At 34.8% G+C, this 57,671-nt stretch carries 52 protein-coding genes and 2 pseudogenes (2 of these 54 cut by a window edge); 32 read left to right on the forward strand and 22 right to left on the reverse strand.

Annotated elements, in window-relative coordinates; translation table 11 throughout:
* From KI430_RS11920 to rimP, 4 genes are all read right to left on the reverse strand, one after another.
* Nucleotides 1-2,888 carry the 5' portion of a SusC/RagA family TonB-linked outer membrane protein gene (locus KI430_RS11920; protein WP_248875079.1) on the reverse strand. The gene continues 25 nt to the left of window position 1, outside the view, so only the first 2,888 of its 2,913 coding nucleotides appear in the window; its start codon is at nucleotides 2,886-2,888; its stop codon lies off the left edge, out of view.
* Between the two features lie 296 nt (nucleotides 2,889-3,184).
* Complete coding sequence (gene infB / locus KI430_RS11925) at nucleotides 3,185-6,055, reverse strand: translation initiation factor IF-2 (protein WP_248875081.1); 2,871 nt, start codon at nucleotides 6,053-6,055, stop codon at nucleotides 3,185-3,187.
* A 101-nt stretch (nucleotides 6,056-6,156) separates the two neighbouring features.
* Nucleotides 6,157-7,392 (reverse strand): transcription termination factor NusA, encoded by a 1,236-nt coding sequence (nusA, locus tag KI430_RS11930; RefSeq protein WP_248875083.1) that lies wholly within the window; start codon nucleotides 7,390-7,392, stop codon nucleotides 6,157-6,159.
* Nucleotides 7,393-7,460: 68 nt separating this feature from the next.
* Entirely contained in the window at nucleotides 7,461-7,931 is a 471-nt protein-coding gene (gene rimP, locus KI430_RS11935; RefSeq protein ID WP_248878308.1) for a ribosome assembly cofactor RimP, read from the reverse strand.
* Between the two features lie 182 nt (nucleotides 7,932-8,113).
* On the opposite strand from rimP, the gene KI430_RS11940 reads away from it, so the two are divergent.
* From KI430_RS11940 to KI430_RS11985, 10 genes and pseudogenes are all read left to right on the forward strand, one after another.
* Complete coding sequence (locus KI430_RS11940) at nucleotides 8,114-9,280, forward strand: nucleotide sugar dehydrogenase (protein WP_248875085.1); 1,167 nt, start codon at nucleotides 8,114-8,116, stop codon at nucleotides 9,278-9,280.
* A gap of 29 nt (nucleotides 9,281-9,309) precedes the next feature.
* Nucleotides 9,310-10,389: a dTDP-glucose 4,6-dehydratase gene (gene rfbB / locus KI430_RS11945; RefSeq protein WP_248875087.1), complete on the forward strand. Its 1,080-nt coding sequence runs from the start codon at nucleotides 9,310-9,312 to the stop codon at nucleotides 10,387-10,389.
* Nucleotides 10,390-10,412: 23 nt separating this feature from the next.
* Nucleotides 10,413-11,273, forward strand: a complete 861-nt coding sequence (gene rfbA / locus KI430_RS11950) for a glucose-1-phosphate thymidylyltransferase RfbA (RefSeq protein ID WP_248875089.1) — start codon at nucleotides 10,413-10,415, stop codon at nucleotides 11,271-11,273.
* A 17-nt stretch (nucleotides 11,274-11,290) separates the two neighbouring features.
* Nucleotides 11,291-12,142, forward strand: a complete 852-nt coding sequence (locus tag KI430_RS11955) for an ABC transporter permease (RefSeq protein WP_248875091.1) — start codon at nucleotides 11,291-11,293, stop codon at nucleotides 12,140-12,142.
* A gap of 440 nt (nucleotides 12,143-12,582) precedes the next feature.
* A pseudogene (locus KI430_RS18130) lies at nucleotides 12,583-12,738 on the forward strand (DapH/DapD/GlmU-related protein); the annotation flags it as partial.
* 2 nt (nucleotides 12,739-12,740) lie between these two features.
* On the forward strand, nucleotides 12,741-13,994 hold the full coding sequence (locus KI430_RS11965) for an ABC transporter ATP-binding protein (RefSeq protein WP_248875092.1): 1,254 nt from the start codon (nucleotides 12,741-12,743) through the stop codon (nucleotides 13,992-13,994).
* A 3-nt stretch (nucleotides 13,995-13,997) separates the two neighbouring features.
* Nucleotides 13,998-14,819 carry a hypothetical protein gene (locus KI430_RS11970; RefSeq protein ID WP_248875095.1) on the forward strand — a complete coding sequence of 274 codons (822 nt, stop codon included), beginning with the start codon at nucleotides 13,998-14,000 and terminating at the stop codon, nucleotides 14,817-14,819.
* A complete protein-coding gene (locus KI430_RS11975; RefSeq protein ID WP_248875096.1) occupies nucleotides 14,819-15,754 on the forward strand; it encodes a GDP-L-fucose synthase family protein in 936 nt (311 codons plus the stop codon). Before KI430_RS11970 ends, KI430_RS11975 begins: the two co-directional genes overlap by 1 nt.
* The gene (gmd, locus tag KI430_RS11980; protein WP_248875098.1) at nucleotides 15,755-16,828 is read left to right on the forward strand and encodes a GDP-mannose 4,6-dehydratase; all 1,074 of its coding nucleotides are present in this window, start codon (nucleotides 15,755-15,757) and stop codon (nucleotides 16,826-16,828) included.
* A 57-nt stretch (nucleotides 16,829-16,885) separates the two neighbouring features.
* Nucleotides 16,886-17,704 carry a glycosyltransferase family 2 protein gene (locus tag KI430_RS11985; RefSeq protein WP_248875100.1) on the forward strand — a complete coding sequence of 273 codons (819 nt, stop codon included), beginning with the start codon at nucleotides 16,886-16,888 and terminating at the stop codon, nucleotides 17,702-17,704.
* On the opposite strand, the gene KI430_RS11990 is transcribed toward KI430_RS11985, so the two are convergent.
* From KI430_RS11990 to KI430_RS12000, 3 genes are read right to left on the reverse strand one after another with little or no spacing between them, the layout of a single operon-like run.
* Complete coding sequence (locus tag KI430_RS11990; protein ID WP_248875102.1) at nucleotides 17,701-18,708, reverse strand: glycosyltransferase family 2 protein; 1,008 nt, start codon at nucleotides 18,706-18,708, stop codon at nucleotides 17,701-17,703. The two genes, KI430_RS11985 and KI430_RS11990, sit on opposite strands and share 4 nt — an antisense overlap.
* Nucleotides 18,708-19,559 (reverse strand): glycosyltransferase family A protein, encoded by an 852-nt coding sequence (locus tag KI430_RS11995; protein ID WP_248875104.1) that lies wholly within the window; start codon nucleotides 19,557-19,559, stop codon nucleotides 18,708-18,710. Before KI430_RS11995 ends, KI430_RS11990 begins: the two co-directional genes overlap by 1 nt.
* On the reverse strand, nucleotides 19,559-20,563 hold the full coding sequence (locus KI430_RS12000; RefSeq protein WP_248875105.1) for a hypothetical protein: 1,005 nt from the start codon (nucleotides 20,561-20,563) through the stop codon (nucleotides 19,559-19,561). The genes KI430_RS11995 and KI430_RS12000 overlap by 1 nt, the downstream gene beginning before the upstream one ends.
* Nucleotides 20,564-20,682: 119 nt before the next feature.
* Between KI430_RS12000 and KI430_RS12005 the strand changes: the two genes are divergently transcribed.
* Genes KI430_RS12005 through KI430_RS12055 form a run of 11 tightly spaced genes read left to right on the forward strand, consistent with a single transcriptional unit; the run spans nucleotide 20,683 to nucleotide 32,030 of the window.
* Nucleotides 20,683-21,768 carry a DegT/DnrJ/EryC1/StrS family aminotransferase gene (locus KI430_RS12005; RefSeq protein WP_248875106.1) on the forward strand — a complete coding sequence of 362 codons (1,086 nt, stop codon included), beginning with the start codon at nucleotides 20,683-20,685 and terminating at the stop codon, nucleotides 21,766-21,768.
* Nucleotides 21,769-21,772: 4 nt separating this feature from the next.
* Nucleotides 21,773-22,405 (forward strand): acetyltransferase, encoded by a 633-nt coding sequence (locus tag KI430_RS12010; protein WP_248875107.1) that lies wholly within the window; start codon nucleotides 21,773-21,775, stop codon nucleotides 22,403-22,405.
* Nucleotides 22,406-22,407: 2 nt separating this feature from the next.
* A complete protein-coding gene (locus tag KI430_RS12015; RefSeq protein ID WP_248875108.1) occupies nucleotides 22,408-23,487 on the forward strand; it encodes a glycosyltransferase in 1,080 nt (359 codons plus the stop codon).
* Nucleotides 23,488-23,498: 11 nt separating this feature from the next.
* Nucleotides 23,499-24,389, forward strand: a complete 891-nt coding sequence (locus KI430_RS12020; RefSeq protein WP_248875109.1) for a hypothetical protein — start codon at nucleotides 23,499-23,501, stop codon at nucleotides 24,387-24,389.
* Nucleotides 24,390-24,393: 4 nt separating this feature from the next.
* On the forward strand, nucleotides 24,394-25,839 hold the full coding sequence (locus tag KI430_RS12025) for an MBOAT family O-acyltransferase (protein WP_248875110.1): 1,446 nt from the start codon (nucleotides 24,394-24,396) through the stop codon (nucleotides 25,837-25,839).
* A 5-nt stretch (nucleotides 25,840-25,844) separates the two neighbouring features.
* The gene (locus tag KI430_RS12030) at nucleotides 25,845-26,906 is read left to right on the forward strand and encodes a hypothetical protein (RefSeq protein ID WP_248875111.1); all 1,062 of its coding nucleotides are present in this window, start codon (nucleotides 25,845-25,847) and stop codon (nucleotides 26,904-26,906) included.
* A gap of 2 nt (nucleotides 26,907-26,908) precedes the next feature.
* Entirely contained in the window at nucleotides 26,909-27,964 is a 1,056-nt protein-coding gene (locus tag KI430_RS12035; RefSeq protein WP_248875112.1) for an acyltransferase family protein, read from the forward strand.
* The gene (locus tag KI430_RS12040; protein ID WP_248875113.1) at nucleotides 27,961-28,641 is read left to right on the forward strand and encodes an NAD-dependent epimerase/dehydratase family protein; all 681 of its coding nucleotides are present in this window, start codon (nucleotides 27,961-27,963) and stop codon (nucleotides 28,639-28,641) included. Before KI430_RS12035 ends, KI430_RS12040 begins: the two co-directional genes overlap by 4 nt.
* Before the next feature lie 3 nt (nucleotides 28,642-28,644).
* Complete coding sequence (locus KI430_RS12045) at nucleotides 28,645-29,640, forward strand: SDR family oxidoreductase (RefSeq protein ID WP_248875114.1); 996 nt, start codon at nucleotides 28,645-28,647, stop codon at nucleotides 29,638-29,640.
* A 4-nt stretch (nucleotides 29,641-29,644) separates the two neighbouring features.
* Nucleotides 29,645-30,931 carry a nucleotide sugar dehydrogenase gene (locus KI430_RS12050; protein ID WP_248875115.1) on the forward strand — a complete coding sequence of 429 codons (1,287 nt, stop codon included), beginning with the start codon at nucleotides 29,645-29,647 and terminating at the stop codon, nucleotides 30,929-30,931.
* Between the two features lies 1 nt (nucleotide 30,932).
* Entirely contained in the window at nucleotides 30,933-32,030 is a 1,098-nt protein-coding gene (locus KI430_RS12055; RefSeq protein WP_248875116.1) for a glycosyltransferase family 4 protein, read from the forward strand.
* On the opposite strand, the gene KI430_RS12060 is transcribed toward KI430_RS12055, so the two are convergent.
* Nucleotides 32,031-33,026, reverse strand: a complete 996-nt coding sequence (locus KI430_RS12060; RefSeq protein ID WP_248875117.1) for a glycosyltransferase family 2 protein — start codon at nucleotides 33,024-33,026, stop codon at nucleotides 32,031-32,033. It abuts the gene before it with no gap.
* Between the two features lie 85 nt (nucleotides 33,027-33,111).
* Between KI430_RS12060 and KI430_RS12065 the strand changes: the two genes are divergently transcribed.
* From KI430_RS12065 to KI430_RS12075, 3 genes are read left to right on the forward strand one after another with little or no spacing between them, the layout of a single operon-like run.
* Complete coding sequence (locus KI430_RS12065; protein WP_248875118.1) at nucleotides 33,112-33,639, forward strand: acyltransferase; 528 nt, start codon at nucleotides 33,112-33,114, stop codon at nucleotides 33,637-33,639.
* A 9-nt stretch (nucleotides 33,640-33,648) separates the two neighbouring features.
* Nucleotides 33,649-34,638: a glycosyltransferase family 2 protein gene (locus tag KI430_RS12070; protein ID WP_248875119.1), complete on the forward strand. Its 990-nt coding sequence runs from the start codon at nucleotides 33,649-33,651 to the stop codon at nucleotides 34,636-34,638.
* A 5-nt stretch (nucleotides 34,639-34,643) separates the two neighbouring features.
* On the forward strand, nucleotides 34,644-35,663 hold the full coding sequence (locus KI430_RS12075) for a glycosyltransferase (RefSeq protein ID WP_248875120.1): 1,020 nt from the start codon (nucleotides 34,644-34,646) through the stop codon (nucleotides 35,661-35,663).
* 40 nt (nucleotides 35,664-35,703) lie between these two features.
* Here KI430_RS12075 and KI430_RS12080 read toward each other — a convergent pair whose 3' ends face one another.
* Nucleotides 35,704-36,480: a class I SAM-dependent methyltransferase gene (locus KI430_RS12080; protein WP_248875121.1), complete on the reverse strand. Its 777-nt coding sequence runs from the start codon at nucleotides 36,478-36,480 to the stop codon at nucleotides 35,704-35,706.
* Nucleotides 36,481-36,572: 92 nt separating this feature from the next.
* Here KI430_RS12080 and KI430_RS12085 point away from each other — a divergent pair, with 92 nt between their 5' ends.
* Nucleotides 36,573-37,715: a glycosyltransferase gene (locus KI430_RS12085; protein WP_248875122.1), complete on the forward strand. Its 1,143-nt coding sequence runs from the start codon at nucleotides 36,573-36,575 to the stop codon at nucleotides 37,713-37,715.
* 1 nt (nucleotide 37,716) lies between these two features.
* Here the strand turns inward: KI430_RS12085 and KI430_RS12090 are convergent, their stop codons facing one another.
* Nucleotides 37,717-38,286 carry an acyltransferase gene (locus KI430_RS12090; RefSeq protein WP_248875123.1) on the reverse strand — a complete coding sequence of 190 codons (570 nt, stop codon included), beginning with the start codon at nucleotides 38,284-38,286 and terminating at the stop codon, nucleotides 37,717-37,719.
* A gap of 98 nt (nucleotides 38,287-38,384) precedes the next feature.
* Between KI430_RS12090 and KI430_RS12095 the strand changes: the two genes are divergently transcribed.
* From KI430_RS12095 to KI430_RS12120, 6 genes are all read left to right on the forward strand, one after another.
* Nucleotides 38,385-39,338 (forward strand): 3-oxoacyl-ACP synthase III family protein, encoded by a 954-nt coding sequence (locus KI430_RS12095; protein ID WP_248875124.1) that lies wholly within the window; start codon nucleotides 38,385-38,387, stop codon nucleotides 39,336-39,338.
* Nucleotides 39,339-39,360: 22 nt separating this feature from the next.
* Nucleotides 39,361-39,594: a phosphopantetheine-binding protein gene (locus KI430_RS12100; RefSeq protein WP_248875125.1), complete on the forward strand. Its 234-nt coding sequence runs from the start codon at nucleotides 39,361-39,363 to the stop codon at nucleotides 39,592-39,594.
* A complete protein-coding gene (locus KI430_RS12105) occupies nucleotides 39,594-40,355 on the forward strand; it encodes an SDR family NAD(P)-dependent oxidoreductase (protein ID WP_248875126.1) in 762 nt (253 codons plus the stop codon). The genes KI430_RS12100 and KI430_RS12105 overlap by 1 nt, the downstream gene beginning before the upstream one ends.
* 121 nt (nucleotides 40,356-40,476) lie before the next feature.
* Nucleotides 40,477-41,430: a 3-oxoacyl-ACP synthase III family protein gene (locus KI430_RS12110; protein WP_248875127.1), complete on the forward strand. Its 954-nt coding sequence runs from the start codon at nucleotides 40,477-40,479 to the stop codon at nucleotides 41,428-41,430.
* A 3-nt stretch (nucleotides 41,431-41,433) separates the two neighbouring features.
* On the forward strand, nucleotides 41,434-42,615 hold the full coding sequence (locus KI430_RS12115; protein ID WP_248875128.1) for a glycosyltransferase: 1,182 nt from the start codon (nucleotides 41,434-41,436) through the stop codon (nucleotides 42,613-42,615).
* Nucleotides 42,616-42,671: 56 nt separating this feature from the next.
* The gene (locus KI430_RS12120; RefSeq protein ID WP_248875129.1) at nucleotides 42,672-43,223 is read left to right on the forward strand and encodes a serine O-acetyltransferase; all 552 of its coding nucleotides are present in this window, start codon (nucleotides 42,672-42,674) and stop codon (nucleotides 43,221-43,223) included.
* Here the strand turns inward: KI430_RS12120 and KI430_RS18085 are convergent.
* The 7 genes from KI430_RS18085 to KI430_RS12155 form a co-directional block, all read right to left on the reverse strand.
* On the reverse strand, nucleotides 43,220-43,576 hold the full coding sequence (locus KI430_RS18085) for an IS1 family transposase (RefSeq protein ID WP_317231431.1): 357 nt from the start codon (nucleotides 43,574-43,576) through the stop codon (nucleotides 43,220-43,222). The two genes, KI430_RS12120 and KI430_RS18085, sit on opposite strands and share 4 nt — an antisense overlap.
* A gap of 418 nt (nucleotides 43,577-43,994) precedes the next feature.
* Nucleotides 43,995-45,224, reverse strand: a complete 1,230-nt coding sequence (locus KI430_RS12130; protein ID WP_317231450.1) for a glycohydrolase toxin TNT-related protein — start codon at nucleotides 45,222-45,224, stop codon at nucleotides 43,995-43,997.
* Nucleotides 45,225-45,436: 212 nt separating this feature from the next.
* A complete protein-coding gene (locus KI430_RS12135; RefSeq protein WP_248875130.1) occupies nucleotides 45,437-45,715 on the reverse strand; it encodes a hypothetical protein in 279 nt (92 codons plus the stop codon).
* 2 nt (nucleotides 45,716-45,717) lie between these two features.
* On the reverse strand, nucleotides 45,718-46,044 hold the full coding sequence (locus KI430_RS12140; protein WP_248875131.1) for a hypothetical protein: 327 nt from the start codon (nucleotides 46,042-46,044) through the stop codon (nucleotides 45,718-45,720).
* A gap of 26 nt (nucleotides 46,045-46,070) precedes the next feature.
* Complete coding sequence (locus KI430_RS12145; RefSeq protein WP_248875132.1) at nucleotides 46,071-47,033, reverse strand: HNH endonuclease; 963 nt, start codon at nucleotides 47,031-47,033, stop codon at nucleotides 46,071-46,073.
* Between the two features lie 43 nt (nucleotides 47,034-47,076).
* On the reverse strand, nucleotides 47,077-47,475 hold the full coding sequence (locus tag KI430_RS12150) for a hypothetical protein (RefSeq protein ID WP_248875134.1): 399 nt from the start codon (nucleotides 47,473-47,475) through the stop codon (nucleotides 47,077-47,079).
* A gap of 4 nt (nucleotides 47,476-47,479) precedes the next feature.
* Entirely contained in the window at nucleotides 47,480-48,514 is a 1,035-nt protein-coding gene (locus KI430_RS12155) for an RHS repeat-associated core domain-containing protein (protein WP_248875136.1), read from the reverse strand.
* Nucleotides 48,515-48,689: 175 nt separating this feature from the next.
* Between KI430_RS12155 and KI430_RS12160 the strand changes: the two genes are divergently transcribed.
* Entirely contained in the window at nucleotides 48,690-49,127 is a 438-nt protein-coding gene (locus KI430_RS12160; protein ID WP_248875138.1) for a hypothetical protein, read from the forward strand.
* A 22-nt stretch (nucleotides 49,128-49,149) separates the two neighbouring features.
* On the opposite strand, the gene KI430_RS12165 is transcribed toward KI430_RS12160, so the two are convergent.
* The 5 genes and pseudogenes from KI430_RS12165 to KI430_RS12180 all read right to left on the reverse strand — a co-directional run.
* A complete protein-coding gene (locus KI430_RS12165; protein WP_248875140.1) occupies nucleotides 49,150-49,497 on the reverse strand; it encodes a hypothetical protein in 348 nt (115 codons plus the stop codon).
* A 3-nt stretch (nucleotides 49,498-49,500) separates the two neighbouring features.
* Nucleotides 49,501-51,576, reverse strand: coding sequence for an RHS repeat-associated core domain-containing protein (locus KI430_RS12170; RefSeq protein ID WP_248875141.1), 2,076 nt, complete (start codon nucleotides 51,574-51,576; stop codon nucleotides 49,501-49,503).
* Between the two features lie 1,194 nt (nucleotides 51,577-52,770).
* Nucleotides 52,771-53,166 (reverse strand): annotated as a pseudogene (locus KI430_RS18135) (DUF6443 domain-containing protein); the annotation flags it as partial.
* 11 nt (nucleotides 53,167-53,177) lie between these two features.
* The gene (locus tag KI430_RS12175) at nucleotides 53,178-56,141 is read right to left on the reverse strand and encodes a hypothetical protein (RefSeq protein WP_248875143.1); all 2,964 of its coding nucleotides are present in this window, start codon (nucleotides 56,139-56,141) and stop codon (nucleotides 53,178-53,180) included.
* A 10-nt stretch (nucleotides 56,142-56,151) separates the two neighbouring features.
* Nucleotides 56,152-57,671, reverse strand: the 3' portion of a protein-coding gene (locus tag KI430_RS12180) for a T9SS type A sorting domain-containing protein (RefSeq protein WP_248875145.1). The gene runs 220 nt beyond the window's last position; the window shows 1,520 of its 1,740 coding nt (coding positions 221-1,740); the start codon falls outside the window, past its right edge; it ends in the stop codon at nucleotides 56,152-56,154.

Consider the following 57,671-nt stretch of genomic DNA (forward strand, 5'->3'; position numbering starts at 1 on the left):
GAAAAAGATTTAAGAACTGGTGTAGTATAATCAAATAGACCTTTTGCCTCCCATCCTGAATAGTTATATGCTGATGCGTTTGATTCTGGATCAAAGTTTAGTTTCTTATCAAAAGCATACATCCATAAATTTGCACCTTTTACATATAAAGTAATATTAGTTACTCCTATGGATTCTTTTAATGTATTCCCTAAAGAATACGAAAGTTTTGCTTCTTTTAACCTTATATGATCTCCTTTTCTCATCCAAAGCGTAGACGGAGACCCTCCTTGTGTAGCATTCCCTGCAATTTGCATTGGATATGTTGCATCAGTATTTTGAGGTGTCCAACTATCATATAATGCATCCGCAAGTTGATTTACATTGGTTGCAGAGCCCATGTTTAACATATAGTTTTGGTAAGTGTTATGAACAGCGTAGTCAAATTGTCCTGTGAAAAATAAACTTAAGTTAAAACCTTTATAACGAAATTCTGATCGGAATCCCGCAGTATATTTAGGAAACGGAGAAACATCTTGCCATACCCTTTTTGCTTTTGTTCTATCATTTGTTGTTTCTGTGTGGGTTTCGTCTGTCCAAAACAATCCAGTTCCTAGCGGAAGACTAGAATTTTGCCCATTATTGACACCTGCCCAATCGAATGTATAATATTCTCCTAATAGATGTCCACTTGCTAATGCCCTCATATTGTTCCCCGATCTTAACAGAGGCTCATCATAATATTTTAAATTATCTACTACGTTTTTATTATATGCAAAGTTTCCTTCAATAAGCCATTTGAATTCTCCGTTAAATGGTTTTGCTGATAAAACAGTTTCAATTCCTTTATTTGATATATCTGCTATATTTGCCAAGTAACTATTTGGTCCACCATTCTGATATGAAACTGGTGATTGAAATATTGCATCAGAGGTTTTTTTATTGTACACATCTATTGATCCCGAAAATCTACCGTTAAATAAACCGAAATCTAGTCCAATATTTAATTGTTTTGCTATTTCCCATTTTAAATTTGGATTTCCGGCAACATCTACTACTGTTGCATTTTGATCGGCATAATTTGTGGGAGCAACTGCAGAGAACTGATTATATTGCTGCCCCCAAGAATCAGCATACGGAATATTTCCTATTTCCCCATAACTTCCTCTTAACACTAATTCAGATATGAATGATGGTAAAAAATTTTCATTTACAACGTTCCAAGAAGCTGCTGTTGACCAAAAAACTCCATTTTTTTCATTAGCTCCCAACGTAGAATTCGAATCTCTTCTCAACTGTCCTGAAATTGTATACTTACTATTAAACGTATAGTTTATCCTAGAAAAATAAGATATTTGGAGCCACTTGTAAAATGAATCACCAACTCGTGCATAATCAGAGTTTCCATAAGATAAATAGGGCTTGTAAACTTCGAACCCTTGTATATAAGAATCAAATGCCTTTCTTGTATGTTCCTGATATTCCATCCCTGCATAAACTTGAAGATCATGTTTCTGGTTAAACACTTTCCTATAACTCAAAGAATTACTCCAGTTCCAATCGAAAACTTTAGTTGTAGATTTTTGCAATTGCCCTTGTGGTTGTATAAAAGTACCATCTCCTACTCCTGGCTGATCCCAATGCGTCTCATCTAAAGATTGGTATTGAGTTCCAAATAACGAGTAGAAATACCAATTCTTAACAAATTCATAATCCACAAACGCTGAGGCAATCCAAGTTTGAATTTGACCTGCTTCATAATTTGATTTCCTAACAGCTACAGGATTATAAAAACTAGTTACTCCACCCAAGTTTTGCATATTATAATCTCCATTAGAGTTATAAATTGGATAGATTGGAGCTAATCTCAATGCAGTAAACCAAGGATTTGAAGAATAGCCAGTATCCAAAAAGGTATTTCTATTAACTGATGTAAAATTACCATCAAATCCAAGTTTTACTTTTTCTGTTTTATGATTTATTGCTCCATTAAAACTATACCTATCAAACCCACTATCAATTACTAGTGGTTTATTTTGGTAATAATTTGCCCCTAATCTAAATGACGTATTCTCTCCTCCTCCAGCTGCAGAAATATTATATGTATTAACATATGATTGATTTCTCATTATTGCTTTTTTCCAATCTGTATCGGTATAACCATTATACGGTGCTACTTGTCCATTTTCATCTATAAAAGCTGTATTTGTAAAATCAGTTACCGCAGCACCTAAAGATGAATACGCACTTGGATTAGCATTATATTTTGCAAGCCCCCCCCATTGTAAATATTCTTTAGCATTCAACCATTTTTGTTTATCAAACGCAATTTCTTGAAAAGACATATCCGAAGAAAAAGAAAAGGCCGTCTTCTGATTATACTTTCCTTTTTTTGTAGTAACAACTATAACACCATTTGCACCTCGAGAGCCATAAATAGCTGTTGCAGAAGCATCCTTTAAAACCGAAACACTTTCAATTTGATTAGGATCTATACTCGCTAAAGGATTCCAGGAAGCCATTATACTAGCATTATCACTTCCTTTCCCAACTACAACGCCATCAATAACATAAAGTGGGTTAGGTGTTCCGATTAAAGAGCCAACGCCCCTTATCGTTATTAAATTTGCAGAACCAGGATCTCCACCATTAGATGAAAATGTTAATCCTGCAACTCTACCATTTAACACTTCATCAATAGAGGAGAAAGGAGTCGATTCAAAATTCGCTTTTGACACAACATTATAAGAACCAACTTTTTGGGCAGGATCTAATTTTAAACCACCAACTAAAACTACTTCTTCAATGTTTTTGATTTCAGCAGTATCTGTTTTTGTTTTCTGTGCCATTAATGCCTGTCCCGTAAAGAACAATACACCAACGGATAACAATCGTAATTTTACATTCATATTAACACTATTTAATTATAATCTGCAAATATGTTAAAAAAAAATTAACACCGCAAAAACAGAATTGTCAAATCTCATTTAATATTATATAAGTTTTGATTTTATCATTTTAAAATTATATTTTTTTTACACATTCAATAAATAAATCACTTTAAAATCAAACATAATACACTTTATTACGCAAACGGTATTCAAAAATTAATAATTCAAAATTTATTATTTAGAATTATTACAAATAATAAATTTGAGTAAAAAAAACCGCTAACAGATTAGCGGTTTCTTTATTAACTTTATAATTATTTCAACTTTTTCTTAACAGCTACTTCCTCGTAGACTTCAAGAATATCTCCAACTTCTATGTCGTTATAACCTTTGATATTAAGACCACACTCATAACCTTTGGTTACTTCTTTTACATCATCTTTGAAACGTTTCAAGCTTTCTAACTCTCCATCAAATTTCACAATTCCATCTCTAAGAAGTCTGATTTTAGAATTTCTTGTTACTTTTCCTGTAAGAACCATACATCCAGCAATAGATCCAACCTTCGAAATCTTGAATACTTCTCTGATTTCTACGTTACCAATAACTTGTTCCTGAATCTCTGGAGAAAGCATTCCTTCCATCGCTTCTTTAACTTCGTCAATTGCTCGGTAAATAATAGAATAAGTTCTGATTTCCACTTCCTCTCTATCAGCAATATCTTTTGCATTTGCACTTGCTCTTACGTTGAATCCAATCATAATTGCATCTGAAGCAGCAGCGAGCAATACATCACTTTCAGAGATCTGACCAACGCCTTTGTGAAGGATATTAACCTGAATCTCTTCTGTAGATAATCTTTGTAACTGATCTGCCAATGCTTCAACTGATCCATCCACATCACCTTTAAGGATAATATTCAGCTCTTTGAAATCTCCCAGAGCGATACGACGACCAATCTCATCAAGTGTCAAATGTTTCTTAGTTCTAATAGACTGCTCTCTCTGAAGCTGTTCTCTCTTATTTGCAAGTGTTTTAGCTTCTTTTTCGTCAGCAAAAACTCTGAATTTATCACCTGCTGTTGGCGCACCATCTAAACCTAGAATTGTTACAGGAATTGACGGTCCTGCTTTTTCCATTGGCTTTCCTCTTTCATCCAACATTGCTTTCACTTTACCGTGATTTTTACCTGCAAGAACATAATCTCCAACAGTTAAAGTTCCGTTTTGAACCAACATTGTGGCTACATATCCACGACCTTTATCCAAAGCAGCTTCTATAACAACTCCACTAGCTTGTTTATTTGGATTTGATTTCAATTCCAGCATTTCTGCCTGAAGTAAAACTTTCTCTAATAACAAATCTATGTTATTACCGAATTTAGCTGAAATCTCTTGCGCCTGAACTTTTCCTCCCCATTCTTCTACTAGAATATTCATTCCGGAAAGTTGTTGACGAATGTTATCTGGGTTAGCTCCAGCCTTATCTACTTTGTTGATTGCGATAATCATTGGAACACCTGCAGCTTGTGCGTGAGCAATAGCTTCCTTGGTTTGTGGCATTACATCGTCATCGGCAGCAACTACAATAATTGCAATATCGGTAACTTGTGCACCTCTGGCTCTCATTGCGGTAAACGCCTCGTGACCAGGTGTATCCAAGAATGTAATTCTTTGTCCACTTTCCAACTTCACGTTGTAAGCCCCAATATGCTGCGTAATTCCTCCAGATTCCCCAGCGATAACGTTGGTTTTTCTGATGTAATCCAGTAAAGATGTTTTACCGTGATCTACGTGTCCCATTACGGTAACAATCGGAGCTCTTGGTAATAGGTCTTCTTCTAAGTCAGGTGTTTCATCCGCTGCAGCTTCTTCAACATCAGCATCAGAGAATTCAATATTATAACCAAATTCATCAGCAACTAACATTAATGTGTCAGCTTCAAGACGTTGGTTCATTGTCACCATAACACCTAGAGAGAAACAAGCAGAAATAACTTCTGTCGCACTTACATTCATCAAACTAGCCAAATCGCTAACCGTGATGAACTCAGTTACTTTAAGAGTTCTGTCTTGCGCATCGATTTCCTGCTGGATTTCGTCCTGCTCTCTTCTCCAAGATCTTTTATCTTTTCTGTGTTTAGAACCTTTAGACTTACCTCCTTTATTAGTCAGTTTCTCTAAAGTTTCTTTGATTTGATTTTTAACTTGCTCATCCGTTAATTCAACAGGCATTGTACGAGCTTGTCCACCTCGGTTGTTTCCACCTCGGTTATTTCCTCCAGGGCGGTTATTGTTTCCTCCTTGGCGATTACCACCTTGGTTGTTTCCACCTTGTCCTTGTGGACGGTTGTTATTATTTCCACCTGGGCGGTTACCTCCACCTTGGTTATTTCCTCCTTGCTGATTGTTGCCTTGGTTGCCATTGTTATTCTGGCCAGGAACATCTTTAGTAATACGCTTTCTTTTTTTCTTAGCAGCGTTATTATTAGAATTAGCAGAAGGTTTTGGTTTATTGAACTGAGAAAGATCTATTTTCTCACCAACGATTTTAGGACCGTCTAGTTTTTGATAAACCGTTTCTATTTTCTGAGGTTCTTCAGAATCATTGGATTCTGTATTTTCAGTCTGAGGTTTTACAGCTTCTACAACTTTTTCCTCTTTTTTAACCTCTTCTTTTACAATGGGTTTTGGTTCCTCTTTTGGTTTTTCAGAAGCTTTAGGCTTATTGCTCTCCAGTTTAGACAAATCAATTTTATCTAAAACTTTGAACTCCTGTTTTTCTTCTTTTTTAACCACTTCTGGTTTTGGTTCTTCTTTCTGAACAGGTTCAGCAGCGGGAACACTTGGAACGACTTCTTCCACAGACTTTGTTGGATTAAGATCTATTTTCCCTAAAATCCTGGTCTCTGGTTTTACATTTGCTTTGGCTCTTATAACCTCAGGTGCTTTTTCTTCGATCGCTAATTTTTCGTCAGGAACTTTAGAAATCACCACCTCATGAGAAGCTTTTCTTTGTTCTCCATCTTTTCGGAACTCAGCTTCCAATGCAGAAAATGCCTGTTCTTCTAATAGAGCGTTAGGGTTACTGTCCACACCTATCCCTTTGCTCTGCAGATATTCCACAGCTCTTGGTATAGAAATGTTCAGTTCTTTAACGGCTTTATTTAATCTTATTTTTGGCATAAATATAAATTTGCTTTTGGCTTTAGCGTTTTAAGCTTATTATTTTTCTTTTTATTAAGTTTTGGTCTCGGAAAGATCCTTTCTCCGACCAGATTTATTTCCTATCCTTCTAATTCTTCTCTTAGAATATTCTTCACATCTTCGATTGTTTCTTCTTCCAAATCCACAATCTTCAACAATGCGTCCGTATCTTTATCTAATACACTTCTGGCTGTATTAAGCCCCACCTTCTTGAACTCATCAATAATCCAAGACTCTATCTCATCTGAGAATTCTACCAATTCTACATCATCATCATCAGAAGTTTCTCTGTAAACATCGATCTCGAAACCTGACAACCAAGAAGCCAATTTGATATTCTGACCTTGCTTACCAATCACTTTCGAAATTTCTTCCACCGGTGTGTAAACCAATGCATAATTAGTATCAGTATTAACCTCAATTTTATTAATGGTAATATTTCCTAAAGCTCTCTTTACAAGAATTTCCGGATTTTTTGACCACTGGATAACATCGATGTTCTCATTTCTCAATTCTCTTACCACACCGTGGATTCTTGAACCTTTCACACCGACACAAGCTCCAACCGGATCAATTCTGTCATCGTAGGCATCAACAGCGATTTTTGCTTTCTCACCAGGAATCCTTACTACTTTCTTAAGAATAATTGTTCCATCTTGAATCTCAGGAATCTCAAGTTCCAATAATTCTTCCAAGAATTTAGGTGCAGTTCTGGAAACTGTAATCTGTGGTTTAGAACCTCTGAAATCAACACTTTCTACAATTGCTCTTACATTATCTCCCTTTTTGAAGAAGTCGGAAGGGATTTGATTTTCTTTTGGTAAAATAAATTCATTATCCTCATCATCTAAAAGAATCACGTGTTTGTGACGGATGTGGTGAACTTCACCAACAATCAATTCTCCAATTTTATCACGGAATTGGTCATACAAAGCCGCATTGAAATGCTCCTGGATTTTTGTTGCCAAGATTTGCTTAAGTGTCAAGATATTTCTTCTTCCCAATTTGGAAACCGGAATCTCTTGTGTATATTCTTCTCCAACCTCAAAAGTTGAATCTATCTTTCTAACTTCAGAAATTTCTATTTCCAAATCATCATCTTCAGACATCTCATCCTCAACAATGACTTTGTTCAAGAAAATCTGAAAATCTCCTTTATCAGGATTTACAATTACATCAAAATGATCATCAGAATCATATCTTTTTCTAAGAAGAGTCTTAAGAGAATCCTCGATAATAGCCATTAAGTCTATTTTGCTGATATTCTTTATTTCTTTAAAATCACCAAAGGCTTCTATTAAAGCTAAATTATCCATATTTAATATATAATTGATAAATGACGATTGACAGTTGATTTTTGATACAACATCAATCCATCGTTATGTTAAAATTTTATTACTACTAATGCTTTTTTAATTTCGGAATAAAGGATTTCTTTATCTTCTATAACATCTTCTTTTCCTTTCCCGATTAATTTTGGTCTTCTGTATTCTAATCGAAGTACAATTTTTTCTTCATCTACACTAACCAGTTCCCCTTCGATTTTTTCAGTTTCATTATTCAACAACACTTCAATCGACCTTCCAATATTTTTCTTGAATTGTCTTAGCGAACCAAGTGGCTCACTTAATCCGGCAGACATTACCTGCAAACTGAAATCATGCTCTTCACGATCCATATTGAACTCAATCGCTCTACTGACATCCAAACAATCCTGAAGCGTAACACCATTGTCACCATCCAGAATAGCTATGATATCAGAAGCTGCAGAAATTTTAAGATCAACTAAAAAAAGATCAGGTCTTGTCTCGAGAAACTCACTGATTAACCGATTAACTTCTGTTTTGAAATCCATAATATCACCTCTAAATATATTTACGAAAAAAGGCATTCTTGCGAAAGCCTTCCCATTTTTCCCGTAAATCTTTTGCAAAGATAAATATTTTTTCTTTAATATACAAGAAACCAATTATTTCAATTATACGTACCGCAAACTATTTTTTCCTATTTTTGCCTGAATTTTAAAACTTATTCTTTGTGAATATTACAATAGTTGGAACCGGATATGTTGGGCTGTCTAATGCTGTTTTGCTAGCACAACATCATAATGTAATTGCTTTGGATATTATTCCAGAAAAAGTTGAAATGCTCAACAATAAGCAATCTCCAATTGACGACAATGAAATTACGGAATTTCTAAAAACAAAAAATCTCAATATAAAAGCAACTCTTGATAAAGAAGAAGCTTATAAAAATGCGGACTTTATTATAGTCGCCACGCCTACAGATTACGATGCTTCTACAAATTATTTTGATACACGCAGCGTTGAAAATGTGATAAAAGAGGCTAAAGAAAATAACCCAAAAGCAGTTTTCATTGTAAAATCTACTGTTCCAGTTGGCTTTACAGAGAACCTAAAGAAAGAGTTAAACTTTGACAATATTATATTTTCTCCAGAGTTTTTGAGGGAGGGAAAAGCACTTTACGATAATCTTTACCCATCGAGAATTATTATTGGTGAACAAAGTGAGCGGGCAACGGTTTTTGCAAATCTTTTGAAAGAAGGTGCTATAAAAAAAGACATCCCTACTCTTTTTACTAATGCAACAGAGGCAGAAGCTATCAAATTATTCTCGAACACCTATTTGGCAATGCGTGTGGCTTACTTCAATGAGTTAGATAGTTATTCCCAAATACACGGATTGGACAGCCGTCAAATTATAGAAGGCGTGGGACTAGATCCAAGAATTGGGTCTCATTATAACAATCCATCTTTTGGATACGGAGGCTATTGCTTACCAAAAGACACCAAACAATTGTTGGCTAATTATAATTCGGTTCCCAACAATCTCATCCAAGCTATTGTGGATGCTAATCGCACAAGAAAAGATTTTATTGCGGACTCTATTTTGGAAAAAAAACCAAAGAAAGTTGGTGTTTATCGATTAATAATGAAATCCGGTTCAGACAATTTCCGGGCATCTGCAATACAAGGCATTATGAAAAGAATCAAAGCAAAGGGCGTGGAAGTAGTTGTTTATGAACCTGTTTTGAAAGAAGATTCTTTTTTTGGATCTAAGGTTTCTCGGGATTTGGAAGCTTTTAAACAAGAATGTGATATTATCATATCCAACCGAAAAACTCCAGAATTGGAGGATGTAAAAGAGAAAGTATATACTAGAGATTTATTCGGAAACGATTAAAATTAAAAACTATTTTTATAAAAACATTTATGAAAAACATTATAATTACCGGAGGTGCCGGTTTCATAGGCTCTCACGTTGTAAGAGAATTTGTGAAGAATAATCCGGATTCTAAAATCATCAATCTTGATGCTTTAACTTACGCTGGAAATCTTGAAAACCTGAAAGATATCGAAAACGAACCTAATTATGTTTTCGAAAAAGCAGACATTACAAAACCAGAAGAGCTTAGAAAAGTTTTTGAAAAATATAATCCTGATGCAGTAGTACATTTAGCTGCTGAAAGTCACGTAGATAGAAGTATCACAGATCCCAACGCATTTATTAACACGAATGTCAACGGAACTGCTAATCTTCTTAATCTTTGTATCGAATTCTGGACATTGAACCCAGATCATACCCACGGAAGATTCCCTAACGAACCTAGAAAAAATCTTTTCTATCACGTTTCTACTGACGAAGTTTATGGAAGTCTTGGAGAAACTGGTTTCTTTTTGGAAACAACGCCCTATGATCCGCAATCGCCATATTCAGCATCCAAGGCAGCTTCTGATCATTTGGTAAGAGCTTATGGAAACACTTACGGAATGCCTTTTATTTTGTCTAATTGTTCTAACAATTACGGACCAAACCATTTCCCTGAGAAACTGATTCCGCTTTGTATTTCTAATATTCTGAACGAAAAACCATTACCAATCTATGGTGACGGAAAATACACAAGAGATTGGTTATTCGTAATTGATCACGCCAAAGCAATTCATAAGATTTTCAACGAGTCTAAAACCGGAGAAACTTACAACATCGGAGGTTTCAACGAGTGGCAGAATATTGATTTGGTGAAGGAATTAATCAAACAATTGGACGCAAAACTAGGTAAACCAGAAGGTTATTCTGAAAAACTGATTACTTACGTTAAAGACAGACCTGGACACGATAAGAGATATGCTATTGATGCTTCAAAATTAAATAAAGATCTAGGTTGGAAACCATCTGTAACGTTTGAAGAAGGATTAGGAAAAACTATTGATTGGTTCTTGGAAAACAAAGAATGGCTGGACAATGTAACTTCCGGCGATTATCAAAAATATTACGAAAGTCAATATTCATAAAAACACAAAAAACTAATTTCAAGATGAAAGGAATCATTTTGGCCGGAGGTTCCGGAACAAGACTTTATCCGTTAACAATCGCTGTAAGCAAGCAATTGATGCCTGTTTATGACAAACCTATGATTTATTATCCGCTTTCAACATTATTGTTGGCAGGAATTAAGGATATTCTAATCATCACGACTCCACACGATCAAGAAGGATTTATCAAGCTTTTAGGAGATGGTTCTCAAATTGGTTGTAATATTCAATATAAAGTGCAACCAAGTCCGGATGGATTGGCACAAGCTTTCATTCTTGGTGATGAGTTTATTGGACATGATGCGGCAGCTTTGGTTTTAGGAGATAATATTTTTTACGGTTCCGAAATGGGAACATTACTGAAAAACAAAACTAATCCAGATGGAGGTGTTGTTTTTGCCTACCACGTTTCTGATCCTGAAAGATACGGTGTTGTAGAATTTGATAGTGATTTCAAAGCATTGTCTATTGAAGAAAAGCCTTTAAAGCCAAAATCTAATTATGCTGTTCCTGGATTATATTTTTATGACAATGATGTTGTAGAAATTGCAAAAAACATCCAACCATCTCCAAGAGGTGAACTAGAAATTACTGACGTTAACAATGTTTACTTAAGCAAAGGTAAACTTGAAGTAGGCGTTTTGGATAGAGGAACTGCTTGGTTAGATACTGGAACTTTTGATTCTCTTCAGGATGCTTCAGAATTTGTAAGTGTGATTGAAAAAAGACAAGGTTTCAAAATCGGATGTATAGAGGAAATTGCCTTCAGAAATAAATTCATCAATGAAGAAAAAGTTCTGGAAACAGCAGCAAAATATGGTAAAAGCGGGTATGGTGAATATCTGAAAAACCTTATAAAATAAACTTAATATAGACACAAATGAGTGATTCTCATAAACAAGAATGGACAGAAACAATCGAATCGAATCATTCTCTTTTTGACCTCAATCTAAAAGAAGTTTGGCGATACAAGGATTTGGTTTATATGTTCGTAAAAAGAGACTTTGTTTCTAGTTTTAAACAGACAATTCTAGGTCCGATCTGGTTTTTCATCAACCCTATCTTTACCACTATTGTTTATCTTGTTGTATTTGGAAATATTGCTAAGTTATCAACAGACGGCGCTCCTAAAATTTTGTTTTATCTTGCAGGAATAACTCTATGGAATTATTTTTCTACTTGCCTTAACTCAACATCTAATGTTTTTACGGCTAATGCCAGTATATTTGGAAAGGTGTATTTTCCAAGATTGGTAATGCCTCTATCCATAGTCTTTTCAAATCTGATGAAGCTAGGCGTACAAATGGTATTATTTTTAGTCGTTTTCTTTTATTATTTGTTTCAAGGAGAAGTACAACCAAATTGGTGGATTCTTGCTACGCCTTTTTTAATTGCTCTAATGGCAATCTTCGCATTGGGACTAGGAATGATATTCTCTTCTTTAACGACTAAATACCGTGATCTTCAAATGCTTTTAAGCTTTGGGGTCAGTTTGTATATGTATGCCACTCCGGTAATTTATCCTACATCTAGTTTAAGAGGAATTTTCAAGACGATTGCATTTTACAATCCATTAACCGGTATTTTTGAATGTTTCAAATATGCTTGGTTAGGAGTTGGAGATTTCAGCCCAATGATGTTGATCATCAGCACGGTTATTATTTTAATTATTCTGGCAATTGGAACCGTGATATTTAACAAAGTTGAAAAAGGCTTTATGGATACAGTATAAATCTGGATATGATGAATTGGATCAAATTTTTCAAAACATTAAAAAAATATTATTATCTGGAACCTGCTTTCGATAATATTATTACAGATTTCAGAAAAGTCGAGAACCTTAAAAAAAAGTATAATTGCAATATCGATTATCGCGTAAGAATTTCTTATGATGATATAAGCAATTTCCAAATTGGAGAAAATGTTTACATTGGAGCTTACTCAGTTATTTTTGTTACCAATGAAAATGACAAAAAAAATTCGCAACTTATTATTGGTAAGGATACTTATATCGGCGAGCAAAACAATATAAGAGCAGCTGGCGGAACAATCAAGATTGGAAAAAAATGCCTGATTTCCCAACAGGTAAGCATTATTGGATCTGACCATACATATAAAAAGGGGACTAACATTCAAGATCAGCCCTGGAAGGAAGAAAACAATGGTGTCGAAATTGGAGATGACGTTTGGATTGGATGTTCGGTACAAATAATGGCAGGTGTAAAAATAGGAAATGGAGCAGTCATTGCAGCCGGAAGTGTTGTTACAAAAGATGTTGAAGAAAATACAGTCGTCGCAGGAGTTCCCGCAAAATTTATAAAACACAGAGAATGAAACCTATCGCAATAAAGGCAGAAGACATTTCGAAACAATACCGTCTTGGACAAGTGGGAACAGGAACTTTATCTCACGACCTCAACCGTTTTTGGCATAGAATAAGAGGAAAAGAAGATCCTTATTTACGAATCGGTGAAGTTAATGACAGAACAATAAAAGGAGGCAGCGATTATGTCTGGTCTCTCAGAGATATTAATTTCGAAATAGAACAAGGTGATGCTGTAGGAATTATAGGAAGAAATGGAGCCGGAAAATCAACTTTATTAAAATTATTAAGTAAAGTTACAAAACCCACAACTGGTAAAATATATACAAAAGGGAGAATCGCTTCATTGTTAGAAGTAGGAACAGGCTTTCATCCTGAAATGACAGGTCGTGAAAATGTTTTCCTAAATGGTGCTATTCTTGGAATGACGAGAAAAGAAATCACGAGAAAATTTGACGAAATAGTTGATTTTTCCGGAGTTGAAAAATATATCGACACGCCGGTAAAACGATACAGTTCCGGAATGTATGTGCGCCTGGCATTTGCTGTTGCGGCTCATTTGGAATCAGAGATTTTGATTGTTGATGAAGTTTTAGCTGTTGGTGATTTGGAGTTTCAGAAAAAATGTCTCGGCAAGATGGGAGATGTTAGTAATGGTGAAGGAAGAACTGTTCTTTTTGTAAGTCACAATATGGCTTCTATCAAACAGCTTTGCAACAAAGGAATTTTTCTAGAAAAAGGAAATATAAGATATGACGGGAATATCGATGAGTGTATCAATCTTTATTCTAATGACAATATCTCTGCAGATTCATCTATTCTGGATGTGCTCAATATCAAAGATCCGAATTTAAGCATTTCACATTTTTCAGTTAATGGAATCAATGGAACGATGGTTCCAATGAATTTTGATGACAATAAATTGACTATAAGAGTTGAAGGCGAATTAAAAGAAGAAGCTGAATTTGAATTGGAATCTTTATTTTTCAATAACTTTGATATTCCAATGATGTTTTATGCACCAGGGCATTACGAAGGGGTTAAAAAATATCCTAAAGGTAAATTTGTAGTTGAAAAAACCATTCATCTACCGGAAGGAATGAACAAAGGAAATCTATATATGCACACCTATCTTGCAGATCCCGGAAAGAAAATGTACACCGATCTGAAAAATAAGATCAGAATCGAATTCGAAGGAACAAGAATGCAGACTGGCTGGGTTTTCCAGATAGACAGTGCAGGAATTTTGTATTTGAAATAAGTTTTGAAAAAGAAATTCATCACATACGGAAGTAATGCTTTTCTTCAGTCATCAAAAAGGATTATTGAAGAAGCAAAATCTCTGAATGCCTTTAACGAAACTCAACGTTACGGATATTCGGATTTGCCATATGCATTGAAGTCTTCTCCACTTTTCTTAGATAAAAAAAAAGGCGGACATTGGATTTGGAAAGCTTATATCATTTTTGACAGTCTTTCCAGGTTGTCTAACGGAGATATTTTAGTTTATGTGGATTGCGGAAGTGAACTGAAAAATTCTGCCGGCTGGAAAAATCAATTTGAAGAATTGACTCATTCTGATGCTGTTTTTTTCCAATATAGAGACAATCAGGATTACGGCTGGAAAAGATTCAATCCAAATCTCACTGATGATCCGAAACTGAAATATTGGACTAAAAAATCAACAATCGAGCAATTCCAGAATCTTTTTGAAAATGATAAAGAATGGCTAGGAAAAAATAAACTTTGGGCTGGGTTTACAATTATTAAAAAAACGCCGGAAACTTTTCAATTGGTAAAAGATTGGTTAGATATAATGATTTACAGACCCGATTTAGTTGCCGACCCATTGATTTTTGAAAGAGGAAATCAGAATGAGGGATTCGCTTCTCATCGATATGATCAGACTATTTTGTCGATTATTGTAAGATATTATCAGAAAAATATAAATATTACAATCAAAGATGAAGAAAGTGAAGGCAATTATGATAATCAAATTGTAAAAGCTTCCCGAAGAGTTGATAAAACCGAAGAAAAAAGTATAAAATCGTTCCTAAAAAGAACATATCACAGAATAAAAAAATAATGGAAAAGAATTCCAGAATATATGTAGCAGGCCATCGCGGGCTAGTGGGAAGCGCCATTCTAAGGGCACTAGAAAAGCAGGGCTTTACGAATCTTATCACAAAAACTTCTATTGAGGTTGATTTGAGAGATTATAACCAGACTGCAGATTTATTTGCACAGGAAAAACCGGAATATGTATTCCTGGCAGCAGCAAAAGTGGGCGGAATACAAGCTAATAATATTTACAGAGCTGAGTTTCTTTATGACAATATGATGATTCAGAATAACGTGATTCATCAGGCTCATACGAACGATGTCAAGAAATTATTGTTTTTGGGTTCAAGTTGTATTTATCCAAAAATGGCACCTCAGCCTTTGAAAGAAGATTCTCTTTTAACAGGAACTTTGGAACCAACCAATGAGCCTTATGCCATTGCAAAAATCGCAGGTATCAAAATGTGTGATGCTTATAGAAGTCAATACGATTCTAATTTTATCTCGGCAATGCCAACCAATATGTATGGTCCAAATGATAATTATGATCTAAATAATTCTCACGTTTTGCCTGCTTTGTTAAGAAAATTCCACGAAGCTAAGGAACAAAATCATCCGGAAGTTGTAGTCTGGGGGACAGGAACACCACTTCGTGAGTTTTTACATTCCGATGATCTTGCGGAAGCCTGTATTTTTCTGATGCAGAATTACGATGATTTCGGACATGTTAACGTGGGTAGAGGCGAAGACATCAGCATTAAGGATTTGGCTTTATTGGTAAAGAAAATTGTTGGTTATGAGGGTAATATTGTTTGGGACACTTCAAAACCAGATGGAACACCTAGAAAATTGATGGATGTTACTAAAATTAATGACCTTGGCTGGAAAGCAAAAATCGGATTAGAGGAAGGAATCAGAGATGTTTATGAAAAAAAATTCAAAACAAATAGCATTACATAGATGAAAACGGCACTTATAACAGGCGTAACAGGACAAGACGGTTCTTATTTAGCAGAGCTCCTTCTAGAAAAAGGCTATAAAGTTCACGGAATCAAAAGAAGAGCATCTTCATTCAATACTCAGAGAATCGATCATCTTTATGTAGATCAGCACGAAAATAATGTGAATTTCAAATTACATTACGGCGATTTGACAGATTCTACAAACATCATTAGAATCATTCAGGAAGTCCAGCCAGATGAGATTTATAATCTTGGCGCAATGTCGCACGTGAAAGTATCATTTGACTCTCCGGAATATGTGGCCAATGTCGATGGAATAGGAACTTTGAGAATTCTGGAAGCTGTACGTATCCTTGGTTTGGAAAAGAAAACCAAAATCTATCAGGCTTCAACATCAGAACTTTATGGTGGTTTGGAAGAAAATAAAAATGCAGCTGGTTTTTATGATGAGAATTCGCCTTTCTATCCAAGATCTCCTTACGGTGTAGCGAAAATCTACGGATTTTGGATTACTAAAAATTATCGTGAAGCCTATAATATGTATGCTTGCAACGGAATACTTTTCAATCACGAATCGCCAAGAAGAGGAGAAACATTCGTCACTAGAAAAATTACGATGGCCACTGCAGCAATTGCAAAAGGAAAACAGGAAGTTTTATACTTAGGTAATTTGAATGCTCAGAGAGACTGGGGACACGCGAAAGACTATGTAGAAGCCATGTGGAGAATTCTACAGCAGGATGTTGCAGAAGATTACGTCATTGCAACAGGAAAAACGACTTACGTAAGAGATTTTGTAAGAATGGCTTTTGCAGAAGCAGGAATAGAATTAGCGTTTGAAGGAGAGAATGAAAATGAAGTGGCAAAAGTTTCAAAATGTAATAATCCTGATTATCAATTAGAAATTGGTAAAGTAGTTGTGAAAATTGATCCTCAATATTACAGACCTACAGAAGTTGATTTATTAATTGGAGACCCAACAAAATCAAAGACAAAATTGGGTTGGGAACCAAAATATGATCTTGCCGGTCTTGTAAAAGAAATGATGCAGGAGGATTTAAAAATAATGTAAAAACAATATGGCGGGGAGATTTTTCTCTCCGTTTCTATAAATATTCATAATAATTCTATGCAAAATCAACCTCTGATTTCTATCATAACTGTAGCTTATAACAACAAATGTGGTTTGGAAGAGACAATTAAAAGTGTCATTTCGCAAACTTGGAAAAATTTTGAATTTGTTATAATTGATGGCAATTCTAATGATGGAAGCAAAGAATTATTAGTATCATATTCCTCTCAAATTAATTTCTGGATCAGCGAACCTGACAAAGGAATTTATAACGCAATGAACAAAGGAATTACCAACTCAAAAGGAGATTATTTGATTTTTATGAATAGTGGTGACCGTTTTTCTTCACCGGAAATTTTAGAAAAAATAGTACCTCACTTTAATAGCGAAGATATTGTTTACGGAAACGCTTATTACGAACTGGAAAACCGTAAAAAATATGAATATAGAATCCCATCCAGAATAACTGTTGGATCACTCTTGAAAGAACCAATCTGCCATCAGTCTGCTTTTTTCAAAAAAGAACTTTTCGAAAAATATGGGATGTATGATGAGGGTAATAAAATTGCTTCTGACTGGACTTTTATGATGGATATTTTTATTCATCACAATATTTCTCAAAAGTATATCAGTGAGTTCATCAGCATCTTCGAAAAAACAGGAATCAGCAATACCAATACGGATTTGAGTTTCTCAGAACAAAGAAAATATCTGTCCGAAAATGTTTCTGAGGAAATCCAGAATATGGCAAAATACTTTGATGAATATTCCAAATTCTACAATGGAAAACCAGGAACAATGCTGAGAAATTTAAAGGATAAAATCTATAACTTAATTTATAGAAAAAGAAATTACGAAAGAAAATACATCGATTAGATTTTCAAAAGAGGATTGACATATTTTGGAAATTTACCGTACAGGAAAAAGTCCTTATCAAACTTCATTTTATAAAGATAATAAGCTAAAAACGGATTGAGTAAGAACAAATCTTTTTTAGGAAAATTCTTTTCAAACTCTTTCCCTATTCTCAAGTAAAAACTTTTAAAAATACCAAAATTCATTTTGCAAACATTACTCAAAATTGAAAAATTGGCGAAATTCTTAAGGTAGTTTTCTGCTAATCTAGATTTAGAGTAAAGTCCTCTTTCTTTGGACATTTCCAGCTTTTTCGTAAGTGTAATGAAGTAATGCTCGATATTCTTCAAGCCTACAGTTGCAGTCATAGAATTGGGATTAGACAAAGAATAGTAAACGTAAGTTTCTTCTTCTAAAAAATTAATTTTCTTTGCTGCAACAGCGGTTTCAAATGCCCACAATTCGTCTTCGTGAAGAAGGTCATCCAAAAATTTAAGATGATTGTTTCTTAGAAAATCAGTTTTATACAATTTGTTCCAGGCAGTAACCGCCCATTCTCCAGAAAAAAAACCATCAAGAATTTCCTTATCTCTATAAGTTTCTTTTTTATTTTTCAACTTATGATAATTACTTTCTTTCGGAGCGTCATTTAATAAAAATCGTGTCTTTCCTAGAACAATATCAGGGTCATTCTCTGTTTTATCTATGAAATGCTGAAGAGAAAACTCGTCGCCTAAAATATCGTCATTATCCATAAAAAGAATATAATCTCCTGTTCCCAATTCCATTCCTCTATTTCTTGTTTTACTTAGTCCTAGATTAACTTCATTATTGACAATTTTAAAATCAATATTCAGATTTTCAGCAACATAATCATTCAGGATGTTCCAAGAATTGTCTTTGCTTTTATCATTGATAACAATCACTTCAAAATCCCTGTAAGTTTGATTTTTGATAGAATCCAAACACTTGACAATATAGTTTTCAGCGTTGTATAAAGGAATGACAATTGATATTTTTTTCATTATTTTTTGTGTTTATTGATCAGAACTTTCAAGATCAGAAAAGGATTTATTCTAAAAAATTTTTCTAGGAAAGATATGTTAGTTTTGGATGCAATATCCCAATAGGTTTTTGCCTGACTAAGTTTTTCTTCCGGAGACAATTTATCTTGAAAACGTTCTTTGATATTCAGTAAAGAACTTTGGGGATTTTTCAAAAGTAATTGATAATAGTTTTTCATCAAGCCGTCTTGGAGATAATCTCCAAAAGCTAAAACTTTATCTGTAAATAATATTTTATATTTTCGCTCTATTCTTCTGTATATCAGAGACTCTGAACAGAATTTTTCTCCCTCAAATTCCGGAAAATAAAATTGCTGATGAATTTTGGTTTTGTAACAATAGATCATTTCTCCAGGAAACTCCCAATCATATGTCGCTCTTCCGGAAACGATCCATTCTTTCTTCCCATATTTTTCTTTATCAAAATCAATATTATCAGAAAATCTAATGAAAGTAAATCCTGCAATCTGATAGTCTCTTTTGATTTTATCAGAAAGTGAATCCATTTCTTCAATCGCATTTTCAGCAAGATAATCGTCACTATCAATGACACAGAAAAACTCAGTTTTTGTATTTCTCAAACCATTGTTGACCGCAAAATGTTTTCCTTTATTTTCCTGAAATGTATATTGAACTTCGAATAGATTTTCATTCTGAAACTCTTGAACTAGAGTTTTAGTTTCATCGGAAGAACCGTCATCTACAATTGACCAAATGAAGTTTTTATTAGTTTGATTTTTAAGACTATTATAAAGCTTTGAAAGAATATAAGCTCTGTTAAAAGTAGGTGTAAAAATGGTAAACTTTTGCATTATGGTAGATTTATTGGTTCATAATCTCCATAATCCAGAGCATATTTTAACCAGTTTTTAATTCCATATTTTTTGACAATTTTTCTGTCAATTTTATGATATGGTTTTTGCAAAAATTCTTTTAATCCGGTAAAATCTTCAAAGTCTGTAATGAAAATATTATCTGGATGATAGAAATCGTAATCTTTGAGATTGTGATTGTTGGAAACAAATTTCTGCTCCTGATTCAGACATTCGAAAAACCGGAAAGCAACACCATTATGTGTACTCATTTTGAAATCTACAACTGCTTTTGTTTTCTCTGTATATTTTTCATTTTCAGCTAAAGAAATTCCTTTGTGCTGAAGGCTGACAGATTCAGTTTTCTTCTCTTCTCTAAATTCCGGAATTGTCAAAATAGCCTTGAATTTCAGATCATTTTCTTTAGAATAATTTTCGATATTATATGCCCAATTTATACGCTCATCCAATCCTACTCCAATATAAAAAAGGTCAATTTCTTCTTTTGCAGGATTGTGGAAAATATTTTCTGTGTAATGATAGATCGGCAAAGGAAGAAGATTGTATTGCGAATATTTTCTTATATCGTTGCCGTCAAAAACCAGCCTCCTGTCAAAATATTTATAATAATCAAGCACTCTGGGATACATATCTATGCCGTCCCATTGATAACTGACCATTTTTTTAGCCTGCTTTCTAACACTTTTGATGAGCTTTTCGGAATACATATCCACTCTGATGAAAAAAGCGATGTCATACGTTTTATTCTTCAGTCTTTTTTCAGCGAATTTTTCAAAAATCTGTTTTTCTTTTTTGATGAAGTAATTCTTGTCTTTCAAGATTAATCGTGAAAAAACATTACCAATTTTGTGAGTTAATGCATTTTTTTTTATTGCAGGCGGCAAAGATTCTATCAAAACATCGACCTCGAAACCCATTTTGATCAATTGGTCTACAATCGGTTTCGAAAGGTTAAGATTTTTATTGACGTATAATATCTTCATTAATTAGATTTAACACAGTTTCGATAATATATTCCGCTAAATTATGCTTTTTTTGTACTTTTACAAATTGAGATTTTCTTATTTATTTAAGATTATTTATTACTTAATAAAAAAATTAGATGATTCCAGTAACGAAACCATTTTTACCACCTCAGCAAGTTTATCAGTATTATTTGGAAGGGATTTGGAAAAGACAATGGCTTACCAATATGGGTCCGCTTGCCAGTGACCTCGAACTGAAACTAAAGGAATTTTTGAAAGTCAGTCATTTACTATTTGTGACTAATGGAACAGTTGCTATACAAATGGCTATCAAAGCGTTGGAACTGAAAGGAGAAATTATCACAACACCTTTTTCTTTTGTTGCGACTACAAGTTCTATTGTTTGGGAAAACTGCCAGCCTGTTTTTGTCGATATTGATAAGGATTCATTAAATATTGATGCTACTAAGATTGAAGCTGCAATTACTGATAAAACCTCGGCAATTTTGGCAACTCACGTTTATGGGAATCCTTGCGATGTCGTGAAGATTGAGGAAATAGCAAAGAAAAATAACCTGAGAGTGATTTATGATGCGGCGCACGCTTTCGGAGTAGAAATCAATGGAAAATCTATTTTTGAATACGGCGATATTTCCACTTGTTCTCTTCACGCAACCAAACTTTATCACTCAATAGAAGGCGGATTGATTATTACTAAAGATCCTGAATTACTGAAAAAATTAGCTTACATCAGAAACTTCGGATTCGATGGTCCTGAAAACTTTGCAGAATTGGGGCTCAACGGAAAGAATTCTGAATTTCACGCAGCAATGGGATTAGCAAATCTGAAATACATCGATTCTATTCATAAAAAAAGAAAAGAAATCACAGAAAGATATGATGAGAAATTGCAGAATCTGAAAGCTGTAAGACCAATTTGGCACTCTGATTCTGAAAATAATTTTTCTTATTACCCCATCATATTTGAAAGCGAAGAACTTATGTTGAAAATCATTGAACATCTTAAGCTTCACGAGATCTATACAAGACGATATTTTTATCCTTCGCTTGCCAATTCTTTACCTTATGTAAAATCTGAAAGCAATCTGCCAATTACAGAAGATATTGCAAAACGTGTGCTTTGTCTTCCGCTTTATGTCGATTTGACTTTGGAGGAAGTGGATATGATTTCTAGATTGATGCTAAGAATTCAAAACAATTAAAAATATGCTGATTGTAGGAGCAAAAGGTTTCGCTAAAGAAGTTATGGAGATTTTTCATCAAAAAGGTGAAACAGAGAATCTGCACTTCTATGATGATGTATCCTCGGATATTCCTGAGTTTCTTTACAATCAATTTAAAGTTTTGAAAAGCGAACAAGAAGCTAAAGAACTTTTTGAAAAAACCTCATCTGAATTTGTTATAGGAATTGGAAATCCTCAATTACGATATAAACTGGCAGAAAAATTCCAAAATCTAGGCGGAACATTGATATCATCCATTAGCAATTTTGCAGAAATAGGAAGTTTCGGAATTGAAATTGATGAAGGCTGCAACATTTTAGGAGGTGTGAAAATTTCCAATGATGTCAAAATCGGAAGAGGAACTATTGTTTATTACAATTCTATCATTACTCACGATGTCACGATTGGAGAGTTTTGTGAAATTTCTCCAGGCGCAACTTTGTTGGGAAGATGTAAAATTGGAAAGTTTGTAAAAATTGGAGCTGGCTCTATTATTTTTCCTGATGTCAAAATCGGAGATAATTCTGTTATAGCCTCCGGAGCAGTTGTCAGAAATGACGTTCCGGAAAATACAATGGTAGCAGGAGTTCCAGCAGAAATCAAAAAAACACTTTAGACTTGAAAAAAAAGTCAATACTTTTTGTAGCAGACAGACCTGATTGGGCTTACCATAACCTCATCAAAACCTGGGGCGATGGATTGAAAGAATTCGATTGTTATGTAACCTTCGAAGAGGATTTTAACATCAGAGCCAAAAGCTTTTCTTTTTCCGAAAAGCTAATGACCAACTTCATTAATCTTGTCAAAAACAGTGATAAGAAATTTGTTATCGATTCATCATCAAAATTTTCTTATCCAAAATATAAAATACCGCCGGTTTTTGAAGTAAACTCTGGAAAAAAAGTAGAAAAAACACATTTTGATGTGATTTTCGAATGTGCTTTCTATTTTCAGTTTATGTCGGTTTTTCCATTTACTTCAGATAAGAAATTTGTAGGAATTTACACCGATTCTTTTCCCCACGAAGGTCCAAGCTTTGATGAAAAGACAAAAACCGACCTTAAAAAATTGTCACGCCAAGAGTTTTTTGAAAAATATTTGAAACCTTATGATGGCATTATCGTTGGTAGTTCAGGTTTATATAATGATTATAAAGAACTGACAGATAAAATCACGTTTGGAAATGGAATTTATCTTCAGGAAGAATTTGTAGAAAATAAAAATATCGAAGAAAAAGAAGGCTTGACAATCGGCTGGACTGGAAACCCAAATCGTCCTATGAAAGGTTTCCGGGAAGTGATAGAACCGGCGATTGAAGAAGTCAATAAAACAGGCAGAAAGGTTTCTCTGAAAACAAAATTTTCTGGCCCATACAAAGATTTACTGACTTTCTACAGTGATATAGATATTATCGTAATTGCATCAGAAGCAGACACAGGTCCTTCTCTTTTCGCTGAAGCCAGTTTATCAAAAGTCCCAACCATTTCAACGAAAATCGGTTTTCCAAAAATGATTATAGAGGACGGTTTAAACGGTATTTTTGTAAAAAGAGATATTGAAGAAATGAAAAATGCGATTATCATGGTTTATGATAATCGTAAACTTTTGAGATCTTTCTCGGAAAGGATTAAAGAAGATTATCTTAAACAGTTGGATAATAAAATTTCTTTTGAGAATTTAAAAAAATTATTTAGTTAATAATACATCGAATGTTAGGAACATTAATTTGGAGAATAAAAGAAGCAACCGCTGTTTTTTTGGGCAAGAAAAAAACCCAAAAAGAAATGCCAAAACAAAATTTACCAGAAAGAAATCTGAACAACCTGACGCCTTTCCAATCCAAAGATGAAAAACTAAATCAATTTTTATCAGGATTATCAATTGAATTCATCTTCAGTGAGTTTAATGAAGAAAGAGTGAATGCCGGAGGTGCCGATCTTAGTCATCAATTGAGATTAGACCCAAGTCTCAGCACTTTGAAAAAATATTTTCCTAATGCAAAATATACCGCTTACTCAGATTTTGATTTAAAAATAAAAGGTGTTCATCTCAAAAAGATAGAAAAACCTATTCTGCAGGACAAAAAAAAAATGGAAAGACATTTTTATCATTTGGCAGATTATTACAAATTCAAAGGGATGCTGGAATCAGAAGCTGATATTGCAATTTCCATTGATTCTGATATGTATGTTTTGAATGACAATGTTTACAGCCTAATTTATCTGACAGAGAAATTTGGCTTCTGTGTTCCAAACAGTTCCGCCCGGAGTATGAATTTTGAAATCGAAACATCTCTTGATACAATTCCTGTAACTGATGAAAGTAAAGGTTTTGGAACAACTTCGAATATTACGCCAATGACATTGTCAAAAAAATCAGAAGCAGGAAAATTATTCTACAAGAAGTGTTGCGAAATTATGGAAAAAGAACCGTCTCGCGCTTCTATTGTAATGTGGAAAGCGGCTTGGGAAAGTGGCGTTTATCCTTATTTCCTTCCGAAAGAATTCTGTGTCTGCAGAGGGAATGAAGGGCTTGGTAATGAAGTAATCTTGCACGTTGGACATCCTTCGGTCGCAGAATTTTATAATGTAAAAATATAAATAGATGCTATTCAACTCTCTTAGCTTTGCAATATTTTTACCGATAGTTTTTGCTTTATATTGGCTTACAAAAACCAGAAGAAAGCAGAATATTCTTCTGATGATTGCAAGTTATTATTTCTATGCTTGCTGGGATTGGAGATTTCTTTTTTTATTAGCATTTTCAACATTTCTGGATTATTACACAGGTGTCAAAATTGAAGAATCTAAGAAAAAGTCTTACAAAAAATTCTGGTTCTGGCTGAGTGTTAGTGTTAATCTCGGATTTTTAGGATTTTTCAAATACTACAATTTCTTTGCAGAATCATTCTCAGAATTATTTGCCGGTTTTGGATTTCAAATTAATCCTTGGGTTTTACAGATTATCCTACCTGTTGGGATTTCTTTCTATACATTCCACGGGTTGTCTTACGTTATTGATATTTATAAGGAAAGAATCAAAGCAGAAAAATCTTGGATAGATTATGCATTGTTTGTCAGTTTTTTCCCCCTTTTGGTTGCAGGTCCTATTGAAAGAGCTACTCATTTACTTCCTCAAATTAAGAGAGAGAGAAATTTTAGCTATAGCAATTCAGTTGATGGGTTGAGGCAGATTCTTTGGGGACTTTTCAAAAAAATGGTTGTGGCAGACAATTGTGCTTATTATGCCAATATGATTTTCAACGATTATCACAATTATACAGGTGTTACCTTGATTTTTGGAGCTGTTCTATTTGCATTTCAGATTTACGGTGATTTTTCCGGCTATTCTGATATTGCTTTAGGAACGGCAAGATTATTTGGATTCGATTTGTTGAGGAACTTTTCTTATCCTTATTTCTCAAGAGATATTGCAGAATTCTGGCGCAGATGGCACATTTCACTTTCTTCTTGGTTTCGGGATTATTTGTACATCCCATTAGGTGGAAGCAAAGGTGGAAACTGGATGAGAATCCGGAATACGTTTATTATCTTCATTGTTAGCGGTTTTTGGCACGGAGCTAATTGGACATTTATTATCTGGGGTTTCCTAAATGCCCTTTTCATAATGCCTTCTATCGTTTTGAAAACCAATAGAAATAATTTGAATATAGTGGCAGAGGGAAGAACATTCCCGAATTTCCGAGAAATCATCCAGTTGATTGTCACGTTCTCCCTGGCTTGTTTTGCCTGGATATTTTTCCGTTCGGCTTCGGTTACAGATGCGTTTGCTTATATTGGAAGATTATTTTCTACGCTCGGAACTGGAATAGGATATCCTTATAAACTGCTAAATGGCGATCTGAGAGTTTTGATTTTTGTAGTAATAATGTTAATTTTCGAATGGTTTATGAGAGAAGAGCTTCACCCACTGAGGAGACCTTTTACAAAATTACCGACCGCTGCAAGATGGATAATTTATTTCTTGTTAGCTACTTTGGTCTTGTTATTTGCTGGTGAGCAGGCAGAGTTTATTTATTTTCAATTTTAAAAGAGATGAAAAAGTTTATTATTAGAACACTTCTATTTTTATCGCCTTTTCTAATCATTGAAATTTCTCAAGGTTTTTTACCGATTTATGCATTTACACATAAGTTCTATGAATCTCCTATGTACAAAAGTACTGTGGTTCCTCACAATTATCCGATCTATGCCAATCAGAAAGGAGAAATGACCGGAGTGGGCGACCTTTGTTTCAATACCAAGTATGAAATTCCAAAAGACGAAAGTTATATTACTGATGAATTAGGTTTCAGAAATGATAAATTTGTTAAAAACCCTGATATTCTTATCATTGGAGACTCTTATACAATGGGAGCAACACTTAATCAATCTCAGCTTTTTACCAATCAATTAATAAAAAACTCCAATTATTCTGTCTATGGCATGGCTCCAATAGATTTTTCAATTATTGATAAATTGCTCAAGTTAGGCATTATTCAGAAACCTAAATATATTATTTATCAACGAGTTGAACGAGGAGAAGTTCCTAAAATTGAATATTTTGACAATTCTTTCTCTAATCAATTAAAATACAAATACAATAATCTTTGGACACTTGGGAATACTAGTGTTTTTCTAGACAAAATTTCCCGAGGCTATATTAATAATTATGCTAAAGCAAAGATTACAAAAAGCAGAGGAACAGGAATCCAGTCAAAAGTGGAAGACAAATTATTTTTTTATGATACAAAACACACCAATCCTTCACAAAAATGGATGAATATCAATATCAAATCTTTAGAGTCTTATAAAAAATATTGTGACTCTATTGGAAGTCAATTTATTTACCTGCCAATGCCAAATAAAGAGACTGTTTATTTTGATAAAGTTCCTTTAGAAAAACAACCAGATTATCTTTTCAGAATCGGAAATATTCTAAAACAGAAGAATATCAATTACTATCCGACTATTGAATTTTATAATAATTTCAGAAAAACGGATAATAGAATGTTATATCAGTATGATGATTCTCACTGGAATGCGCTAGCGTCTGAGCTCATTGCCAAAGAATTAATAAAAAAAATTGAAGAAGAAGAAGAAGAACGTACAAACTAATAATGATATCACAATTAACCTTTACAAGATTTATTGCGGCTTTTCTCATTGTTTTCCTTCATTACGGTGCTGAACTTTTTACCGATATACCAGATTCAGCTAAAATCATTAGAGACCATCTTCATTTGGGAGTAAGTTATTTTTTTGTTTTGTCGGGTTATGTTATGATGATTGCTTATTCTGATCTCGAAAGAATTGATTTTAAAAACTATATCATCAATAGACTTTCCAGGATATACCCGACTCATGTATTAGCATTATTTCTTACAATTTTTGTGAGTATCTTATCTAGTATTAATTATTTAAGCTATTACAAATTTGATACTGAGGGATTTATGTTAAATCTTTTATTATTACAAGCTTGGTCTCCCAATTATGCACTTAGTTTCAACATCCCTTCCTGGTCTATATCTGTCGAATTATTTTTTTACGTTTGCTTTCCATTTTTATTCAACTGCTTCATAAGAAAAGTAAGCATAAGAACTGTAATCATTACATGTATTATATTTTGGATTACTATGCAAGTGGTTCTTAATCTATATTATAGATCTGATTACTTTGACTTTTCAAAACCAGCTCATAAGAATTTTTTGTTTTACAACCCTGTTTTTAATTTCAGTAGTTTTTTGATTGGTTGTTTAGCTGGTTTGATATATAAAACAAAAAAATACCGCCAGAAAAATTATGACTTCATTATTATCCTGCTCATTTTTCTGACTACATTTTGTATAATTAAATTTCATAATCTTTTGCTCCAAAATGGTTTATTATCGATTAATTTTGCACTGGTAATTATAGCTCTTTCCTTGAATAATGGTTATATTGCTAGAATATTTAAAAACAAAAAATTGGTGTATTTAGGTGATATTAGTTTTGCAATGTACTTACTTCAGTTTCCTATATTTACTGCTCTTAACAAGATCAACACTATTGTAAATTTTAAAAATCCTTATATTTATTTTATAATTGGATTTTCCATTTTACTAGTATGTTCGCATCTTGTATTTAGATTTTTTGAAAATCCATTGAGAAAAAAAATAAAAACACTTTTTATATGATTGTTGGTCGAGGACTTTTAGCATCTTTATTTATAGAAAATGACAGAAATGACACTGTTTTTTTTGCTTCTGGTGTTTCTAATTCTTTAGAAACTAGTTCTGAAGAATTTCTGAGAGAAGAAAATCTTATAAAAAAAACAATATCAGAAAATCCTGGTCAATTATTCGTGTATTTTTCTACTTGCAGCGTTTATGACTCTTCTAAAACAGGTAGTGATTATGTTCTTCACAAACTGAAAATGGAACAATTAATCAAAAATTCCTGCGAAAAATATCTGATTCTTAGGGTAAGTAATGCTGTTGGGAATGGTGGTAATCCTAATTTGCTGATGAATTATCTTATCCGTTCAATCAACAACAATGAAACCATTAATGTCCATACAAAAGCAACCAGAAATTTAGTCGATGCAGAGGATATTAAGAATATTACTTTTCAATTAATTGAAAAATCTGATTTAAATAAAATCATTAATGTAGCTTACATTCAGAATTATAGAATTATTGAGATTTTAGAAATTATTGAACGTTTTTATGATAAAAAATTAAATATGAATCTCATTAAAAGTGGTTCAGGATATGATATCAATGTTCCCGATGTAGAGAATTATTTTCAGGAGAATGGATTGACAGACAAAGAATCATATCTTTGTCGAATATTAGAGAAATATTACTCTTAAACTATGAACGATTTTAAAGATAAACTTAGTAGTAAAAATATTTTAGTCACAGGCGGAGCTGGTTTTATTGGTTCTAATCTTTGTGAAGAACTTATAAACCTCGACGCAAATGTAACTTGCCTTGACAACTTCTCCACAGGTTTCAGAGAAAATCTGGAATCCATAAAAGACCATCCGAAATTCAAATTAATCGAAGGCGATATTCGCAATTTGGAAGATTGTAAAAAAGCTTGTGAAAACCAGGATTTTGTATTGCACGAAGCGGCGCTTGGTTCTGTTCCAAGATCAATCAATGATCCAATTACAAGTAACGATGTAAATGTAGGTGGATTTTTGAATATGCTTGTAGCAGCCAGAGATGCCAATGTTAAAAGATTTGTTTATGCTGCAAGTTCATCTACTTATGGTGATTCTGAAAGCCTTCCAAAAATTGAAGATAAAATCGGAAAACCACTTTCTCCATATGCGATTACAAAATATGTTAACGAGTTATATGCTGATGTTTTCAAAAGAACATACGATTTTGACACCATCGGTTTGAGATATTTCAATGTATTTGGAAGGAAACAAAATCCAAACGGCGCTTATGCAGCAGTTATTCCAAAATTCGTAATGCAATTGATGAATCACGAATCTCCAGTTATCAACGGCGGTGGAGAATACTCAAGAGATTTTACTTACATCGACAATGTTATTTTGATGAATCTTTTAGCATTAACGTCCGAAAACTCAGAATCTGTAAATCAGGTTTACAATACAGCTTTCGGAGAACGAACCACTCTAAATGATCTCGTAAGTAATCTGAAACAATACCTATCCGATTTTGACCCTAAAATTGCAGAAATAGAAGTTATCTACGGTGATTACAGAAAAGGTGATGTTCCACATTCTCTTGCGAGTATCGACAAAGCAAAAAATTTATTAGAATATCAGCCAAAACACTCTATGAAAGAAGGCTTGAAAGAAGCTGTAAAATGGTACTGGAACAATCTTAAATAAAACAATGAATCATAAAATTACAATAATAGGTCTTGGTTATGTAGGCCTTCCTTTAGCAAGATTATTCTCTACAAAATATCCTGTTGTAGGATTTGATATTAATGAAAAAAGAATTGCAGACCTAAACGCTGGAAAAGACGACACCCTAGAAGTTGAAGATGATTTGCTGAAATCTGCCTTGGTTCCAAACAATCCAAATTTTGGAGAAACAGGATTGTTCTGTTCCAATAAATTTGGAGATATTGCTGATTCTAACATTTATGTGGTAACCGTTCCAACACCTGTTGATAAAAACAATCGCCCTGATCTTACACCGCTCTATAAAGCGAGCGAAACTGTAGCTAAAGTTCTAAAAAAAGGAGACATTGTAATCTATGAATCCACTGTTTATCCTGGAGTTACAGAGGAAGAATGCATTCCTGTTTTGGAAAAAAATTCGGGATTGAAATTCAATGTTGATTTTTTTGCTGGTTATTCACCGGAAAGAATCAATCCTGGCGATAAACTTCATACCGTTGAAAAAATATTGAAAGTAACGGCTGGATCTACTCCTGAAATCGGAAAAATCGTAGATGATCTTTACAAATCGGTGATTATTGCAGGAACCCATTTGGCTCCAACGATTAAAGTTGCAGAAGCAGCAAAAGTCATAGAAAACTCTCAAAGAGACATCAACATTGCATTTGTTAATGAGTTAGCCAAGATTTTTAACCTGATGGGAATAGATACACATGATGTCTTAACAGCCGCAGGTACAAAATGGAATTTCTTACCATTCAAACCAGGTTTAGTTGGTGGGCACTGTATTGGTGTTGATCCTTATTATCTGGCACAAAAAGCTCAGGAATTTGGTTATCATCCAGAAATTATTTTGGCCGGCAGAAGAATGAATGATTCTATGGGACAATACGTTGCAAGCGAAACGGTAAAACAAATGCTAAGACAGGATCTAAAAGTTAATGGTTCTGATGTTTTGGTCTTAGGATTTACCTTCAAAGAAAATTGTCCTGATGTTAGAAACACGAAGGTCGTGGATGTTGTCAAAAATCTTGAGGATTACGGAATCAATGTTGCTATCTATGATCCGTGGGCTAATCCGGAGGAAGTAAAGCATGAATATGGTTTGGAAACCTCAACAAAACCACCTTTCAAAAAATATGATGCAGTTGTTTTAGCTGTTTCCCATAAAGAATTTAAAGATCTCAACATCAAAAATCTACTCTCAGAAAAAGGAATTATCTATGATGTGAAGGGTATATTAGAAAAAGAAAAAAGCATTAAAAGGTTGTAGAATGAATCCAAAGATTGCCTTTTTAACGCCAGGCAGACATAACCCAATGGGGGTATTTAGCGAAAGTTATATGAATAACATCCCTAACATTGAGAGATTTTTTGGTAATGATATTCCTTTTTTTCCTGAAGGAACTTCTCGCAAAAGGCAAAGATTTATTCGATATCTATTGACTATTCTATCTTTTAAAAATGACAGATTACTTCAAAATTTATATAAACTAATTTTAAAGAGATATCTAAAAAAAAGAAAAATAGATTTTGTAATTGCAGAATTCTTAACGACGGGTGCAAGTGTGGTTGAGGTCTGTCAATCACTTAACTTACCTCTTATCACGAATGTTTTAGGACACGAAATCAACAGGAAGGACTATCTTGATCTTTATGATAAAAAATATAGAATGCTTGCTAATTATAAGCAATCTTACATTATTCCCGTTTCAAAGGATATGATTCCAAAACTTAGAAAATATAAGTTTAAAAATATCATTTATTCTCCAATCGGCGCCAAGCCTTTTTTCTTTGATGTTAAACCAGATTATCACTCCAATAATTTACTGGCAATGGGCAGATTTGTTGATATAAAATCTCCATTAGATACCATCAGGGCATTCAAGATTGTAAATGAAAAATACAACCACATTCGTCTCAATTTTGTTGGTGTTGGTGATCTTTGGGAAGAAGCCAAAACATTAGCAAGAGATCTTAAAATATCTGATAAAATTAACTTCATAGGATCAATTAATCAGACTAAACAACTTGAACTCTTTGAAGAAGCTGCAATTTTTCTCCAGCATTCTGTAACAGCTAAAAATGGAGACTCAGAAGGAACTCCCGTGGTTATAATAGAAGCTTCTGCAGCAGGTATACCGGTAGTTTCAACAAAACATGCCGGAATTGTTGATGTTGTAAAGGATAACGAAAGTGGCTTTCTAGTTGAAGAACATGATTATAAAGCTATGGCCGATAAAATCCTTGATCTTCTTGAGAACAGAAATAAGCTGAAAACTTTCGGTGAAAATGGGAGAGAGTTTATAAAAGAAAATTTCACAGCGAAACATCATACAGATGTCGTCCAAAAGATCATAGATTCTTTTTGATTATCGATCAAATCTCCATCGGAAAAATTTATATCCCACAAACAAAGGCAGACGGTAAAATAAGTCCTGCTTTTTTAGTTTTTTAGAATAGGCTGAAGAAAGATAATCTGTAAGGCTCAAAGATTTCATTTGGTTATAAGCTATATAGCTTCTTTTCCAAAGTTGCTCATTTTTCTGTGCTTTCCAGTTCATTTCGAGAGTCATTCCTTTGAAGTCAACCAGATATTCAAGAATCAGTTTTTTCTTGTAAGAATCTTTTTCTTCACGATAAGCCTTGTCCATATAAAACGCAATCGTAATCCAATTCCCAAAATGCTTCTCTCCCCTATTATGAATAATTGAAGCGCCGTGGAAATAATATAGATAAGTATTCTCTCTAAGAAACGCAATTTTTTCAAACTTCAGCATACTTTGAAAACTCCAAAGAACATCTTGAGAAAAGAGATCTTTCACAAAATACAATTGATGTTTCACTATAAAATCCATTCTCACAAGCTTATCGCAAGCCATTACAGGATATTGTCCTTTCACAAAATACCAGACTATTTCTTTGTTACCTTCCAGAATATCTTTTTTAGAATTAATAGGAAAATAATTTCGTCTCCAGTTTTCTTCTTCATTGATGCAGACACTTTGTCCTAAAACCATTTCTGCATTGGTTTCTTCTGCAAGCTTTACAAGATGTTCAATCGCATAATCTGTGATCTCGTCATCACTATCCAGAAAATAAATATACTTTCCTTTTGCCAGATCTATTCCTGCATTTCTAGCCATAGATAAACCTTGGTTGGTTGGCTGATTGAAAATGATAAAATTAAAATCCGGATTTTTCTGAATAAATCTCTCTGCAATTTCCATAGATGAATCTGGTGTTAGATCATTCACCAAGATGCATTCGATATTTTTGTAGGTTTGATTAACAACCGACTGCAAACATCTTTCAATGAATTGTTCAACTTTATAGACAGGAATTACGATTGTAATAAGCGGACTCATCAGGTGTATTTTAATTTTATTAAATTTAGGCAAAAATAGAAATAAAAATCTGGCATAAGAGTATCTTTGCATTAATAGAAACACAATGGGTTTATTTTCCAAAATTATTTTTAAAATACTGAAAGAGAATTCTCTTAACGTCATTCGGAAAAACAAAAATTCCAAAATTGGAGATGTATTTAAAATTGGGAATTATTCTCATTTTTCTATTCATCCGTCTGCTTCTTTGTTGATTAACAATCGGGTTAATCTTAGAAATTATTGCAATTTTGTATTGGGAGAAAACGCAACAGTTATTCTGGAAAAGAATGTCTTTATGAATAATTATTGTTCTATTAATGCTATCGAAAAAATAGAAATCGGGGAAAACACTTTGTTTGGCGAAGGTGTGAAACTTTACGACCACAACCACGAATATAACGAAAAAACTGTTGAACATCGCAAATTCACATCTTCTCCCATAAAAATTGGGAAAAATTGTTGGCTGGGAAGCAATGTCACGGTCTTGAAGGGCGTTACAATAGGTGACAATTGTATTATTGGTGCCAATTGTCTTGTCCATAAGGACGTTCCCGAGGGGACTGTTCTCAAACTAAATCAGATATTTTCTTAATTAATTTGTATGGATCAATCACCCAAGATTTCCGTTGTAATGTCCGTATATAATGGCAGCAATTTTTTAGCTCAGAGTATTGAGGCTATTTTGGATCAGACATTTCAGGATTTCGAATTCATTATTATTGATGATGCTTCTACGGACAAAACACCTGAGATTATAAAAACTTATGCTGACAAAGATTCCAGAATCCAAGCTTTCCGAAACGAAAAAAACATTGGACCGGCTGGCTTCATTAAGAATCTTAATACGGGTTGTAGAGACGCTAAAGGAAAATATATTGCAAGAATAGACCACGATGATATTTCCAGAAAAGATCGTTTCCAGTTGCAATATGATTTTTTGGAAAATAATCCTGAAATCTTTATTGTTGGAGCTGCTCTCAAAAGAGTGGATGAAAACAACAAAGATTTGGGCGAGATGCGAGCACCTCTTAATAATGAAGGAATAAAACAAGCAATGCCAAAAAAAATCTCTTTATATCATCCCGTAATTATGTTCAGGAAAGAATTTTATCGCGATTTTTACAGAGAGAAAATGCGCTATTGTGAAGATTACGATTTTTATTTCAGGATTATGACGGACGACTTGAAAATGGCAAATCTGGATGAATGTCTACTGGAATATAGGATTCTTCAAAACTCTCTCTCCAGAGAACAGGATAAAGTGATCAAAAATCTTTTTATTAATCAATCTAAAGTTTTTTATGAAGAACGATTGAGAAAGGGCAAAGATTCTTATGATTCTTTTGAACCGAATGACTTTTTGAACATTTACAAGAATCCTTCAAAACAATTGTTTGTAAAAGCCATCAATGTTTCAAAAAAGTATTATGATTACGTAGGATTCCAAAAGCTGATGGCGAAATATAAAGCGCTATACAGTTCTGATTTTTTCTATTTAAAAAATAATTTTCTTCTTGCTTTGGGTGAATCTGCATTCTATAAATATTCTAAATTGATCAATAAGCTGGGATCATCGGAATCAATACAATAAATCTTATGACAGATATTTTTATCAAATCTTTTAATCGTCCCTTTTATCTGGACAGATGTATTTCTTCTATTAATCAATATATTTCGGGAGATTTCAGGATTAAAATTTTGGATGATGGAACCCCTAAACAATATCTGGACAAGATCAGAAAAAAGCACTTGAATGTTGATATTCTTCTTTCTGATAATTATGAAAAAAAAATTAAAGCGATTGACGAAAATCTGATATCTGGAAAAGCAGTTAACGGATTCGAAATTCCCACCAAATTCTGGTACAAGAATGTTAAAAATGCATCAGAATATGTAATTGTAACAGAGGATGATGTTTGGTTTACCAATCCTATTAATATCAATGAGTTATCAAATCAAGCTAAAATTTTAGACATTAATCTGATAAAGCTTGGCTGGCTAGGAAATGAATCTGAGAGAAAAGATTTGATAATTGATTCCATCTCTGAGAATCTGGAGTCAGCAAAACCAAAAGATCTTCTTTTCTTTCCAAAAATACTAATGGAAGCTTTCTTCTATAATCAATATAAATTTTACACTATTCTTTACAAATTAGGGAAAGTAAATCATTATTCTCAAGGGAAATATTGGGCAATCAATTCTATATTGATGGGATTCTTCAACAAAAATTATTGGCTTAAAATCTGGGAAGGGATGGACGGAAAAGTTGATGAGAAAAGACAGCTTATCAATGCATCTTTGTTCTACAAAAAGAATAAAAACAATCCTAATTTTATTTCAAGGCTGAAAACAGAATCGATGAAAACAACTTTCCAATCATCAGCAACCAATTCTTACCACGAGTATGGTTTTGATTTCGATGTCAACAGATTCAATCATTTGATTAATGAAGCTTGGCTGAGAGGTGAATTTGATGCTATGGAAAATTTTCCAAAAGATTTTTCTCTGGACTATTTCAAGAGATTCGTTTCTGAAAAAATCAATTTTACAGAATTCCAAAAATGGGCGGATCAGTTCCGGAAACAGTATGAAAATATGGGTTGCAAAACTGAATAAAAAAACTCCGAAAGTAATTTTCGGAGTTTTATATTTTAGATTAATCTTTTATAATAAGACCTGCATATTTTCCATCAAATTCTACAACATACGGTTTAAGTCCTTTTGTTTCACAGAAATCTTTGAATGCTGCGTTGTCTCCGATATCATCACTCATAAAGATTCCATTTTTTCTAACTTTACTTAGTAATAAATTATAAGCCCAGATTCTGCCATCATAAGATTTATCACTGTCATAATGCACAACATCAAAAGAATTTGCTTTACCGAAAATCTTCGGTAAAGATTCCTTATCTGCATAACGATAGAGATCCCAGTTATTTCTATATTTCTGAGGAATTACACAACCTACGAAATCCTCACTCTGGTTTTGCAGAAGATAAGGCATATCCGAACTGTAAAGCGTTCCGTTTCTATGAACCAATGAAGCCAAAGCAGCGAAAGATGACCAGCCATAGGCCACACCTGTTTCCACTGTTTTTTGAGCATTCGTATATTCATTGATATAATAAATAACACTTAAAGATCCTGCTCCACCTAATTTAACTGGCGCTTTTGCCTGGATTTGCAATGCTTCTGCAAACTCCTGTGGAAATAGTTTTTCAAAAGGAATAAAAGTCGTGTTAAGAACTTTCTCTATAAAATCTTTTTCAGAAATTGCAATGGATGCACACCATTTCTCTGCTTCTTCTTTTCCTCTCAAACCGGAAGAACGGTTAAAGATGTTTTTCCAAATCTTTCTTCTTAACTCCGGGTATAAATCCGGACGTTTTAGATATGCAAAAAATGTTGAAGCAATCTCAGAGATTTTATTCATAAATTATGTTTTGAAATGCAAAAATACAAAAGAATTGCACAAACAATCTTTATATTTGTTTTTTTAGAATTATTTTTTTGATAACACATATAATGCAGAAAAAGATAAAAGTACTATTTCGTCATAGGTCTATGGAAATGGGAGGCGTAGAAAAGGTGATATTAAATCTTTTAAATAATTTAGACAAAAACAAGTTTGATATTACTTATCTTGTCAGTCTTTACCAAGGTGAATTGAGGGACAAAGTTCCTTCTTATATTAATTATATTAAAATCAATAAAGGAAAAGAAGATTTTTCTAAAAATACTCTCATCAGTAAATTACAGCTTGTTTACAGAGGATTAAAAATAAAATTCCTGGAAACATTTCCAAATCTTACAGATAAAATTTACCTCGATCAAAAATTTGATGTTGAAATTGCTTCTACTTATGCAGATTACAATTCGGTAATTAGAAGTTCCAACAAAAATTCAAAAAAAATAGGCTGGTTACACTCGGATATTACACAACCTGGGCTAAAAGAGATTTTACCCGAAATATTAGATAACCTTCAGCATTTTGATCACGTGATTTATGGTTCCCAACAATCTTATGATATTCTTCACGAATATTTTTCAGATATAAAAATTCAAAAAGAAAGTGTGATTCTTAATGCTATTCCAATAGAAGAATTGAAAGAAAAGGCTCAGGAATTTTCTGTAGATTATGACGGGATTCCAACTTTTATTTCTGTAGCAAGATTACACTTCAGAAAAGGATTCCATAAATTGGTGGAAGCTCATTATCTTCTTTTGAAAGAAGGTTTTAAACATCAGATTGTGGTAATTGGTGATGGTGATGAAAGAGAAAATTTGGAAAATCAAATTGCGCAATTAGGCGTTCAAGATACATTCAAATTATTAGGCACAAAAATGAATCCTTATCCTTATGTCAAGAATGCAGATTTCTATGTAATGCCATCCGAAACAGAAGGCTGGCCATTAATTATTGCAGAAACATTGATTCTCCAGATTCCAATTATCTCAACAAATGTGGGTGGGATTCCTGAGATGATTATACATCAGGAAAATGGCTATCTAACAGACTATGACTCAGAAAAATTGAAAGAGGCAATGAAGGAGTTTTTAACCAATAAGGCATTGGTAGACCACATAAAAATCAAACTTCAAGACTCAGAAAAGCAATTTGACAATCAGAAAATCTACAATGCTATTACTGAAATTTTAGAAAACTAAATTATCGTATTCTTCTGGCTTTTTTGAATTTATAAGGCAGATTATTTTTGATAAAGTCATCAAGTTTTTTTCTGTCTTTTTCTAGCTCTCTGGGATATATAGCATTTCCTTTTAGAATGATATCGCCATAATCTTCTATTGTGCATACGAACTGAGCGGGATTTCCTGCAAAAACAGTGTTAGGAGGCATAGATTGTGACAAAACAGAATTAGCCCCCAATATGCAATTATCTCCTATTTCTACGTGTTCTGTAATCACACAATTTAAAGCAATGGTACAGTTATTCCCGATCTTAATTCTTCCAAAAATACGCGCATCTTCATAACCTTCTATTTTGCGTAACATCGTAGTCGTTCCACCGTGATTTACAAATCTTACACCTGCAGCGATATTCACATTATCTCCTATTTCTATAAGGTAAGGTTCTGTCCCAAAATAAACTTTATCAGGTGTATTCAGGTTTTTTCCAACTTTCATACCTTTATATTTACAAATTTCTATATTGGCTTTGTTAAGTGTCTGTTCGTAAGTTGACTGAATTTTGAGAAGTACTTTGTAGAGGAATATCATCGATTCGTTTTTTGCAAAATTAAATATTAATTGACAATATCAATTCAATATTTTTCCCTATTATTAGTATATTTGTGAAGCTTATTAAAAAAAATAAAATGATTAATCTTGCTGCGATAGAATATTATCTCCCAGAAAACACATTAACCAATGCCGATCTGGAAAAAGAATTTCCGGAATGGGATGCAGCGAAGATTAATGCAAAAATTGGCATAGATACCAGACATATTGCCAAAGAAAACGAGACCTCTTTGGACTTGGCGTTTGAAGCGTGTCAGAAACTTTTCCAGTCTTACGATAAAAACAAAATAGACTTCATTCTTTTCTGTACACAGAGTCCAGATTATTTTCTGCCAACTACAGCTTGTATTTTACAAGACAAATTAGAGCTTAGAAAATCCATTGGTGCTTTAGATTTCAATCTTGGGTGTTCAGGATTTGTTTATGGATTAGCTTTAGCAAAAGGATTAATTTCTATAGGGATTGCAAATAATGTGTTGTTAGTAACAGCAGAAACTTACTCTAAATTTTTAGACAAAGAAGACAAATCCAACAGAAGTATTTTTGGAGATGCTGCAGCAGTTACCATTGTTGAAAAAGATGATTCTAAAGCAAATTTTCAGTTTTCTCTCGGAACAGACGGAAGTGGTTTCCAAAATCTTATTGTTCAAAATGGAGCTTCCCGCTTTAGTAAATCAGAGAATGTTACTTTGTTTATGAACGGACCGGAAATTTTCAATTTTACAATAGAGAATATCCCTGGTTTGGTACAGGACACATTAGCTAAGAATAATCTTGCGATGGAAGATATTGACTTGTTTGTTTTCCATCAAGCCAATACTTATATGCTCAATTATCTGAGAAAAAAATGCAAAATTCCTGAAGATAAATTTTTCATCGATATGAAAGATTATGGGAATACGGTATCTGCAACTATTCCTATTGCTATGAAATCTGCAATAGATCAAGGAAAAATAAAATCAGGAAGCAAAGTTTTAATGGCTGGCTTTGGAGTTGGATATTCTTGGGGCGCTGGAATTATAGAATTTTAAAAAATAAATATCTCAATATTATATGAAAACAAACGAGTTTTTAGAAAAACTACAGGACGAAATGGAAGAAGACAACGCATTGTCTCTTAGCACAAAATTTAAAGAACTTGAGAATTATGACTCGATGTCTATTCTTTCTCTAATTGTTTTTATTGATGAGAATTTCGGCAAAAAATTAGACACAAAACAGTTCAAAGATATCCAGACACTTCAGGAACTTAAAGAATTAATTGGAACTGAAAATTTTGAAGATTAATGTCTGATTTTTTTTCACTTAAAGATAAAATCATTGTCATTTCCGGAGCTTCTTCCGGAATTGGCAAATCTTGTGCAGAATTATGCGCAGAAGCCGGCGCTAAATTGATCTTATTGGGAAGAGACATTTCCAGATTAGAAAACGCTTTCAAAGATTTGAACTCAAAAGAGAAACCTTTATTCTTTCAGTTGGATATTACTTCAGAAGACGAGGTTAATCAATTATCAAAAACATTGATAGAACAAGGAATTAAGGTTTCTGGCCTTGTGCATTCAGCAGGCTTGAAACATACGTTACCTCTTAAAAATACTGGAGAAAAAATATTGGCTGAGAGTTTCAGCGTGAATGTCTTTTCCGGGTTTTATCTTTCCAGAGCTTTTTCACAAAAAAAACTGAAAGCTGAAAGTCAGAGTTTAGTCTTTATCTCTTCAATTGCCGGTGTAGTAGGCGAACCTGCAAATTTAGCGTATAGTGCAACAAAAGGTGCTTTGATTTCTGGAACCAAATCTTTGGCTCTTGAGCTAGCAAAACAAAAAACCAGAGTCAACTGTATAAGTCCTGCAATGGTTAGCACGCCGCTTAGCGAAAAAATGTTTGCCAATATAGGCGAAGAAGCCACTCAAAATATTCTGGACAAACATCCTTTAGGAATTGGAAATCCGGAAGATGTCGCAAAGTCTGTTATCTTTTTACTGTCCGATGGTTCCAGTTGGATCACGGGTACCAATCTTATTGTAGATGGTGGTTATTCTGCACATTAGTTAATATGTAAATTTTTTTATTTCCATTTTCATAATGTTATTCCATAAATAATATATTTGATTTTTGACCTCATTTGGAGTAAGAGTTTCTTATCTTTGCAAAAATTTAGGAAAGAGTATAATGATTAATATTGCAGCAATAGAGTATTATTTGCCCAAAAATATATTAACCAACGAGGATATTTCGAAAGAGTTTCCGGAATGGAGCGCCGAAAAAATCAAGGCAAAGATTGGTGTAGAGTCCAGACATATTGCTGATGAGTCTGAGACGGCTTTGGATTTGGCAGTTCAGGCTTGTGAGAAACTTTTCAAAAAATACGATAAAAGCAAAATAGATTTTATTTTATTCTGCACCCAAAGTCCCGATTATTTTTTACCTACAACAGCCTGTATTTTACAGGATAAATTAGGTCTTGCCAAGAACATTGGCGCATTGGACTTCAATCTTGGATGTTCTGGTTTTGTATATGGATTGACTCTTGCTCAAGGGCTTATCGCTTCTGGCGTTGCAAAAAATATCTTATTGGTTACCTCCGAAACTTACAGCAAATTCCTTGATAAAAGTGACAAATCCAACAGAACAATCTTTGGAGACGGCGCTGCGGTGACTATTGTGGAAAAAGATGAGTCTAAAGAGCACTATCAATTTTCTGTAGGCACAGACGGCAGTGGATTCAATAATCTAATTGTAGAAAAAGGAGCTTCCCGAAATAAAACAGAAGAGCAGCCTACTCTTTTTATGAAAGGTCCTAAGATTTTCACTTTTGCTGTAGAAAACATTCCGACTTTGATTCAGGATACACTTAAAAAGAATAAACTCAAGTTGGATGAGATTGATTTATTTGTTTTCCACCAGGCGAGTTCTTATATGCTGAATTATCTCAGAAACCTTTGTAACATTCCTGAAGAAAAGTTTTTTGTTGATATGAAGAATATTGGCAATACAGTCTCGGCAAGCATTCCTATCGCTTTGAAACTAGCTTTTGAACAAGGCAGAATAAAAGAAGGATTCAAAGTCATGGTAGCAGGTTTTGGCGTTGGTTATTCTTGGGGAGCAGGCGTTTTAGAATTCTAAAATTTGAAGAAGAAAATCCTTATCAGAATTGGTTCTCTTCGTCACGGTGGCGCAGAAAAAGTTCTGGTGACTTTCTTAAAAAACCTTCCTAAAGACAAATACGAAGTCGATCTGTTACTGAATCTCTATTCGGGAAAATATCTGACCGATGTTCCTGACTGGGTGAATGTTATGTACCTCAACCGTGGCGAGATGATTACCACCAACCGCCCAAAAGATCTTCCAAAAAAAATATACCGTGTTGTTTATCAGCAGTTGTTGAAGAAATATCCAAAGATTCTTTACAAAAGAAAATTGAAGAACAGACAATACGACATCGAGTTTGCTGCGATCCACGGCTTTATGGACGAAGTGCTGAACAGTCCGTTAAAGTCCTCCAAAAAACTGATGTGGATCCATAATGACCTGACTCAAGTAAGCGGCTACACGCCGGAAAAAATCAGACGTTTTTTCAATTATGACAAGGTGATGGTGATTTCTGAAAAGATTCAGAATACATTTCTTTCGTTAGCAAAAACCGAAGAAGAAAAATCAAAGATTGTAAGAATTTATAATCCTTTGGATACAGATGAAATTCTTACAAAATCAGAAGTTAGAAGTCAGAAGTTGGAAGACAGCGTAACGACGCTTCAAAACCCGGATCTCGAAACTCAGAACTTGGAACCCGTTTTCATTTCCGTAGGCACCGTGTTCCCTCAGAAAGGATTTGACAGATTACTGAGAGTTCATAAAAGATTACTGGACGAAGGTTTCCAACATAAAGTATTAATTGTTGGCGATGGTTACGATTTTGAGAATGTCAAAAAACTTAAAACAGAATTAGGCGTTGATGAATCCGCAACAATGTTGGGATTTACAGACAATCCTTATCCTTATTTCAAATCGGCAGATTTCTATGTTCTGAGTTCCCGTTACGAAGGTTTTCCTACTGTCCTGTTTGAAGCAATCACCCTGAAAAAAAACATCATTGCAACCAATGTTTCTGGTGTAAACGAAATGCTGGAAAATGGAAAATTAGGATTAATCACAGAAAACTCCGAAGACGGTATCTACAACGGAATGAAACAGGCTTTAACTAATCCCGAAAGTTTTAAAGCCTATCAGAAAAATCTGCAGAATTACGAGATGCCTTTCAATTTAGAAAATTCTGTGAACTCAATTATGCAAATCATTGATCAGTTATAGCAGCTAATTTGTCATTCCGTAGGAATCTCAATTAAAAATATTCCTATTTTTACACAATGAGTTATTCTATTATTCAAAAAGATTTTTACAGAGAAAGCGGGCGCTACCTATCCTCTTTTCAGATTCTGAAAAAATGTTTCAGTCCCAATCTGCATTACATTTATCTTTTGAGGAAAACTCAGAGACATTACAAAAAACCGATTATCGGCTTGTTCTACAAGTTGATCCTTCGCCATTACCAAATCAAATATGGCTTCCAGATCTATCCCGAAACTCAGATTGGAGAAGGGCTCTATCTCGGACATTGGGGACAGCTGGTCATCAATCCGAAAGCTAAAATCGGAAAGAACTGCAACATTGCTCAGGGTGTTACTATCGCCCAGGCTAACCGCGGCAAAAATGAAGGTATTCCAATAATCGGTGACGAAGTCTGGATTGGTCCCAATGCTGTCATTGTCGGAAATATTATTATCGGCAATAATGTTTTGATTGCGCCTAATGCTTATGTCACGACGGATGTTCCTGATAATTCTATTGTTGTCGGCAATCCTGCGGTTATTTCTTCAAAAGCCAATGCTACGGAGAATTATATTAATAATAAGGTTTAGCTCCAAAAATAGATCTTCAGAATAGCGGATAGAATTGCAATACTTCTGCTAAAACCAATAGTTCTTCTGTTCAGTCGTTTCAAATGGTTTCTCAGCGTGAGATTTTTTCTTTCGATGCCATTTGTTCCATATCTTTTGGTGTTATGAATCGATTTCGGAATCAGATATTGGTAATTCTTCAACTTGTCAGTGAATATCATTTTTGCCTTGGCATTCAATAAGGTTTTCACTATAGCATTTAGGGTTGTATTATTTCTTTTTCCAATATAAAACGCTGCGGTTTCTTTCGTCACTTTATCAATAGCATAAACCAGCCACATCGGATTGCTTTTCTTTCCGATAAAAAACCGCATTTCATCCAGTTCATAAGTCTTTCCGAATGGTGAACAGAAGATACAATATTTTCTGCTATGTTATTAATTCTTCTGAGCAATGTCGCAGCTGATATTTGCAATACTCTTGCTATAGAGCGGATACCAAGACCTTCTTTAGTCAATTGAATAATTAAGGAGTTAACATTAGAATAATAAGCTTTGTAGGTATAATAATCCAAAAATCTCTTGTGACATTCTTTACAGATGTATTGTTGTTTTCTGGTTTTTGTAATCCCATTTCTAATGATTTTGCTAGAATAACAAAAAGGACAAATTCCCGTATCACTAACTTTGACACATCTATAATGATTCCCAATCATTTGCATTCTATTTTTTCTCCAAAATAAACGAGAGCAGGTAATTCCTACTCTCGTTTTTAAATTTATTAATTATTATTTTATTTGATTTTCAATAAGTTAAAATTACTAATCATTGACATCACTAACTTTGGAACATTACCATAATATTGAACTCCTGTTCCTATTTGACCAAAAGCAGGTGCAATATTAGATGATTGCACTGAAAAAGGTTTTATGACTTCGAAAGCATTATACATTCCTGTATTTCCTGGGGGTAATGCACGCATTTCCATTGGAGTCCCATATTCTGAAAAATATTTCCCAAATGAAGAACCATATCTATCTATTTTTGTTCCAACTTCTAATGTTTTAGTTGTCCAATCGCCCAAAGCTCCACCATCTGCTGGATAATAATGTGCTAAAGTTTTAACTTCCGCTTTCTCAACAGCCATTTCTGCTTTCAAAACAGAAGGAACTGCCCTTCCTTTACTTACTCCTATTGCCAAACCACCTAAAAGGATTGCAAGGTTTTTGTTTTTAGGCTGGGCATTAGCAAGAGCTATTCCCAAAACATCAAAAACACTATCCATCATCACTACACCACCGCCCGTTCTCCACGATGCCTGCGTATTCTGTATTATCTCGGTATCACTAAAGGTCTGGGCAATCTTGGTCTTAGTAAAAATAATACCTTGGATATCATGTGCATTACCTGTTACTGGACCGTCGCTAGCAGTCGTTGTATAAATGCTGCCGACTCTTCCTCCATTACCCGAACCATTCCAGGAACTAAAGTAAGACCAAAAGTCTTGCCCTGTTCTCATATCTCCCCAGGCAGACAATGCGTGAGTCAGCATTCCTACATTTCCACCGCCATTTAAGTAATCATAAACACTTGAAATATCATCACCAGTAAACTCCCATCCATCTTTTGTAGGATTTACCTTCCTTCCGTCCGGATCATACATCATTATGGGATTGTTCAATACATACGCATAAGGAGAAGCAGAGTGGTATGTTTCAGAAAGCTGATCCATCCCAAACCATCTACCAAGGTCTGGCATATACTGTCGCCACCCGTAGTCGTAAAAACCTGTCTCCTGCAGCTCCTTCTGGTTGTACTTGTAGTTAGCATAGTTAGCAGAAGGGTTGTAGACCGCTGCTGCATCGCCACTATTGATAAAGTTAAGCCCAAAAGGGTAATAGTTATTCCCGTTCAGGTATTCTGCAGCACCGATAGCTGTGTTTCTGGCATAGCTTAGCCTTACATTCCCAAGATGGTCTTTGTACTGGTAAATATTTTTAATGAACTTCTTCTCTTTGTAAATAAAAAAATGGTATCACTAACTCTGATACACCTATTATGATTCTCAATCATTTAAGGCTTATTTTTTTATACAAAACAACCGATAGTAGATAAACCTATTATCGGTTTATTGATTTAATGATTCTTACTTTGACTGATTTTCAATAAGTTAATAACTTAAACCATTACCTTCACTAACTGTGGTGCATTACCCAATGAGTGGCTTTTTTGTTGTTATGCATCATTAATAGCATATTCAAAAAGTCTTTTTGCCGTTTCCTCTAATGATGGCTTATAACTCAAAGAGTTTAACCAATCATCAATAAATTCCTTAGCGAGGAAAACTTCTAATAAGTAATAATATTTAATTCCATTTTCTTCCTTAATTCCATTATCGTTTGGTTCAGCATAAGAAAGTATTATATCCGAGGTAAAATCTTCCAAGTTTGATTGGAAGATTATTGCTTCTTCATCAACTTCGTCAATTGTACTTATTAATGTTGTTAATTTCATATTTATGCATCATTTAGTCTATAATCTAAAAGTCTTTTTGCAATATGTGAATTTGAATATCCTTTACCTTTTAATTCTAAATCTGAATCAACCAAATCTATCGCATAGTCAACAGGAAATAATTCAATGTATTTTTGCCCTTCCTTTTCAAATACAAGGTCGCCTTCTGTTTCTTCAATTCCAAAAATTGAAACTTCCGAACTTATATCTAATGAATCTTTTAGACAAACAATCAGAGCTTCAGACTCTACATCGACATTCAGTTTTTCATATAAATCATTCAGCTTTTCAGGATTAATTAAATAATCAATAAAATCTATGTATTTCATCTTTATTTTTTTTAATTGTTTTTATATTAATATCCACCTCCCCAAATTGACATTCCACCTTTTCCTCCAGGATGCATTATTCCCCAATAAGAACTTCCTATTGTGTGTTGTGACTTAGGCACCAATTGCATCATTCCGCTACCTATATCGTGATGCCATACCCAATTAGTTGGCGACTTACCTAATATAGAACCAGCTGATGAACGTGGAATAGTAACCCCAAGCTCAGACATTGATTCTGCAAACTTCGCATCTGCTGCCATTGTTTCTGCCAATGATGTATTTGCTGATTTAAAATGAAGATACGAACTCTTTCCTGGATAGAGGTTATCTGCTAGTTTCATTTCATAAGCCACAGAATAAACTTCTGCCCTTGACTCTGCTCTCAAAACAGAAGGAGCTGCCCTACCTTTGGTAGCAACAATCGCCAAACCACCTAAAAGGATTGCAAGGTTTTTGTTCTTGGGTTCAGCCTTTGCAAGAGCTATTCCCAAAACATCAAAAACACTATCCATCATCACTACACCACCGCCCGTTCTCCACGATGCCTGCGTATTCTGTATTATCTCGGTATCACTAAAGGTCTGGGCAATCTTGGTCTTAGTAAAAATAATACCTTGGATATCATGTGCATTACCTGTTACTGGACCGTCGCTAGCAGTCGTTGTATAAATGCTGCCGCCTCTTCCTCTATTACCCGAACCATTCCAGGAACTAAAGTAAGACCAAAAGTCTTGCCCTGTTCTCATATCTCCCCAGGCAGACAATGCGTGAGTCAGCATTCCTACATTTCCACCGCCATTTAAGTAATCATAAACACTTGAAATATCATCACCAGTAAACTCCCATCCATCTTTTGTAGGATTTACCTTCCTTCCGTCCGGATCATACATCATTATGGGATTGTTCAATACATACGCATAAGGAGAAGCAGAGTGGTATGTTTCAGAAAGCTTATCCATCCCAAACCATCTTCCAAGGTCAGGCATATATTGCCTCCAGCCATAATCATAAAATCCAGTTTCCTAAAGTTTATATCTTCCCTTGATTTTGAAACATTTTTAATATCCAACAAACATTAATTAAAATAAATGCCAACATTGGAAGTAAAATTGGCCAAATATTATTTTTATGATTTGATTGTTGGATTTTTATTATTTCTTTATATTTTGATTTAAATAAGAATAAAAAATAGAAAGGAATAAAAAAAATAATCAGAATCACTATACCAAATTTAGGATTAACATTAATATTTGATTGTGGGATTATAAAAAATACAATTATCATAAAAATAATTGCTACATATAAAAAAGATATAAATGTAATTATTAATGTGCTAAAAAAAGAAGCGACATCTGCATTCCCAATGCGAACTTGAAACAAATAATATTTGTAAAACAAATAATAGAAAAAATTCCTAATTTTTCTCATATACTTAATTTTGTGGAATTTCTCCGAATCCATTAAAACCATCCGTTGCCGAATCTAATATAAAATATGCGGCACTAACCCCAAAACCTATAGGTCCTAAGAATCCTACTCCAGTCATAGCTAAATCTAGTCCATATTTCACACCCACTTTCCAATCTGTGCCACCATTTTTATAGTATCCAATTGTTTTCACAGTTGAATAAGCGGTAGTGGCAATTGTAACAGCTGTCCCTAGACTTTTTGCTACACTAAAATATTTTGAACCAGTATCTCCAAGTGCTTCAATTATTCTTATTTGTTGTGTAGCAGCATTTAATGCTCTAAATTCTCTTAATGTTAATCCTGCACTTTTTGTTACACCATACTCAATAAGTTGCGTTTTCACATCATTTCCAAAACCAAACGCTCCTAACCCTTGGTTTACCCTATCCCAATCTGCAAAAGCCTCCGTATTCTCATTAATCACATTCATAAAGGCATTGAACTGGGCTTGAGCCTGTTTTCCCCAGCCTGAACTATTTCCACTTACATAGACTGTAGGAATATTAATATAGCCTTCCCCTGTACTACTGCTATATCCGCCGCTATTACCGCCAATGCCTCCGCTGTTCCCAAAGGCATAGGTTCCGGTCCCACTATAGCCGACTGTGGAGCCTATTGGGCTATAGAAGCCCATATAGCTGGGCGTCATACTCCCAGTAAATCCGGTATTTATAAATGCACTACCAGTACCTGTGTTTGACCAGCTGGTATTAGTTTTATCTGGTGTCATATACCACATTGTCTTCATCCAATCCGGCATTTCTGTACTTCTTCCATCCGGGTCAAACATCATTGCAGGATTGTTCATCACATAAGCATAAGGACTTGTCGAGTTGTAAGTCTCTGACAACTGATCCATCCCAAACCATCTTCCAAGATCCGGCATATACTGACGCCAGCCGTAGTCATAAAAACCCGTCTCCTGCAGCTCCTTCTGGTTGTACTTGTAGTTGTAAACCGATCCCATCGTATCAAAGGATGAGCTGTTCCCCTGCATATTCATCCCAAAAGGATAGTAATCGTTTCTGTCAAGAACTTCTATGCTACCCAGTATCGGGATTTCTGCTATAACTCAAACGCACACTCCCTAAATGGTTTTTGTACTGGTAAAAATAAAATATTTCTTACAAGAAGTTTAACTTTATTCATATTTTTGTTCAAAATAATTTAAGATGAAATATATTTCCGTTTTTTTACTGTTAATATTATTTAGTTGTTCTTTTAATACTTATCGTGAAAACAAAGAAGAAGATAAAATTGAGGCAGAGAAAATTACTGAAAATTTTTATGAAATTACAAAAAGTGATAATCCATCAAATTTTCTTCCTTTATTTAGTGACGATTTTTTTAAAATAACTGATAAAGAAAGTTTTGTTAAGCTTTTTAATGAAACTAATAATAAATATGGAAAAATTTTGAGAGATTCTCTTATTCATTGGGAGACATTAGTTGTTGAAGGTAATAATCCTAAAGCTGAATATCTATTGGTGTATGAGGTAAGAAGAAGAAACACAAACTCTCAAGAATATTTTACTCTTCACAAAGAAAAAGGAGATATAAAAATATTCGAATATCATGTAAATATTGACACATTATCTACAAAAAAATGAGCAATATAGATTGCTCATTTTTTTATGGTTGATTTTTTAGGATTTTATAAAATTGGTATTTTGCAAAGGCATCCTTTCTATAAATTTGATATTCATATGAATCTTTAGATTTATAAATAGAATCTCCCACTTTTAAATCTTCAAAATCAGGAGCATAAAACCAGAATAAATAATTAAAATCATTCGCTCCTTCAAATTTTATAACCTTTGAATTTTCAAATCTAGGATTAGATTTTATCTCTTCAGTGATACCCGAAAGTTCTGATTTGTAAAATGCCCTGTCTTTATTTTTGTTCCAAAAAACAACAAACAAAATAGTTAAAAAAACTATTGAAAATAAAAACATTACATTCTTTTTATTCAATTCCATTTTTTAATAACCTTTTTTACCTGTTAACAATCCTGAATAATCAGCTATTCGACTTTTTCCATCAAAACCAACACCAATCCTTGTATTAGAAATAGTAAAACCCACACCTACTGAACCTTTAGCACCTATTGAAAGACCACTTGTTGTTGTATGCCATCTTCCTAAAACTGCTCCATTATTAGGATTGGGATCAAAACTCATAGAATAACCTCCATTTACACCTCCCACTACTGCTGCTGTACCTCCCATATACCATTCCATACCCACAACACTATTCAAACTTATATCGGAAACATTTCCAGAAAAACGGCTTGTAAAATAATTTAAATTATATTCGCCACCACCGCCAATAACTCCGCCTAAACTTGCAGTATTAAAAGGATCGACATAAATACCAGCATCTTTACCTCGTAAAATGAATTCTATTCCTCCAGACATTCCAAACTCTAACCCTCCGCCAGCAGAGGTACCAAGAGTTATTCCCATTCTGTCAGGCACTAACGATCTTGCAAAATTACTATTCCAAATACTATCCATAAAACCAGCCGCTTTATCTATCATATCAGACATCCATCCGTTGTCTGTAATATTTACCTTATGTCCATCCAACCCCTGTATGTGACTTCCTGTTGAATTTCCGGCTGCATTTGTCCAATAAGTATAAGAACCTGTCCCGCCTCCAGAGAGAAAATTATAAAAAGAAGTAAACTGGTCGTGCGGCATTCCGATTTCTCCGCCTTTAAAACTTCCGTTTCCTGTATTACTCCAAGAACTATAGGATGTTGTGTTGTCCCACATATCCTGTAACCAGTTATTACCACTGCTCTGGGTATATCGTCCATCTGGGTCAAAGAATGAGATAGGATTGTTCATCACATAGGCATATGGAGAAGTAGAACTATAAGTTTCTGACAATTGATCCATCCCAAACCATCTTCCAAGGTCTGGCATATACTGTCGCCACCCGTAATCATAGAACCCCGTCTCCTGCAACTCCTTCTGGTTGTACTTGTAGTTCGCATAGTTCGCAGAAGGGTTGTAGACCGCTGCTGCATCGCCACTATTGATAAAGTTAAGCCCAAAAGGGTAATAGTTGTTCCCGTTCAGGTATTCTGCAGCACCCGTAGCGGTGTTTTTGGCATAGCTTACCCTTACATTTCCCAGATGGTCTTTGTACTGGTAAATATACCGCTTATTTTCATAATCATAAAAACCTTCGGAAGTGGGAAAGAAATAAGGCTGGATCACCGCCTGATCTACCGGATCACTCGACAGCTGTTGTTCAGCCAGTGTGAAGGCTTCCCTTTGCCCGGCCGATGATGCATCCTTGGCAATTTCTGTGTCCGCTTCCACAGCAGTTTTCAAGGCACCGCTGTACGGCGTAGCATACACAAAGCCATCCAGGTATTCTGTTTTTATGGTTTGGGAAGACAAGGTAAATACTTTTTTCAGCTTCACACCGTCCGCACGGTAATAGTACTGGGTTTGGGTGGTGTTCTGCTCAATACTTTCCGGCAGGTTCAGAAAATTGTAAATCATTTCCTGAGTGATCTTCTTATCCGGCATCGTCAGCATATTCCCATTGGGGTCATAGGTATTGGTAAGCCCTCCGCCTGGATAGCCGCTTTTGTTGGCAGAGGCATCTGTAATGCTTGTGAGCTTGTTACCATCATAAAAGTAAGTAAGGTTATCCACCGCAGAAGGGGTGGTACCTTTCATAGGTTTCCCGTTTCGTTTCAGGGTGGCGATATTCCCATTGAGGTCATAGGATACTTCCTCATCATAATATTTAAGATAAGGCACTGTATGGCCAGGCTCCTGATAGCTGGCTTTGGTCAGCCGGTTGTTGCCGTCATAGATATAGCCATATCTTCTGCGGGTATTATCCGCTGAACTGTTCCAGTCCACTTCGGTGATATTCCCATTATGGCGGGCAGTGGCAAGGCTGGTGTTGGCAGGGTTGTTATATTTCAGCTCATAGGCAAATAATTTTCCGTTCAGGCTGGCAGGGTCGTTCACCTTGGTAAGCCATCCCCGGATATTGTAGCTGTAGTCTATGTTTTGCAGGTTGTTGCCCACTTGCTTATTAGTAACCTGCCCCAGCTCATTGTACGTATATTTGGCCAGCAGTTCTTCCGGATTGTTGTTGACCTGATGGTAATGTTCCTGCAGGTAGTTTCGGTCATTGTAGACAAAGCGCTCCTTCACAAGGATGGGAGTGTTGAGTGCTGTACGCTGATGACTGGTCTCTACCTTCTTCGTAATCCCTGCCCAATCCAATTCCGTATGAGTAACGGTAGTACCGCCTAAGTGGTTGATCTCCTGTGCGCCGATGCTTCTTCCCCGCTGGTCATACCAATAGTAGGTCTTGGTCCACTTATCATCGGAGATATTCTTCACATAGGACGCCGTAGGCAGTGTTTTGGTGCTTTGGCTTGCCAGGTTATCGGAAGAAAGGCTTGTTTCTGTTATGAGCAATGGCTTGGCTGGTGTCCCAGCTGGATACTCATCATAATAGTTGACGGAAAGAACAGTGCTGATGTCTATAAAATAATTATTACTGTAATAGACTTGTAATCCGTTTCTGGTAAAACCCGTACTGCTATACGATTCTGTAATAACCATATCTGCAATCACATTTTGTATATCTGCTCTCTCCACGTTGGGGTGAAAGCCTGTATAAATCACTCTTCCAAAGCGGTCATACTTAGTCAAGAGCCATTGGCCGTCTGCATTTATCCTGGCATCCCGGTACAGAATCAGGCGGTCGGCCTTGTCATACACCATTTCTTCTTTACCTTTGCCAGGCAGCTTCTTTTCTATCAATCTGCCTTTGGCATCGTAGCGGTAGACGTAGCACAGCTGGTCTTTTGCGGTTTGGTCCAGCGTTCCCAATGCAGAGGCCTTCGGTGGGATGATCATCACCAGCTGCCCATACTGGTTGTAGAGGTAATGGGTATCCAGCTTCTCTGTGCCGTTTTCCTGGCGGGTAACCAGCGTCTGCCCCATAGAGTTTTTGTAAACTATGGATACGTTACCGTCCTCATCCGTAGAGACAATCTTGTGAAGCGATCCTTTGGCATAGTTCTGTGTCTGGGTAACAGCCGGCTGAAAGACGCTCTCATCATCATCAGAAACGGCTTTGTATTGCTTGATCTCATCCTGCCCGATAAAGAGGTACGCTACTTTTTTGGTCTTGCCAGTGGACATTTGCCAGGCATCGCCCGGTGCTGCGGTCTCCACAGGGCGGCTAAGCGGCGAATCTTCTGTCCTGACTTCCGCAAACGCATTGGCAATACCATAATAGCTGTTGATGTCCGCTTCGGATACGGTTTGCATAGCGCCTGACCCGCTGGCTTTGGTAACCGGAAGATATTGTTTCGTCTGTCTGCCTGTCGCAGGATCATAAAAATAACCTGTAACCATATCTTGTCCACTATAAGTAGCGCCTATGGCGATGTCCTGCACAGGCCGGCCTAATCCGTCAGTATACTGTACATTCTGCACCTGCTTGGCGCTGTTATTGGAATTGGGATTAGAGGCATTGTATGTTACTGGCTCCTGATAGGTCCTGTTGTAGGTGTAGGTTCGATTGGGTGTAAAACTTTGAGAATTAAGCTTTCCAAATACACACAATGTCAAAATTATATAGGTAAAATGTAGTTTCATTTGTGTTGGTTTTAGTATGTGTATGGGCTCTGAATGTACTGCAGATACTTATTCTCTTTGATCACATTATGGTTATTATCTTCCACTCTTATCATTCTGTTCTGGTTGTCATAGAAATAGTATTCTGTAAAGCCGTTGGGCGAGGTCACGCTTTTGACTCCTATCAGCGGATCATAAGTGTAAGTAGTGATCAGATAATTTTTGAATTCAGGCTTTTTACGGAAGGTTTCCAGAGCATTTCTCAGCAGCTGTTCATTCGTATTGTCCGTACTACTGATGTCTTGATTGGATTTTTGAACAATATCCAATAGGTTTGCATCAGTTTGTCCCATCAAAGCCAAAATGTTATTATATTCTCCGCCCTCGATTTTAGCAATAGGTTGCGTTCCCCCATAACCCCATATGATAGCTGTGGTCATTCCCGATTTTGATCTGGTCTGCAGAACGTTGCCCATGTTATCATAGATCTCGTTGGTCTGTACTCCTGTGATCACATTGTTGATCCCGAAGGAGGTAACTGAGGATGGGAAGTAATTGCCTGTCTGGTTGTACTTGGTTTCAAGCTTGCCAGTCTGGATACCATTCTGTTTCTGGGTCACTTCCAATGGTACGGAAAACATATTAGCTCCCAATAACTTCGTATTGTTCTTTTCTGCAGCATATTGGTATTCTGTTTCCATCACTGTACCGTCTGCCATGGTTTTCTTTTCTTTCATCAGGTTATTGTTTTCCTGGTTGAAGGTCTTCTCTGAGGAGTCTGTTTGCGTATTACCCAAAACATCATAGGTGATCATATTGCTATTCGTTTTTTCCAGAAATGATTCCTGAGTATACATCTTAAACGCATCAACCCATCCGTAATGGCAATGTTCACAAAAAACATCGTATTCATACAATCTTGTAGCATCGTACGTTGGTAGCGTATAGCTGAACGTTATCAACTGTTGTTTATTGTTATGAGAATCGTATATTTCCTTTTTATCTAACAACCCCTTTTTGATAATATTAAAGTTTGGAGTTACTTTTTCATATGTGATCGTAGGATGTGGATATGTTGGAAAATCTTCAGTAGTTTTATAGTAATATTTGGTATAACCTGGTTTATCACTTTCAATAACTTTTATGTTTTTATAGATAATCGCTTCTTTCTGATCATCAGGAACAGCTACACCACTGGACACTCCGGCTTCATCGAAACGGCTGTAATCGAAAGTAACAGTTTTCCGAAGATCATATTGTGGATAGTTTAGAATGAAATTATTTGCTCTTTCATAATACTTTATTTGTTCAATACGAACACCTGAATTTGAAAGTGTTTTCTCATTAATAAACGGTGGTTCGGTATTTAATTTTTCGTATAAAAAAAGATATCCCCATCCTCCTGAACCAGTAATTTCAATATTCGCAGTGCCATCATTCGGAACTATAAAATAGCATTCATCACATTGCTTTTCAATGTCTGTATTATACCAATGAGTATTAGAATTATTATCTGGTATTGCATTATTTACTCTGTAGGAAAGTTTTGGTGGTGGCATTGGAATACCTCCTTTGTCAATGGGGCCATCAGGGCCAGGCCAGTCATACACTTCTTCCTTTTGAAAAAGAATGTAAATTCGACTATTGGGTGATTTATTGAGACCAGTAATGGGATATTTTTTTGAAATATGAGAGTCGAAGTCAATTTCCTTTACCATTTCTAAATATTGTATTTCAGGATCCGAAAAATCGAATGGACTTTTCATTTTTTCAATATATGAAGGTGCATTTTTATTTATATAATAATCTGTAGAACTTGCCTCAAATGCTTTTAGCTTATTGGCTCCAAATTCATACTCAATCTTTCCTCCACTGGGTGGATAGATGGCTTTGAGTAGACCGTACATAAGAAAATTAGGGTCTTCATTGGTATAAGCCTGATAAAAAACATCTTTCCAATATATATCGCTGGGACCATATTTTCTGGGATATGCAGAGGAATACTCAAATTTTGTTCTCTCTTCAATATTTAAGTTTTTTCCAAGTCTATCTAATCTACTTAAAACTCTAGTATAAATATCTTTAGTCGTAAAACCCTTATAATCGTCCCAATAATAATATGAATAGGAAGACGTTACTATATCTAAATTGAAAGCACTGATAATGTTTTCTTTGATATCCTTCAGAACGAAACTTTTAATATAATATCGGTCCTGAAAATCAAAATAGTTCTCACTGTCTCCGTGTTCAATATAGATTTTCCCGTATTTAGTAGTGATGTTTGCGGGTAGATATGTCCAGGCATCAACCAGTGTATTATTACTATGTTCTCTATATTTTATGTATTTTGTATTGTTGAACGCAGCTATTTCATTTCCTATTTGGTTCTCAATTTTTGTAATATAAAATGTATTTCTTATATTAGAACCAATGTTTTCGGTGGCATTACTATAATCATAGTCTAAAAAATAATATTTGTATCCTTTACTATCTGTTATAGTAAAGGATTTGACCGGGTTTGAATAAGTTGCTTCTCTTTCAAAATCTATTTTAATGTTACTTGGAGTTAATTTTATAATTTTAAATGTTAATCCTGTTGATGGTGTCCCAATTTTTTCAAATTTGAAACTTCCCTGCTCCCCGTTAAGGTTATAATAGTAAATGTCGTCAAATGGTCGATTATAAGGAATGTCATTTTCGTCTGTAGAAGTATTTATAATTTTTCGTGTAATGATAAAGTTACTTCCCGAAATCATCCAGTTCCTCGCAACCTGCCCGCTATACTCTCCCAAACGATAAGAATTAGGGTTATAACTTATACCAAAATTTAAAGTAAAATCCTTCGTCGCAGGGAGGCTGACCAAAGGATAAGAAATATCAGGAACCCCTGTCTGTGGTGCAATTGGTGCGAGAACCGATGCAGCTATAGAATTATCCTGGCTTTTATAAAATATACTTAATAGTAAAATAAATAATAATTGTATTTTCTTTCTCATGACTTATGTTTTATTCTTTCACGATTTTAGTAGTTAGCTTTTTGTCTTTCTGCGTTGGGATGTTTGCTTTGATAATGTAGACACCCTGCGGTAGTCTACTCATATCAATCTTCGTCACCTTATTCTTCGTTTGTAGCTGTTGGATAACTTTGCCAGCCATATCATAAATAGAGATATCCGCCGAAAACCCTCCAACAAGATCACTCTCAAACCCTCCAACACCTATCTCAACATAACAGTAGTCCTTCACAGGATTCGGGTAGATCTGGATATCTTTGTTCTCCATAAGGTTTTCTACATCACTGTCCAACAGTTTCACCACCTTCCAGTTTTCCTTACCCAATTCCTCGGCACTCGTTCCTGCCAAAATATACGAACCATCTCTGTTTAGGATGGCACTTGCCAATCGTTCTTCCTTCTTCTTGTCTTTGCCTTCCACATACTTTCGCCAAACCTCTTTACCATTCTTATCGATATACAACATCCAGAACGTCTCGTCGTTGCTTTGAACTTTACCCTCAGCCTGTGTAAAACCTCCAATCAAAAAACCTTTCGTTGCTTCCTGATTATTACTTGTTGTTTCTTTGATGGTGTTTATGGACATCAAAACATCTCTATTTTTGAAGTTATAAGACTGCTGCCACTGTTCATTCCCATCTTCATCCAATGATAGTATCCAAAGATCTGTTCCTTCCTCCAACTTAGCTCTCTTGTTACCGGATGTTTGTGATCTGCTTTCTCCTCCAATAATGTAACCTGAATCACTTAATGCCATTGTCCGGATATGGTCATCTTCACTTCCACCGAAATTCTTCTCCCATTGTACAGTGCCATTCTTGTCCAGCTTTACTATCCAATAATCCCCTTCTCCATAATTCCTATCTGTCTTGCCATAAAAATTAACATCATAGGATTCTGAATTCTGTTTATCTGAATTCGATTCAGCATTATTGGACTGATTGTTTGAGGAAGATGCAGAATTACTGTTTTGTGTTAATGATGTACTCAGATCTTTAGAATTGATTTTAGATTTTGATTGTCCTTCATAAATACCGCTTCTGGAATAGATGCCCATCAACACACCTCCATCTTTTGTAGGAATCACTTTCTCCACCTCATCCAGACCTTTACCGCCCAAAATCATTTGGTTGATCATTTTTCCCGTTTTATCCAGTTTGGTCACAAAGACGTCCTTGGATCCGTAACCCTGCTTCGGGTGGTTGGTAGAGCCTGCAACAACAAAACCCTGATCTGCGGTTTGAGTCACACTTCGGGCTTCCTCACTGTATCTGGTTCCGATGGTTTTTTGCCATTCTTCTTCACCGTTCTCATCAATCTTAATGATCCAGATATCAGAAGAGCCATTAGATTTGTCTGTCTTATCCAATGCCTGGGACGAATACGAAGTGCCGGCTAACAAAAAGCCGCCTTCCTGCGTCGAGATAGTAGAGCTGAGATAGTCGTGCTGATTACCTGAAAAGTATTTTTCCCAAACCTTCTGACCTTGTTGGTCTAGTTTGAGAATATGGT

Origin of the sequence: Epilithonimonas zeae (genome assembly GCF_023278365.1) — a bacterium.
GTDB lineage: Bacteria > Bacteroidota > Bacteroidia > Flavobacteriales > Weeksellaceae > Epilithonimonas > Epilithonimonas zeae_A.

Excerpts from the sequence above, each read along its gene's own strand:
- infB (WP_248875081.1), bottom strand. The coding sequence starts at position 6,055 with ATGCCAAAAATAAGATTAAATAAAGCCGTTAAAGAACTGAACATTTCT.
- nusA (WP_248875083.1), bottom strand. The coding sequence starts at position 7,392 with ATGGATAATTTAGCTTTAATAGAAGCCTTTGGTGATTTTAAAGAAATA.
- rimP (WP_248878308.1), bottom strand. The coding sequence starts at position 7,931 with ATGGATTTCAAAACAGAAGTTAATCGGTTAATCAGTGAGTTTCTCGAG.
- rfbB (WP_248875087.1), top strand. The coding sequence starts at position 9,310 with ATGAAAAACATTATAATTACCGGAGGTGCCGGTTTCATAGGCTCTCAC.
- rfbA (WP_248875089.1), top strand. The coding sequence starts at position 10,413 with ATGAAAGGAATCATTTTGGCCGGAGGTTCCGGAACAAGACTTTATCCG.
- KI430_RS11955 (WP_248875091.1), top strand. The coding sequence starts at position 11,291 with ATGAGTGATTCTCATAAACAAGAATGGACAGAAACAATCGAATCGAAT.
- KI430_RS11965 (WP_248875092.1), top strand. The coding sequence starts at position 12,741 with ATGAAACCTATCGCAATAAAGGCAGAAGACATTTCGAAACAATACCGT.
- KI430_RS11975 (WP_248875096.1), top strand. The coding sequence starts at position 14,819 with ATGGAAAAGAATTCCAGAATATATGTAGCAGGCCATCGCGGGCTAGTG.
- gmd (WP_248875098.1), top strand. The coding sequence starts at position 15,755 with ATGAAAACGGCACTTATAACAGGCGTAACAGGACAAGACGGTTCTTAT.
- KI430_RS11985 (WP_248875100.1), top strand. The coding sequence starts at position 16,886 with ATGCAAAATCAACCTCTGATTTCTATCATAACTGTAGCTTATAACAAC.
- KI430_RS11990 (WP_248875102.1), bottom strand. The coding sequence starts at position 18,708 with ATGAAAAAAATATCAATTGTCATTCCTTTATACAACGCTGAAAACTAT.
- KI430_RS11995 (WP_248875104.1), bottom strand. The coding sequence starts at position 19,559 with ATGCAAAAGTTTACCATTTTTACACCTACTTTTAACAGAGCTTATATT.
- KI430_RS12000 (WP_248875105.1), bottom strand. The coding sequence starts at position 20,563 with ATGAAGATATTATACGTCAATAAAAATCTTAACCTTTCGAAACCGATT.
- KI430_RS12005 (WP_248875106.1), top strand. The coding sequence starts at position 20,683 with ATGATTCCAGTAACGAAACCATTTTTACCACCTCAGCAAGTTTATCAG.
- KI430_RS12010 (WP_248875107.1), top strand. The coding sequence starts at position 21,773 with ATGCTGATTGTAGGAGCAAAAGGTTTCGCTAAAGAAGTTATGGAGATT.
- KI430_RS12020 (WP_248875109.1), top strand. The coding sequence starts at position 23,499 with ATGTTAGGAACATTAATTTGGAGAATAAAAGAAGCAACCGCTGTTTTT.
- KI430_RS12025 (WP_248875110.1), top strand. The coding sequence starts at position 24,394 with ATGCTATTCAACTCTCTTAGCTTTGCAATATTTTTACCGATAGTTTTT.
- KI430_RS12030 (WP_248875111.1), top strand. The coding sequence starts at position 25,845 with ATGAAAAAGTTTATTATTAGAACACTTCTATTTTTATCGCCTTTTCTA.
- KI430_RS12035 (WP_248875112.1), top strand. The coding sequence starts at position 26,909 with ATGATATCACAATTAACCTTTACAAGATTTATTGCGGCTTTTCTCATT.
- KI430_RS12040 (WP_248875113.1), top strand. The coding sequence starts at position 27,961 with ATGATTGTTGGTCGAGGACTTTTAGCATCTTTATTTATAGAAAATGAC.
- KI430_RS12045 (WP_248875114.1), top strand. The coding sequence starts at position 28,645 with ATGAACGATTTTAAAGATAAACTTAGTAGTAAAAATATTTTAGTCACA.
- KI430_RS12050 (WP_248875115.1), top strand. The coding sequence starts at position 29,645 with ATGAATCATAAAATTACAATAATAGGTCTTGGTTATGTAGGCCTTCCT.
- KI430_RS12055 (WP_248875116.1), top strand. The coding sequence starts at position 30,933 with ATGAATCCAAAGATTGCCTTTTTAACGCCAGGCAGACATAACCCAATG.
- KI430_RS12060 (WP_248875117.1), bottom strand. The coding sequence starts at position 33,026 with ATGAGTCCGCTTATTACAATCGTAATTCCTGTCTATAAAGTTGAACAA.
- KI430_RS12065 (WP_248875118.1), top strand. The coding sequence starts at position 33,112 with ATGGGTTTATTTTCCAAAATTATTTTTAAAATACTGAAAGAGAATTCT.
- KI430_RS12070 (WP_248875119.1), top strand. The coding sequence starts at position 33,649 with ATGGATCAATCACCCAAGATTTCCGTTGTAATGTCCGTATATAATGGC.
- KI430_RS12075 (WP_248875120.1), top strand. The coding sequence starts at position 34,644 with ATGACAGATATTTTTATCAAATCTTTTAATCGTCCCTTTTATCTGGAC.
- KI430_RS12080 (WP_248875121.1), bottom strand. The coding sequence starts at position 36,480 with ATGAATAAAATCTCTGAGATTGCTTCAACATTTTTTGCATATCTAAAA.
- KI430_RS12085 (WP_248875122.1), top strand. The coding sequence starts at position 36,573 with ATGCAGAAAAAGATAAAAGTACTATTTCGTCATAGGTCTATGGAAATG.
- KI430_RS12090 (WP_248875123.1), bottom strand. The coding sequence starts at position 38,286 with ATGATATTCCTCTACAAAGTACTTCTCAAAATTCAGTCAACTTACGAA.
- KI430_RS12095 (WP_248875124.1), top strand. The coding sequence starts at position 38,385 with ATGATTAATCTTGCTGCGATAGAATATTATCTCCCAGAAAACACATTA.
- KI430_RS12100 (WP_248875125.1), top strand. The coding sequence starts at position 39,361 with ATGAAAACAAACGAGTTTTTAGAAAAACTACAGGACGAAATGGAAGAA.
- KI430_RS12105 (WP_248875126.1), top strand. The coding sequence starts at position 39,594 with ATGTCTGATTTTTTTTCACTTAAAGATAAAATCATTGTCATTTCCGGA.
- KI430_RS12110 (WP_248875127.1), top strand. The coding sequence starts at position 40,477 with ATGATTAATATTGCAGCAATAGAGTATTATTTGCCCAAAAATATATTA.
- KI430_RS12120 (WP_248875129.1), top strand. The coding sequence starts at position 42,672 with ATGAGTTATTCTATTATTCAAAAAGATTTTTACAGAGAAAGCGGGCGC.
- KI430_RS18085 (WP_317231431.1), bottom strand. The coding sequence starts at position 43,576 with ATGCGGTTTTTTATCGGAAAGAAAAGCAATCCGATGTGGCTGGTTTAT.
- KI430_RS12135 (WP_248875130.1), bottom strand. The coding sequence starts at position 45,715 with ATGAAATTAACAACATTAATAAGTACAATTGACGAAGTTGATGAAGAA.
- KI430_RS12140 (WP_248875131.1), bottom strand. The coding sequence starts at position 46,044 with ATGAAATACATAGATTTTATTGATTATTTAATTAATCCTGAAAAGCTG.
- KI430_RS12145 (WP_248875132.1), bottom strand. The coding sequence starts at position 47,033 with ATGCCTGACCTTGGAAGATGGTTTGGGATGGATAAGCTTTCTGAAACA.
- KI430_RS12150 (WP_248875134.1), bottom strand. The coding sequence starts at position 47,475 with ATGAGAAAAATTAGGAATTTTTTCTATTATTTGTTTTACAAATATTAT.
- KI430_RS12155 (WP_248875136.1), bottom strand. The coding sequence starts at position 48,514 with ATGCAGGGGAACAGCTCATCCTTTGATACGATGGGATCGGTTTACAAC.
- KI430_RS12160 (WP_248875138.1), top strand. The coding sequence starts at position 48,690 with ATGAAATATATTTCCGTTTTTTTACTGTTAATATTATTTAGTTGTTCT.
- KI430_RS12165 (WP_248875140.1), bottom strand. The coding sequence starts at position 49,497 with ATGGAATTGAATAAAAAGAATGTAATGTTTTTATTTTCAATAGTTTTT.
- KI430_RS12175 (WP_248875143.1), bottom strand. The coding sequence starts at position 56,141 with ATGAGAAAGAAAATACAATTATTATTTATTTTACTATTAAGTATATTT.